We start from the raw sequence: 57,671 nt of genomic DNA, 5'->3' as shown, positions 1-57,671 counted from the left end.
AGGCTCCTGCAACATCTAGTCCTGTAGGAATGGGCCTTTCGATAGGAAACATTAATTCTTGCATGATATTGGCATCTAGAGTATACCTTTGCCCCATAAACCTAAACTGCCTTTTGGTGGGGGTATCTACTGCCCCTGTTACCAATTTGTTTTGTATTTGCGGCATCGGAAGATTTTTTATTTCTTTTTCTAGTTTGCTCCGATATTTTTCATCTTTGATACTTCCCAGGGTTAGATTTTCACCGTATACCTTTATCATTAATTCCTTCATATTAAAGATATTAATATCATCGGACTGGCCTACAAAAAAATTAGTAGGGGAGTATATCTTATCCCAAAGAGCAATATCATTGCTACCATTCATCTCCAAAAATGAAATGTATGTTATCATCATTGATTTTTCAATAAAATCATAATTAAAACTTCCACTCTCATCTTCAAAGGGGTATCCAATCAAACCGTACCACATCATAGTTTTAAAGTAGGATTCTAAGTCTTCATCCTCTGTGTAATGCCCTCTTGCTATAAACTGCTCATAGTTAATATCAAAACCAAACAAAGGGGATTTAATATAACCACTGGTGTTTTTAATTTCATTTATTTCTCTTTCAGCAATAGGTATAAGCTCCTTGGGTATATCCCCATAGGTACTGTTGATAAGATTATTGGCAACAGAGAAATATATCATAATATCTCCTAAATCTTTTTTTATTTCTTCATTAGGGGCTTGTAGGTATAAGGCTTTGGTTTTATCTAACATACTTTTAGTGAGTTCTTTTAATGCTTCATTTAAATGTTCTTTTTCTACAGATTTTAGAGTTTCATCAAAAAATTTATGGTACATATGAAGGGCTACATCTACTGAAATAAAACTAGGTATATATTTGTATTCATTTTCCTCATAGATATCATACATTTTCATATAATGGTAGGCATTGTCTGGATTGGGATTTAGAACAACGAATCCATTATTAGCTAATTTTCCAACTTGTTCCTTAGAAAGGCCTTCAAAGCGTGAAATATTCACTATATTGCCTAAGTTTTTATCAACATTATACTTTGGAACCTTCGGGGTATAATTAGTTGCTATAAAGGGTACCTCCTCATTAGAATACTCTGATGTATTCCTCCATACTAAACTTATGCCATCAGGTAGGACAGTCTCTTCTCTATCCGTTATTTGAATTTTTTTATCCATGGCATTAGTTTCTGCCGAGTTATCTACGGGAGTTTCAACATTTTTACTACAGCCTGATAGCATCATAATAATACCTAAAAAAATCGCAATATTCCTCTTTGACATCTAATTACCCCTCTCTTTTAATAAATAAATATCATTTTCCGTCTTTTCTGAAGAAGGTTCTAATACAACAGATTTTACCATATTTCTATCCTTAACTCTAGCTTTTATAAAAACATTTCCATCGCTTTTTTCTATACTGATGGAATCAACTCTATCATATATATGACTTTCCCCTTGAAGTATGAATCCAAATCCAAACCAATAGTATGCGGATATAATAAATTCACCCGTTCCTATCTCCTCCACAACTATAAATTCATCACTTCCATTGCCATTTAGATCCCCAAAAGAAGCCTTGCTAAAAGGCGCTCTTAATTTTGAACCGGTCCATTTCTTCACTAATTTATCTTCTTTGAAGTTAAAAAAGAAAGGTCTGTTTTGAAGTTCAGAAGATTCTTGAATTGTCTTATTTACGATAATGAAGATTTCCGGATTATTATCTGCATCTATTTCGCATAATTCAATCTTCCATGGTCTTATGGCGCCCATATTGTTTTCATACCTTTTACTGACATGTAATTTATTGGAAGTGGTAGATACATCATAAATAATCAATCGGTCGGCAAACCTAGAGTTTTTCCTTCCTTCTAGTACTAAAATATTATCCTTCCCATCGGAGTCAATATCTCCTATAGCTATATCCACAATAACATTATTTTTATACGATTTTAGGCTATGTTTATCCCCATCATATTCAATATATCCCCCTTTAAGGCTATATTTTAACGTATATTCTTGACCTCCCAAAAAAATCTGCAATGAAGAATTAGAAGGCCTAATGGTATAAATACCCGTTATGATTAAAGCAACAATAGATAATATCCCAATAACCTTTTTAATCATCTCACCCAACCCTTTTCTAATAACCAATGACAGAAGTACTAGACACCATTATGAAATCGCCTTTTTCATTTCTTTAATATAATCAATAACATGGGGGGTACAATTCATACCATATTTAGCTATTATCTTAACTATGGCACTTCCTACTATTATACCATCTGATATTTTAGCCATGTTACCTGCTTGTTCTTTTGTCGATATACCAAAACCTATGGCACAGGGAATATCTTTGACTTCTTTAGCAAGCCTTATCATTTCCTTGATATTTTCATTAATTTTTTCCCTTACCCCCGTTACTCCCATAGAAGACACGCAGTAAATAAAACCTTCTGCTTCCTTAGCAATCATATGAATTCTATCTTTAGATGTAGGGGCAATCATGGAAATCATAGTAATTCCATAATCCCTACAATAGGGCAAAAGTTCTTCTTTTTCTTCATAAGGTATATCTGGGACGATTACGGCAGATACATCTACTTCTTTACATCTTTTCATAAATCTTTCAGTACCATAGGTAAAAATCGGATTGGCATAAGTCATAAATGCAATGGGTATATCACAGGTTTTGCGTATTTCCTTGACCATATCAAAGATTTTATCCGTGGTTGTTCCTCCTGATAATGCACGACCATCTGCCTCTTGGATTATAGGTCCTTCCGCAACGGGGTCCGAAAAGGGAATCCCTAACTCTATTAAATCTGCTCCAGCCTTAGCCATTCCTATAACCAATTCTTTGGTTATCTCTATAGATGGGTCTCCGGCAGTTATAAAAGGAATAAATGCTTTATTGTTTAAAAAAACTTTTTCTAATTTATTCATATATTTTTACCCCCTTATGACGTGCCATGGCTGCCACGTCTTTATCCCCTCTACCTGAAAGGCAAATTATAATAATTTCATCTTTACCCATGGTTGGAGCTAATTTCTTAGCATAGGCAACTGCATGGGCACTTTCAATTGCCGGAATAATCCCTTCAATTTTTGATAAATATTCAAAAGCTCCTACAGCTTCATCATCCGTAACCGGCACATACTCTGCCCTACCCATATCCTTAAGATTTGCATGTTCCGGCCCTACTCCTGGATAATCAAGTCCTGCTGAAATAGAGTATACCGGTGCAATTTGACCATATTCATCTTGACAAAAATAAGACTTCATTCCATGGAATATTCCTAGAGTTCCTGTTGCCATGGTTGCAGCAGTTTTATCTGTATCCACCCCGTATCCTGCCGCTTCACAACCAATGAGGCGAACATCTTTATCCTTGATAAAATCATAGAACAATCCTATTGCATTACTTCCCCCGCCAACGCAAGCCATAACAACATTAGGGAGTCTTTTTTCTTGTTCTAAAATTTGATTTCTTGCTTCACGGCCAATAATACTTTGAAAGTCCCTAACTATAGTTGGAAATGGATGGGGTCCCATAACCGATCCTAAAACATAATGAGTGTCATCTATTCTTTTAGTCCATTCTCTCATAGTTTCATTTACAGCATCTTTTAAAGTTTGGGTTCCACTAATAACAGGATGAACCTTAGCTCCTAAAAGTTCCATACGAAAAACATTAAGTGCTTGGCGGTCGGTATCCTCCTTACCCATATATATTTCGCATTCCATCCCCATTAGGGCTGCAGCCGTAGCGGTTGCCACCCCATGCTGTCCTGCTCCTGTTTCTGCAATAACCCTAGTCTTACCCATTTTTTTAGCTAATAACACTTGACCCAAAACATTGTTTATCTTATGGGACCCTGTATGGTTTAAATCTTCTCGCTTAAGGTAAATCTTAGCCCCCCCTAAATCTTCGGTCATCTTTTTGGCATAATAAAGTGAGGACGGCCTCCCTGCATAATTATCCAATAAATCTTTTAGTTCTTCCCTAAACTTTGGATCCTTTTTAAAGTAATTATATGCCTCTTCTAGTTCTATGAGCGCGTTCATTAAAGTTTCTGGAACATATTGCCCTCCATGAATTCCAAATCTTCCTTTTGACATTTTACATTCTCCTTTTTTCAAAATAAAAAAAGCCTTCATCCCTAAAACAGGGACAAAAGCTTATACTTCTGCGGTACCACCCAAATTGGCTAAAAAGCCCACTCTAACTGTATACTATCATATACATCCCCCTGATAACGGACGGGTTCCCGTAAGTTCGTACTTAATAATTTCAGACTTCCCTCACAAGTCCATTCAGAATAATACTTGTAACCGCATTTCCACCATCTAGCGGCTCTCTTTATACAACTAATAATTCCTACTCCTCTTGCTCATAGGTTTATATCATATAAAATTAAACGAATAACCCAGTAAACTGTATACCCAGTACCAAAATAATAGCACCGGCATTTATTTTTGTCAACAGCATTATTATAAATTTGGATAATGCCTAAATATTATAGTAAAGATTTTGCGTAGCATATTCAGGATCACAGGTAATATCGATACCTAGTTTCCCAAAAATTTGTTCATCATTTCTGCTTATTATCGTTGTCGAGTGAGCTTGACAGCCTTTTAGCATACCTAATCTATCCATGGCAATCTGTGCAACCGGGTTAGTTGCGGCACATATACTAAGAGCAATAAGTATTTCTTCACAATCTAGTATTGGATTTATACTGCCTAAGGTTCTAGTTTTTAAATTTAAAATAGGTTCTAATATCACAGGAGAAATCAAAGGAATTTCATCTGATATTTTGGCTAAATGCTTAACTGCATTAAGTATCACTGCTGCAGTTGCATCCATTAAATTAGAACTTTTTCCCGTTAAGATTGTTCTGTCTTCGAGCTCTATTGCTACAACAGAACAAGCATCAGTTCTCCTGGTAGTTTCTCTTAATTGTTCTAACCTAATTCTAGCAGGAACAACCACATTTCTATCTTCTTCCTTTAGATTAAGTTCCTCCATGATGAGTTTGATTCTTTCAAAAGTATCCCTATCTACATATCCCTTTTTGTACTCACAACCCGTCTTAAAATATCTTCTTATAACTTCCTGTTTTGAGGCTTCTTTTATAATCTCATCATCAATAATGCCAAAAGCCACTCTATTAACTCCCATATCCGTTGGAGATTTATATATGGATTCCTTACCTGTGATTTTTTCTATAATTCTTTTTAAAACAGGGAAGGTTTCTATATCCCTATTGTAGTTTACCGCAATTTCTGAATACTCATCTACATGAAAGGAATCAATCATATTTACGTCCTTAAGGTCTACTGTGGCAGCTTCATATGCAATATTCAAGGGATGTTTTAATGGTACATTCCATACAGGAAAAGTTTCAAACTTTGAATATCCTGCTACTACTCCCCTTTTAAATTCATGATATAATTGACTAAGGCAGGTTGCTAGTTTACCACTACCAGGGCCCGGAGCCGCTACTACAACGATTGGTTTTGTGGTCTCTATATAAGGATTTTGCCCATATCCCTCATCACTTACAATGGTATCTATATCCGTCGGATATCCTTGAGTGGCTCTATGGGTATAAACTTTTATTCCTCTTCGTTCTAATTTATTGATAAAAACTGTTGTTGCCGGCTGTCCATCAAACCTAGTTATCACAACACTGTTGATGTCCAATTGATATCTTCTTAAATCATCAATAAGCCTTAGGGTATCCATGTCATATGTAATCCCAAAATCTCCTCTTATTTTATTCCTTTCGATATCACCTGCATAAACACAGATTATCACTTCTACCTTTTCTTTTATCTTCTGCAGAAGCTTAATTTTTCCATTTTCGTCAAATCCGGGTAAAACTCTTTTGGCATGAAGATCATATAATAGCTTCCCTCCAAATTCTAGGTAAAGCTTGTCGTAATTATTTACTCTTTCCAAAATATATTTTGATTGTTCTTCCAAGTATTTTTTATGATCAAATCCAATCTTCATTCTCTTTCCTCACTTCATAGCATAATTATTAGGTTCAATCTTACTTCGTACAACTTTTTATTATTACATAGTTCTTATTTAATGTAAACACAATCATTCATTATTATTATTAAACTTTTTCTTATATCCGCATTTTCTACATAATTCCTCTATTGCATACCTCTTAGAAAAGCCCTCATATATTTCTTTTGCTCTTTTAGATTCTATAATTCTTGAAAAGTCGACATTGTGGATATTACCTAAATTAATTATTCCTTCCCCATCCAGACAACAAGGAACTACAGTTCCATCAACCAGTATCGCCGCCTGCTTTCTAAGACCATAGCAAAAGCCCCTTCCATCATCTTCTTTTTCTTTCAAATTCGGCCATGCAAACTCATAATCCTGATTAATATATACCCTCTCTGCAATCTTAATCCCCCTACCAGGCATAACCTTTTCATCTATTTTATATGGAAGTTTGAATTCCTTTTCTATTATTTCAAGCAATCCCCTGTTACTTTCCATACTCCCATTTATTCCAGCATCATAATTCAAATTCCAAAATCTTAGAGATATAAGAAGATTGGTTTTTTCCATAGATTCCTTTGTGAATGAAATAATATCTTTCATATAAGATTTTTCACTGGTATATCCTTGATTTCCCGATAGGCTATGAAGGGAAAAATTTATTTGCCTTAGGGATTTTTTCATTATTATTTTGTCCCTAACCTTATCTATAAGAGTCCCATTTGTTGTTATATTAACTCTAAAACCCTTTTCATAACTTATATCTAAAAACTTATCTATGTCGGGATGTAAAAGCGGTTCCCCTTTAACATGAAAATATATATATTCGGTGTAGGGGCTTATTTGATTTAATATCTTTCTAAAGTTTTCTATGGACATAAATTGGGGTTTTCTATTTGACTTAGGGCAAAAAGTGCAAGATAGATTGCATGCATTAGTTATTTCCACATATATCTTTTTAAATCTTTTCATAATATCCCACCTGTTTGTATAATGCTTCTTGTCATGCCTATATCATTATAGCATAGAAATGTATCTTCCTATTACATAAAAAAGCCCTATCCCAAATTGGGATAAGGCCTCTTTATAATTAATATAAGTATCTAGTATCGTTTCCTATTTTGCCTGGAGCAGGATTTTGTGGTGTATCCAGTACAAATATCCTCATATTTCCCTTTCCATTACAATTTGCACTAAGGCTACCATTCGTTACATGAATCACTTGCCCGGTTATTGCATCTACATATTTTCCATTAGGAATATTGTTAAATGTAGCATTTCCTGAAATAGTAACTAGAGCAAAACTATCTACTCCGTTCTCTGTATATCTTCTCTTAAAGGCCATTCCACCGCCATTGATATCTTGCACTGAATATTGCCCTTTTTGTAATGCCGGTATTTCTCTTCTTATTCTATTCAATCGGGTTATATGCTGTGCTAAAGGATGACTTAAAGTCTCAGCCATTGTTCCTGTCGCATTAGAATATACTCCAAAATCACTTACCTGAACATTTCCTTCTATATAGTCTCCGAAGTACGCCCTGCCTGTTTGACTCAATGGAGCATTAGGACCTACGTCAATAGGTTTACCTTTTTGGAATTCTATTTCACTTCCATAATATAAGCAAGGAATACCCCTAAATGTAAAGGTTAAACTTAAATTCTCAGCCCAAACATCTTGGCCTAAAGCAAATCTTTGGTTTTCCGGTGCACAATCCGGAGCATAATCATGGGAGTCAACGTATACCACATTCCACGTTGCATCATTATAAGTTGAATCCCCATAAATAGCTACTCTAAATGCATCCCTTGCATCTGCAAAATTCCAATGCATAGGGAAATCGATAACATCAAGTCCCGATTTCATGCTTATATCAGGGGTATGATAGGTATTTCCTCTCAAAAATGTATTATCACTAGATGGCTGAGTAGATACTGATTGGTTATCATAGTAATTTTGTTCCACGCTGGCCTCATTAGTAAGTCTATCACCCCATGAATAATTTTTTGATTCCTTCCATGTGTAAAAAGGTGTTGAAAGTGCTGGATTATCTCTATTCCAAACATCCCTTACTCTTGTACAAACCTCACCAAACATGTAGAAATTTTCTCCTCCTACAGCCTGTAGCTTAGGTATGAACTCATTGTTAAAAGTTAATCTTGATACATGTTTTACGGTATCAATTCTAAAAGCGTCAACCCCCATATTGATATATTTAGCATAGGCATCAACTAAATAATCCGCAACATATGGATTTTCTGTATTTAAATCTACACAATCCCCGGCAATTTGTCCGGTTTGACAAGTATATCCTTCCCAATCCAAACTTTTTTCATGGTGATAAATATGATTTATATCGTTTTTATCTTCCTTCATCGCATCAATTCTTGCACCATATTGAATATTCGGATTTAAGCTATCATAATTATCTGGTAATCTACCATTATCAATCCTTGTTAAGGCTTCTTCTATCGGTTCGTTTAGCCCAGTCGTATCGTTTCTAGTAAACATTGGGAAGATATTTTCTTCTCCAAAGTTTCCGGTATGATTAAGAACTATATCTTGAATTACTTTCATACCTTTTGAATGGGCTGCATCGATGAATTTCTGATATGCTTCTTCTGCTGAATTATCGTATTTTGTTTTATACCTAGGGTCTATTTCGCTAAAATTGATTGCGTGGTAGCCATGGTAGTCATATCCACTGGCATTTTTAACTGGAGGTGTTACCCATATCGCACTAAATCCTAAAGCTTTAATATAATCAAGCTTTTCGGTAAGACCTTTAAAATCTCCTCTCCAAGCAGGATCACTATCCGGATTTTTTGCCTGTTCATCATCCCAGCAATGAACGTTATTAGATGGATCTCCATCATAGAATCTCGTTGTCATAACAAAATATATCGTCTCTTCCCTGAAATCTTCCGATTTATATTCTCCTATATTATAGGTAAAATAATTTTCCGTTTTATTTCCAGAGGCATCTATGGCAATCGTGCGTATAACTGTATCTTTATTTAGTGCAATCGTTTGCCCATTATACAAAAAAACGTCCGTTAACTCTGGAGTTCTTCCATCAGTTGAAAGATAAAGTTTAGGTGAAGAATCTTTATTATCCGAAACTGTAAAAGTTACGTTTTGAGCTGTTAAATATCTTCCTGATGGTGGATTTGCCACTACGACAGGGGGTGTTGTATCCTGATTTAATGTGTATTCCAAAACATAAACTGTGGACGTATTTCCTGCTTTATCAACAGCTATTGCCTTTATGATTGTATCTTTGTTTATTATAATATCTTCTTTGTATAAATCACTATTAATAGTTGGTTCTGACCCATCAGTAGTGTAATATATTTTGGGATTTATATCTGCATTATCCTTTGCAGTTAGACTTAAAATTAGGGTATCCTCTTCATATATTCCCGGCTTTGGGTTTGCAGTAATTATTGGTGGTGTTATATCTATTCTTGGATCTTTATCCGTCCAACTATTATTATAATAAAACCATTCTCCGGAAGTCCTTTTTAAATCTTCTGTTTGAGAACCATAACCATTGTTAAATATTAAGTTTGCTGCTTCTATTCCATCAAGAGTGTAACTATACCATCCATCCCCTTCAAGAGTCATATTTACTCCTGGCCAGTTAACTGAAGGCAATGCAGGTTCTGTAGCCCAATAATATATCTTTGCTGTATCCCAAGGGGATTTAAAAAATACCTTTATGTACTCATCTGATACTTCTATCTCTGTAATAGAAATTTTTTTGGTTGCTGTTAAGTCTTCGAATGTTGCTGTTAATGATAGTTCCCCTGCTTTTATTGCAGTTATTTTAGTTTCTTTACTAATTAAGTTTGCAATACTAGCCAAGGATGAATCATCAATAATCCAATTTACATCTTTTTGTACCCTCGTCCCATCATTATAAACTATTGTAGATGTTATTGTAATCGTATCCCCTACATCCATCATGGATACCCCATCAAGTTCAATTGAAACTGGCTTTATATCTTTTATCGGGTCCTCATAGAGTATTGTTCCATCTTTCTTAATCCAAATATCTTTAGTAGTTTCAAAATCTCGTCCATTGTTATCTAGCTTTTTATTCCATGTTCCATCATTAAATAAAAACTCTACTTTATCAGTACTTTTAATCTTTTTTGTATACCAATTTACCCTATAGTTCTCCATATCCCCAGGCGAACTTCTTAATACAGTAGTATCCCATGCCGGGGTTGATAAATCCCCATCATACCATATCCATATTTCATCCCAAAAATCTGGTTTTTCGATATTTATACTAATATCTCCTTTAGGCAAATCAGGATTATTCGAAGTTATTTTACCATCTTTATACCATATTTCAGATGTTATAGATATGCCTGGTTGATTTTGGCCTGGAATCTGTCTTCCCGCCCCATCATTAAAAATAACATTAGGAGCTTTCATAGAATCTATTCTGAATTCATACCAATTCCCCCCTGTAGAATTCATCGATTCCCCTGGCCAAGCCTGTGCTTCCCCACCATCATCATAATAATAAATATTAACTTTGCCCCAATCCGACGGCTTATAAAAATGTACCGTTGTGCCATTGGTTGTTGCAAATGCTTTTGGGGTATCATACTGGATTCCCCCCATAATTGTAACAAATGTAAGTATCAGCGTTACAATTATACTAAGCCTCCTCCTAAAACCTTCTTTCATAATACCTTCCTCCTATATTATATTTATTTTAGATAGTTAAATAAATATATTATATTATTTAACTATTTAAAACCCTTCCTTTTATTGTTAGGTTTTAACAAAAAATAGCTTAATATCTTTTATTTATATATTCTTATTGCCATATCATTATATAGTATATTTTTTAAACTTGCAACAATCATCACAATAAATCAAATTATCTACCTTGGATTTTTTATCCTAAAATCTATATTGTTATTATTAGCCTTTACAAATTAGTATAAATGGTTATATAATACATTAAGATATAAATTAAAATAGCATTGATGAAAGCTACGATTTATAAATTTCTTTAGAGAGCCGATGGCTGGTGTAAATCGGCGAAATAGTAAATCTTTCCACTTTCTGAGCTATGGGCATAAGCCTAAGATTAGTACCCTTTATCGTACTATAAAGTGGTCATTTTTATATGACAATTTGGGTGGCAACACGGATCCTTTCGTCCCATATTTATTGATGGGTTGGAGGGTTTTTTTATTGTTAAGAAATCCATACTATACAAGGAGTGAAATTATGTTAGATTTAAAATTCTTAAGGGAAAACCCAGAAATCGTAAAGCAAAACATTAAAAACAAGTTCCAAGATAGTAAATTACCCCTAGTGGATGAAGTTATCGCCCTAGACTTGGAGAACAGGGCTACCCAACAGGAAGCTGACGACCTAAGGGCACAAAGAAATAAAATTTCAAAACAAATTGGTGGTTTGATGGCTCAAGGAAAAAAAGGTGAAGCTGAAGAACTAAAAAGTCAAGTAGCAGCTAACTCAAAATATCTAACAGAATTAGAAGCTAAAGAAGGTGAATTAGCAGAAAAAATCAAAAACATAATGATGATCATACCAAATATAATCGATCCTAGCGTACCTATTGGAAAAGATGACAGTGAAAATGTAGAAGTACAGCGTTACGGTGAACCTATCGTGCCTAACTTCGAAATCCCTTACCATGTAGAAATCATAGAAAAACTCAATGGTATTGATTTGGACAGTGCTAGAAAGGTTGCTGGTAATGGTTTTTACTATCTTTTAGGGGATATTGCAAGGCTTCATTCTGCAGTTATTTCCTATGCAAGAGACTTTATGATTGATAGGGGCTTTACCTACTGCATCCCTCCTTTTATGATTCGCAGTGACGTAGTTACTGGTGTTATGAGCTTCGATGAAATGGAGGCAATGATGTATAAGATAGAAGGGGAAGACCTATTCCTAATTGGAACTAGTGAGCATTCGATGATAGGTAAATACATTGATACTATCGTTCAAGAAGATTCTCTGCCCCATACCTTAACTAGTTACTCACCTTGCTTTAGAAAAGAAAAAGGAGCCCATGGAATAGAGGAAAGAGGGGTATACCGTATCCATCAATTTGAAAAACAAGAAATGATAGTTGTATGTAAGCCTGAAGATAGTAATATGTGGTTTGATAAACTTTGGCAAAACACTGTGGATTTATTCCGCTCCCTTGATATTCCTGTAAGAACCTTAGAATGCTGTTCCGGTGATCTAGCAGACCTAAAGGTAAAGTCTGTAGATGTAGAAGCTTGGTCCCCAAGACAACAAAAGTATTTCGAGGTGGGAAGCTGTTCTAATCTAGGGGATGCCCAAGCCCGTCGCCTAAAAATTCGTGTTTTTGGAGAAGATGGCAGATATTTTGCTCATACCCTAAATAACACCGTAGTTGCTCCTCCAAGAATGCTCATAGCTTTTTTAGAAAACAATCTAAATGCCGATGGCTCTATAAACATTCCAACTGCCCTACAACCGTATATGGGTGGAAAAGACAAAATAAAATAGGGAACTTAAGTTCCCTATTTTTTATGATTAGTACCACCTAAATATTAGAAATCTATTTCTTTTAATATCTCATCTATTATATCTTGGAGCCTTTTTCGTCCTTTTTCTATCTTATATTTGTCTTTTTTATTAAGAATCTCATCAAATTTAGTAAGTTCGTATTCTAATTTCTTTCTAATATCCCCTATACTTTCTTCATAAAGCCTTTCTGCCTTTAATAATAAAAGCTTATTGGCTTCTTGTTCTCTTGGATGTATTTTAAGATATGATAATTCTTCCATCCTTTTTTCTATTTCATCATCTGTCATATCTACATTTTGACCTTTTATAATTGCCTTTTTAATTTCCCCCGTTGAAACAACCTTAATCTGGACTTCTAATATTGAGTTAATATCATAGGTATAGGTCACATCTATTCCTTCTTGCCCTGCTTTTGATTTAGGAACTTCTACGGTTATTTCTCCTATGGATAAATTATTAGATGCAAAGCGACTTTCCCCCTGGAGTACATTTATTCGGATTTTAGTTTGATTATTCCTTACGGTATATAGTCGTTCCGTTCTACTAGCCGGGATAACCGTATTTCTTTCTATAATCGGGCAAAAATAGCCTGATTCAAATCGCCCTTCTTCTATTTCCCTTACAACTTCTGTGCCTAGGGTAAAAGGACATACATCGGTTAAAACTACTTCCTTTATCGCTTCGTTTCTTTCCTTCATTGCCCCCTGAATGGCTGCCCCTAGGGCAACAGCTTCATCTGGATCTATGCTGACATTAGGAAGTACCCTAAATAGTTTACTAACGAGTTTATGGATTATTGGCAGTCTTGTCGCTCCTCCTATCATTATTACCTGATCTATATCCGAAAGCTTTAAATTAGCATCGGATAAACTTCTTTTAATAGGGTCTTTAATTCTTTCTAATAACTTCTCACATCTTTTTTCATACTTTTCTATATCTACCATCATATCTATAATTTCGTCATTAATCTTACAAGACATAATAGGATTCTTTTCTGTCCTAAACCTCTTTTTACACTTTTCTGACTGCTTTTTAATATGTACTAATGTCTTATGGTCTATTTCCTTAGGATCTATATTTTTTTCACTTAGGAACATATTCTCCAGTACCTCTGTAAAATCTTCTCCTCCAAGAAAATTATCTCCTGCTACAGCATGGACTTCTAATATGTTTTGAAAAAGTTCTAGAATTGATACATCAAAGGTTCCTCCCCCTAAATCAAAAACCAAGAACCTCATATCCCTATTGTTTTGATACAAACCGTAAGCTATTGCCGCTGCTGTAGGCTCACTAATAATCCGCTCTACCTTAAGACCGGCCAGTTCGCCAGCTCTTTTAGTTGCCTTCCTTCTAGCATTATTAAAGTATGCTGGAACACTGATTACTGCTTCTGTTACCTCTTGACCTAAAAAAACTTCTGCATCCTCTTTAAGTGAACGAAGAATAAATGAAGATAGTTCCTCGGCGGAAAACATCTTATCCTTCAACTGAAACTCCTTTTTACTTCCCATATCCCTTTTAAAAATATAAGCACTTCTATCAGGACATAAAAGCCTTCTTTCTTTAGCTGTTTCTCCTACATAAATCTGCCCATCTTCATCCATGCTAACTACCGATGGTGTAAGGTTCTTCCCTAATCGATTAGGGATTATTTTAGGTCCATTTTCCGTAAAATATGCTACCAAGCTATTAGTTGTTCCCAAGTCAATGCCTATAATCATACCTAATTCTCTCCTATTTTTTGTTTCAGTTCTCTTATTTTTATTAATGCATCCGAATTATTTGGATAAACTTCTAATGATTTTTTATATTTTTCTAAAGCTCCTTTGTAATCGCTTTCCATTTCTAGTAACATTCCCTCTACTTCTAGGTATTCAATACAAATATGAAAAGAACAAGTTCTACAATTATAACTCTCTTTCATAAAATTCATATAATATTTTGTCTTTTCATAATCACCAGTGCTATAATTACATTTTGCAATGCAATATATCCTTGCTTTACGGTATCCTAAATCACCTAACCAATTTTCTATGCCGCCATATTTTCTCCTTATATAATTATATAATTCACTCTTATAGTGTATACCTTCTTTTTGTCTTCCTAACGCCTTTAGGACATCTAATATATCTCCTAGTAGCCCCTCCATACCCCTATAAGATTCACCTTCATACCTTAGAGCAACCTTATAAGCCTTCTTATAATATTTTAGAGCCTCCCTATTATCTCCTTTTATTAAACGCATGTACGTTCCCATATGACTATAGGGTTGACTTTTATTCTTGTATTTTTTTATAGCTTTTTGGTAGTATATTAAAGCCTCTTTTTCGTCTCCGGAATAACAATAAATCTGCCCAACATTTAGTAGATAGTCCATTTCCCAACCTTTCACAAGCTCTAGGACCCTTTTATACTGTTCTATAGCCTCATCCCATCTGCCCATCTGCCCATATAAGTCTGCTAATTTTTCAATAGCTTTTTTGGGGGATTCGGCTTTTTGAATTAACACCTCATAAGTTTTAATAGCCTTTTCATATTCCCCTGTTATTTTATAGTAATCTGCTATATTCCAGTAAGGAGTCAAATCATCCTTTTGATGTGTTATTGCAAGTTTGTAATACTTATGGGCTTCTTGTAGATTACCTAGGATTTTATTAACAAGTCCCACATTATTGTATACATATACCTCTTCATATTTTAATGCTTCATTAAAGGCTTCTAATGCTTTATCTAGATCATATCCATCCATATAGAGCCGCCCTAATTCATTATAATAATAACAATCAGGTTTTATTTGTACTTGCCGTTTGCCATACTCTACTGCCATTTGATAATATTCTTTCCTATAACTCCTTCTATAACGGTTTTTGTATATAATCATGAGCCTATAATAAACGTATTCATATTCCGAATCAACCTTAATAACCTTCAAATAATTATCAAGGGCTTCGTCTTCTTTATCCAATCTTTCATAACAAAGTCCTGTTATATAATAGGCATAATTATAGCTTGGGTATCTTTGTATAAACTCCTTATATATATCAATTACTTCTTCATACTTCTCCATATCATAAAGTATATTACCCTTTAACTCTAAACTACCATCAGTTTTATTAAGACTTAGTTTATCTCCTATGGCCTTTAGGGCAAGTTCATTTTCCCTCATATTATAGTAACAAAGAGCTAATTCATGAAGAATTAACGATATATCTTCTATATCTCCGTGTTCTTCTTGTACTTCAATATATAGATTTTTAATCTCTTTTGCTACTTTTTTTCTTTCCTCATAATCCTTTGCAAGGGATCTTTTTATTCTCAATTCCTGAAATGCTAAATCATTGCTTTCTATCTTAGCTGCCTTTGCACGTTCAATAACTCCCGACGCCTCTTTATATTGTTCAAATATTATAAAAACCTTAGCTGCCAGTACATATGGCTTTTGGTATCCCCCATATATCTCTATGGCCCTGTAATAATCATCAATAACTTCCTGCCCCATTTTTAGATTGTAGTAAGCCTCTTGTCTATATATATAGGCAGGAAAATACCTATCGCTTATTTTTAAGATTTCATCACAAACATCAATACAAGTTTTAAAATCTTCCAGTTTTAAGAGGGTATGGGTTTTTTCTGACATATATTTAAGTAGGTCATTTCCCCCATCTTCTGCCTTGATAGCTAAATCAATATATTTCAATCTCTTCTTTAGAGTATCCTTATCTTTTTCCTGTCCCTCTAAACCATAATAACATCTTGATAAAAGATAATATGCTAATGGCAATTTCCTTAGTTTATTTCTAGTTTCTTTTGTTCCATCGTCTTCTAGTTTAATGATTTCCTTTAACCATATATTAATGGAGGGTAGAGCCTCTTTATATTTTTCCACAGCCATATAGTTACGAGAAATCAAATTATAATATTCATAATAAATGTTATCATCTAATGTAATGTCTTCTATTAAAGATATAGAATCCTCATACAAACCATTTTGATATAAACACCATCCTAATTCTAGCTTATACTTTTTATTTTCCGGATCCTTTTCTATTCTTTCTTTATATATTTTCATTAAGGCTTCGTTCACCTGCTGTAACCCTTCAATTAAGCTTTCATTATAGCTATCTAATTCTAATAATTCTATGTACCCGTCTTTTGCTCTTTCATATTCTCCTATTTTATAATAATAAGAACAAATATTTTTTTTAGCTCCAAAATGATTGGGATCTATTTCTAAGATTCCCTCACATTCCTTATAAGCCTTTTCTAATTCCCCTCTTTCAAGACTCTCTAAAGAAAGATAATACAAAATATACAAATCCTCATAATTTTTAGCCCGGAGGTTTTCTGAGATTTCCATGGCCTTTTCATAATCCTGTTGCTCTAGCCAATAACGCATTTTTTCTATATCAAAATAGGGATGTGAAATATTCATTTTTTGAATTTTTTCTATTTGTTCTTGTACCTTTTGTATTTTATCGTATTCCTTATTATCGTTAATACTTCTTAGGAATAAATATTCATTTATAAATTCATCTATATCTGCTTCATCATTTCCTTCAAACAAAGTATAGTCTATCCATCCTTTGCTTTCTGGAGTTTCCATAACAAAGTTAACGAAGTTTGCCGGAAATTTTTCATATAATTCTTCCTTTATATCTACAAGTTCAAATTTTTCTTCTATGATCTGCCATATTTCAACTGGTAAACGATAATGTTCCATCAAAAATACTAAAAAAGCCTCCCTAACTTCATTAGCCGTATCAAATTCGTTACATATTTCATCTTCAAAAAGTTCTTTCCAAGAATCTATATTAATTCTTGTAGATAATTTATTATAAGTATGCTCAACTTTTTGTATCCACCGATTAATAGGTGTATCTAATATTTCCTCTTCTTGAATATTTATTAATCTGATAGCTTCTTCATAGGCTTCTCTAAGGACTTTAAAACCTTGTGGATTATCTTCGGGATTGACTCCTACCAGCTTTTTTCGATAGGCATTTTTTATTATATTGCTATCTTTGGTTTCGGATATGTTCAAAATTTTAAAAATCTCTTTTTTATTCATTTTTTCACCCCGTTTTTAATTTTCACAAAGCTACGTCATTAAATTATATCACATTTGGATAAATTTTGAATACACTCCTTAGAAAACCTTTCATATTATTATATTTTTAATTTAAATCCTTAAAAAAATGAATTTCCCCTTTACTTTTTGATAATCTGTGCTATAATGAATTTAAGGAAGAAGCAAATTTTCTTCCCACATACCCTATTCACTCATTACCGTTTTATCAAGTATTTGGTATTCAGTAGTTAGTTATGAAGTTAGGGTTTTTTTATTAGTTAAATTCGTGTTATGAAATTTCTTTTTGACTTTCTTATCAGATTTTTGTCAAGTTTTTGTGTTAAATTATTACCTTTTTAAACTCCAAAACTATTAAATATTTGTTATTTGTTTTTTGTTAATTTTATTAATAAGTATTAAACGTTATGTTTTTCACTTGGAAGGAATGAATAGTAATCAAATTGTGTACAATATTAAATGAATAGGGTATGGTAAATAGCCGATTGTTGCTTTTTAGACAATCGGCTTTTTGTTATCTATTTTAAGTACCACAAAAGGTTCTATAGGAGCAATTTTTTGTATCAGGTATTATGGAATACTCTGTTTGCTCTAAGGAATGGGCATAAGGATCTGATAAAGCCTTAAGTAATTTATTCATTACATCATAATTCTCATCTTGTGCTGCATCTAAAGCCTCTTCTACCCTATGATTACGCGGAATTATCGCAGGGTTACTATTTTTCATCAACTGATGCACTTTCTCTTTCGATTGCTCCTGCCTTTTTAATCTAGCCTGCCAACGTTGATACCACTGGATAAATTCTATGGTATCAACTAGACTAAGATCATATTTCTTATTAAAAGTTAATGCAAGAAATGTATTGGTATAATCTGATTTGTGTTTATGCATTAAATTTAAAAAATCTTTAACTAAAGTTTCATCTTCTGATTCTTTATTAAATATTCCTAACTTTGCCCTCATTCCAGTAATCAGATTTTGATGGTATAGCTTATTAAAATTATAAATTTCATCTTCTGCTATCTTTATGGCCTTATCCTCGTTATCATGAAGTAAGGGCAATAGGGTTTCTGCAAATCTAGCAAGATTCCATGCAGCAATATCGGGTTGTTTGCCATATGCATAGCGACCGCGGGTATCAATAGAACTAAAGACAGTATCTGGGTTGTAAATATCTATAAAGGCACAGGGACCGTAATCAATGGTTTCACCACTTATAGCCATGTTGTCCGTATTCATCACTCCATGGACAAAACCTACTAGCATCCATTTAGCTATTAAGGAAGCCTGTCGTTTTATTACTTCTCTAAGTAATAAAAGATACGGTTCATCACTAGATAATATATCTTTATAATGCCTGTTTAAGGTATAGTCAGCAAGATGCTTAACATCTCTTATACCTAGAAGTCTTGAAGCATATTGAAATGTGCCGACTCTTATGTGACTAGAAGCAACCCGTGTTAAAATTGCTCCGGGTAGATTTGTTTCCCTATATACCTTTTCACCGGTTATTACTACAGCCAAACTCCGAGTAGTAGGTATACCAAGGCCATACATTGCTTCACTAATTATAAATTCTCTTAGCATAGGTCCAAGAACCGCTCGCCCATCACCTCTCCTAGAATAGGGGGTCCTCCCAGAACCCTTTAGCTGAATATCGAATCTCTCCCCTTGAGGAGTTATCTGTTCACCGATTAGTATAGCTCTTCCGTCCCCTAACATAGTAAAGTATCCAAATTGATGCCCCCCATAGGCTTCTGCTAAGGGCAATGCTCCTTTGGGGATTTCATTGCCAGCAAATACTTCTGCCCCATATCTGCTTTTTAGTTCCATAGAATTTAGACCAAGAAAATCTGCCAAAGAATCATTAAAAACTATTAGTTTAGGATCGGAAACCGGAGTCGGATCTACAATTGTAAAAAATGATTTGGGGAGATTAGAATAACTATTATCAAAATTCCATCCCGTTTGAATTACTGTACTAGTTCCCATTATATTATTTTCTCCTGTTCTTTATATTATGAAAAACTACTTAACAATTATAAAGTTCTACATTTTTCTTATAATACTATATATTAGTGTCTACCTGTATAGGTTTATTATGCATATACAAATTCCTAAAATTTATAACTAAAACTATATATAATTTAACAAATTACTATTATAATATAAACTATAGGAAAATATATAATCCCTGATAAGCTATAGTACTAAGATTATAATTGAAAATTTTTTTAATAACTTTATCAGAGTTATCCTATGCTAATAACGAATCATGCAAATGTCGTATAAAGGAGTGATTTAATATGTCAAGTATTTTTTTAAGATTTCCTAAAGGGAGAACAAAGGCATTAACCTTAAGCTATGATGATGGAGTTGAGCAAGATATCAAGCTTGTTGAAATTATGAAGAATTATGGACTAAAGGGTACTTTTAATTTAAATAGTGGTCTATATGCAAAAGAAGGAACAACTTATCCCAAGGGACATATTCATCGTAGGATGACCAAAGAGCAGATTACAAAAACTTTCAAAGACACCAATCTAGAAATCGCAGTTCATGCGTTAACCCATCCTTTTCTCGAACAATTGCCCTCTAATATGGTTATTAATGAAATAATAAAGGATAGAGAAAATCTTGAGGAACAATTTAGCACAATTGTTCGTGGTATGGCATACCCCTTTGGTACATATAGTGATGATATAGTAGCAGCCCTTAAGATATGTGGCATTGCATATGCTAGGACCGTTATTTCAACTAATGATTTTAGAATTCCCAAAGATTGGTTGAGACTTACTGCAACCTGTCATCATAATTCTACGCAATTCCAGAACCTTACAAGTAAATTTATTGAGGATAAGATAAATCAAGAACCCTACTTATTTTATCTATGGGGGCATAGTTATGAGTTCGAAGAAGATAATAACTGGAATCTGATTGAGGATTTTGCCAAACATATAGGTAATAGGGAGGATATCTGGTATGGAACAAATATTGAGATATATGATTATATCAATGCCTATAATCGATTGATATTTAGTGTTGATGGTAAAATGGTAAAAAACCCTTCCAGTATTCCTATTTGGTTTCAATATGATAATGAAATTATTGAAGTTCAGGCGGGAGAAATGATAAAAATAGTTTGACATATGAAATTTTATTGGAAAAAACCCGATCATTTTAGAATTGTATATTTACCCGAAAAAAACAACTCCAAAAAGCGACCACTGAATTAGCTCACTTTATGTCCTACTGTATACAAAAATAACTTAATTTAATATATATATAATTGGAGTTCTACTGAATCACATCATCCAAGGTTCCAAACGTATATCCCATCTCCTTCCACTTTTCAAGAAGTTCATCCAAAATTTCTGAGTTTGTCTTGGATGTGCTATGAAGAAGAACTATTGCCCCAGGGTGGATTCTACCTAGGAGCTTTTTAAATGCTTCTTCCTTAGAGGGCTGCTTGTCATTGTACCAATCCACATAGGCAAGGCTCCAAAAGAAGGTCTTATACCCTAATTCATCTGCCATTTTCAAATTACTTACACTATATTTTCCTTGGGGCGGTCTATAGTATTTTACCATCTTTTGTCCTGTCGCCCCCTCAAACGCCTTTTCTAATTCTTCAAGTTCTTTACAAAAAGCTTCTTTCGTGGATATTCGAGACATATTAGGATGAGAATAAGTATGATTAGCCACATGATGCCCCTCTTCGACCATTCGTTTTACTAAGTCAGGGCTGGTTTTAATATAGTTGCCAACGAGAAAAAAACTAGCAGGAACATTATGTTTTTTTAATGCATCTAGTATAGTGGAAGTGTAGCCATTTTCATATCCCGCATCAAAAGTTAAATATATAATCTTTTCGCCGGTATCCCCTATATAATAAGCATTATATTTTTTTAGTTCTTCTGCTGTTGCATTGGCTGTTGGCGGCTGCCCTGCTGTAGAAAACCCAAGACCCCAGTTTTCTTCATAAGACGTACTTATGGCCTCCTTTGCAGAGGAATCTGTAAGCATTGCAACTCTGCTCCCAAAAAAATACGCAAACACAAATAAAAACAAAATCCCGATTTCCTTCTTATACTTTATATTTCCCATAGCGTACTCCTTTTAACATTTTTACTATAATATATTCTAAGGAGCCGCTTATAATACATATACACAATATTTATATGGTGTCCATGCACATTTTCTTATACCTTCCTCCTAAAGCAATTAACTTTTCGTGATTACCCTTTTCTAATACTTTGCCATCATCTATAACCATTATGGTATCGGCATCTCTTATGGTACTAAGTCTATGAGCTATAATAAAACTAGTTTTCCCCTTTTTAAGTTTTAACATGGCCTTTTGAATATTTTTTTCCGTTCTGGTATCTACATTGCTGGTTGCCTCATCTAAAACCAGTATTGAGTTATTACTTAATATAGCCCTAGTGATTGCAAGTAGTTGTCTTTCCCCTTGGCTTAGATTTCTGCCGCTTTCTATAATAATCGTATCATATCCCTTAGGAAGATTTTTTATAAAATTATGGGCTCCCGACATTTTAGCTGCCTTGATTACTTCTTCATCAGTAGCTTCCGTATTTCCATATTTGATGTTATTTTTTATTGTTTCTGAGAAAAGATAGGTGTCTTGCAAAACAACACCAAAACTTTTTCGAAGGCTCTCCCTAGTATATTTTTTAATATCCTTACCGTCTATTTCTATACTTCCTTTGGATACCTCATAAAATCTTGTAATCAAATTAATAATTGTAGTTTTCCCTGCTCCTGTAGATCCAACTAGGGCCACTGTTTCTCCTGCCTTAACATCAAAACTTACATCCTTTAAAATATAATTTCCTTCATTATAGCCAAAACTAACATTCTTAAAACTAACATCCCCCTTTGGATTTTGTAAAATCTCCGCCTGAGGACTATCTTTTTCCTCTTCTTCTTCATCCAGTATTTCGAAGACCCTCTCAGCCCCTGCTATGGCGGTCTGTAAAGTGTTATATATATTTGACAAGGTAATAAGCGGTCTTGTAAATTGTTTGGAATAGCTTATAAAACTTGCAATAATACCTAAGGTTATTGCTGATTTTACAGCTAAATAACCCCCGACATAAGAAACTGCTGCAAATCCTATATTACTTATAACATTCATAAGTGGCATCAAAAATCCACTCCAAATTTGAGCTTTTGTTCCTGCTCTAAGAAGCCTTTCATTAAGCCTTTGAAACTCATCTATTATTTCATTTTCCCTATTAAAGGCCTTAACTTCATGAATTCCTGAAATAGATTCTTCGATTACCCCATTTAGATTTCCCAATTCCTCTTGTTGTTGTCTAAAAAGTGGTTTTGTCCTATCAGTTATGGTTCTAGTTAAAATAAACATTAGGGGAATAGGTACAAGCCCTGCAAGGGTTAATATGGGACTTAATATTAACATCATCACAAAAGCCCCAACTATCATAATAACCCCTGATATAAACTGAGTCATGGATGAGGCAATGGTATCACTAATATTATCGATATCATTGGCTAAACGACTCATTAATTCCCCATGGGAATGGGTATCAAAAAAACCTAAAGGTAGTTTTTGAAGCTTTTCGAATAAGCTTTTTCTTAGATAATAGATAACCCTTTGGGATACTCTTGCCATCATAAATCCCTGCATAAAGGTAATTACAGCATCTAGTAGATATACTATAAGTAAAAGTATCCCAACTACAATCAATGCTGATTTATCAAAATCTATCGTACTGCTTATAACATCAATACCCTTGCCTATATAATAAGGAGCCAAAAGCCCCATTAATGCACTTATAATTGTTAATATAAATATAATACCTAAACCTACTTTTTCTTTTTTGAAATAATCCCAAAGTCTTAGAAGGGTCCCTTTTATATTTTTGGCTTTTACAACTTCTCTACCCAGGAGGCCTAATCCACCAGGCCTATATCTTTCCGTTGTTTCCTTAGGCATTGGGCTTTTTATGTCTTTATCTTTCATGATACTGTCGCCGTCCTTCCAATTTGTGAATCATAAATATCCTGATATACTTTACAGGATTCTATTAACTCCTCGTGATTCCCTTTTCCCACAACCTCACCATTTTCTAAGACTAATATTTGGTCTGCCCCCATTATGGATTGTATTCTTTGGGCAATAATTATAGTTGTCATATCCTTTGAAAAATCCCCAATACCTTTTCTTATTTTAGCCTCTGTAGTTACATCAACAGCACTGGTAGAATCGTCTAAGATCAGTATTTTAGGTCTTTTTATGATTGCGCGGGCAATAGAAATTCTTTGTTTTTGTCCCCCGGATAGGTTTACGCCTCCTTGTCCTAAATAAGTATCGTAACCACCTTTGAAACTATCTATAAAGTCATGTGCTTGGGCAATCTTTGCTGCATTTTTTATTTCATCCATACTTGCATCTTTTTTACCCCAAAGAATATTTTCTTTAATAGTTCCACTAAATAGCAATGCCTTTTGGGATACGATAGCAACCTGATTGCGAATTAGTTTTGGATTAATATGACTTATATCTTGTCCATCTATTTTGATACTACCTTTTATATAATCATAATATCCCATTATAAGATGTACCAAGGTTGTTTTACCTGAACCTGTAGATCCAATTATCCCTAAGGTTTCCCCTGGCATACAGGTAAAAGAAATGTCATTTAAAACATTGGACTCCGTGTTTTTTGAATAACTGGCATGAACATTGATAAAATCAATTCTTCCCTTTTCTATCTTCCAATTATCTTTTTGATTATCATAAGTTATAGTGTCTTCTGTATCTAGAACATCCTCAATCCTCTCTAGGGATGTCATTGTCCTTACTAAAGTAGTAATAATATTAGAAATCATAATTAAAGAGGTTAATATTTGTATCATATAATTTACGATAGCAATAATCTTGCCTACTTGTAGATTTCCTTTATTAATTTCCATACCCCCTAGCCATAAAATAAATACAATTCCCAAATTTACAACTAAGGTTATCAGAGGTAAGAAGATTGCAACTAATTCCATAGACTGTTTTGATGTTTCTTGCAATCTTAGATTTACTTCATCAAAGCTTTCTTTTTCATAATCAAATTGATTATAGGCCTTAACTACCCGAACCCCTTGTAAGTATTCCCTCATTTTGATATTTACCTTGTCCAGTGCCCTTTGTACCCTTGCAAAAAAGGGATATGCTTTTTTTAGATTCAAGTACATAAGAAAACTGATAATGGGTATTAAAATAACTATAATAAATGCCATCTTCGGACTAAGTACAAAAGTCATAATTATGCTGCCTATAAAAAGCAATGGGGCCTTTACGAATATCCTCATAATCCCCATGACAAAATTTTGAACCTGAGTAACATCATTAGTAAGTCTTGTAATCAAAGAACCTGTATCAAAGTTATCAATGTCTTTTAAAGATAAAGACTGAACTTTTGTAAATAACCAAAGTCTGAGGGAAGCACCAACCTTTTGGGATATAGTAGTAGCCAATATACTTCTTGCAATTGCCATTATGGCCCCTGCTCCCGTTATTCCCAGCATGATAAATCCTGTTTTCATTATATAATCTAAGTCCTTAGCAGCAACCCCAATATCTACTATCCGTGACATAAATGTGGGCTGTAATAAATCTATAAAAGTCTCCAGACTTAAACAAATTATAGCTGCTAAAAAAGGTATATAATATTGCTTTAAATATTTAAGTAATATCTTCATAATGTATCATCCTTGTAAATATGATTATAATTTAGTATTTCACTTTTTATAAATTATAACATAAAGACTAAAACTTTTTTATACCATGTTTATATTAATTTTAAAATACATAAAAAAATAACTGTAATGCCAGGTAGGCATTGCAGTTATTCCTAAAGTTGCTGAATGATGCTGTATTCTAACCATTTTGCTGAATGACTATTTTTAATCCTTCGTAAATTCGAAGTACATACAAGCAGCTTTCCTTCCTCGATTGTTAACTCATAGATGATTCCTAATTTGTGGTTTCTCTCAAAATTGTCTACAACCCATACTATAGGTTCAACATTTTCCCCATCCAGTATCATGGCCCTTGAGTTGGTGATAATGTCATACCATTGGGGGGTTGTATGACTTTCTGTAGGAAAATTGTTAAAAATAGGATGATTGTTTTGGATACAAAGCCCAAGGGTTCCTACAGGTACAGGTTTACCCATGCTCTTTGAAATGGACTTGAACATAGGATAACACCAAAAGTCTGTACAATATGTGCCCTCAATAGAATTCATATCATCTAGGTCTTGTGGATAATAAAGAACCTTCTTACCTTCTTTGAGACTTTTTCTTGCTTCCTCAATACTTTCGGTTATAATTATATCTTCATCCCTATTAGAAGGTATATCTTGAGGGTAAATCCATATATCATAAGCATTTTTTATATCTGCTTCAGATATTTTTATAGTTAGAGTTAATTTCTTTGGCTCTAAAACCTTGGGAAGTTTAATTTTAAAATCAGTTAATTTATGCATCCCGGAAAAATATTGATTTCTTATTGTTTTTTCTTTAGAGATGAGGATATGTTCTCCTTCTGAAATATTAAATTCAATCTTAGGATTAATAATGGCTTTTGGATTAAAGCATGCTAGTTTTATGGGCATTATAAGCATTTCTTCTGAAGTAAAAATAAACTTATTAAGTTCTCCAAGTATCACCTTATCATAACAAAACTGTCTCCACTCTTTAGAAGATATAAGCCCTTTACTTTCCATAAATGCATCTAAAATACCTACTAATGCCGTTCCCTGACCCGAAAAATCTTGTAAATCTAAAATCTGATATCCCGCTAGCTCATTGCTTCTTAGAGCTGTTTCTAGCTCTAATTTATAACACTCTACTGCCAATTTACCCGAAGCCTTAAAAAACTCATCTGCCATATGAAGCATATTTTTTTCTTCTAATCTATTTTTAAATATTTCAAAGTTCCTTGGTTTCAATACCCCTAAATATTTATTCACTTCTGAGAAATCTGGATACATAGCATATTGTCCGATTTCATGGGAAACTACAGGAACTTCTGGTATTATTTCTCCAGAGCTATCCATCTTAACCGTTTTTGTACTGGTTCCATACTGAATAGTAATATTACCACCCTTGGTTTCCCCTTCCGATATATTGCTGGGTCGTATGATTTCATCATAGTTATAACTTGTATTAGGTGCCATAGTTTGTATATGCCCTTGAGGTGCATCACACATAGCATAAGAGCCTCTAAATAGCCTATCTCTAGAAAAACGCACGCCACAAAAGAAATCTTCGTTCTCTAAGATACAAGGCATAAATTGAAAGTTATTTGAACCCTGAGTATATAGATGCCTATTATCGTATTTTCTATAATCCCCGAGAATTTGATTAATACGGTTTTTACTTCCCCATAATTCATTCCCCATGGACATCATAACAAATGAAGGATGATTGCCAAATTCATCTAAAATACGAAAACCCTCTTCTATAAGATATTTTTGTCCGGTTTCATCATGGTTTTCTTCCCCCTCTTGGGTTACTATCCCCCAAAATGGGAGTTCTGGCTCCATATACATTCCCAATATATCAGCTGCAATAAAAGCTGCCCTTGGGGGACAACAGGTATGAAAACGGTAGTGATTTATACCATATTCTTTAGCCATTTTAAGAATCTTTATCCATTCTTCCACATCTGTAGGAGCATAGCCGGTTAGAGGGAAAATAAGCCCGTCATGCTTTCCCCTTAAGAAGGTTCTCATGCCGTTGATTTCAAAATACTTTCCTTTCGCTTTAAATTCTCTTAGCCCAAAGCTAAATCTATACTCATCCTCAGTCTCATTGTTTTGTTTTAATTTTAATATTAAATCATATAATTGGGGGTTATGTTCACTCCAGGTTTGAGCTCTTTTATCAAGGTAATATGTAAAAGTATTTTCTCCTTCTAAAAGTTCATAATTAGATTTTGAAAAAGCTTTTTGATTACACGATGTCCATGCTATCATATCAGCCTTTTCGCTTCCATTTAGAGTTAACTTTACTTCAATTGAATTTTGTGCCACATTAGGATATATTCTTACTTTGCTTAAATAAGCTTTATTTAATTCTTCAATATATATCTCTCCGGTTATCCCATTCCAATTTGTCTGAGTATCAGGAGAGGTCATATGCCCCCCCTTTATCAAATAGGAAGTATTATCAACCATAATCGTAATCTTGGATTTGTTACTTATATAGGGGGTAATGCGATATCTATGGGATGTACAAAGGCTATCATTACTTCCGATATAGTTTTCATCTATCCAAAGGTGAGAAATCCTTGTTCTCTCCAATATTAGAAAAAACTCTTTTTCCTTCGTGTCTTCAAATTCTACATCCTTTGAGTACCAAGTATATCCTTCAAAATAATAAGGGTCTGTGAGAAAACCCACATTCATTTTGTCAGAATAGCTTCCTTTTTTTGATTCCGATACGGTGGTTGGTAAATCAATTGTATCTTCAAAGGATTTTTTATAATATTTCTTATCCAGCCCCATTTTCTCACTATCCAGACAAAAGTTCCAAGTTCCCTTTAAATCTATTTTTCCCATATAATCCCCCTTTTCTTATCCTTTATTATATAATCTATTTAATTGTCTGAAAATATATAAATTTATCTTATAATATCTAATACTATTTTTCAACTGCTAAATTAGTGATCCTATCTATGTATTATTATTGGTGTTATCTAAAAAAGCCCCTGAATTCTTCAAGAATTCAGGAGCCTACAAATCCATTAACCCATCTAAATCTAATATTTTGATTTTTTTATACCCTATCTGTTTAATATACCCCTCCTTTTCAAATTCAGTTAATTTCCTGCTTAACGTTTCAGGTGTTGTTCCTAGATAAGATGCCAAATCCTTTCTAGCCATGGGTAATGATATTTCCATTCTCCCACCTTCATCTTCCACACGTTCAGATAAAAAAAGAGCTATTCTCGTCTCAACCTTTTCGGTGGCAAAACGGGTTACCTGTTTTTCTGATTTTTCTAGTCTCTTCGAAAACTCAGATAAAATCATTAAAGAGATAGAAGGAAATTCCATCAAAAACCTTTGTAAGGCTTCCCGGGTAATCATACAAATATCACTATCTTCCATGGCCTCTGCATAGGATTCATGAATAGACTCATTAAATAATGCCAGTTCCCCTGTGAAATCCCCTGGACCTAAAATACGCACCAGTTGTTCTTTTCCTGATTCGGATAATCGGTATATTTTTACCTTTCCATCACTTACAATATGTAGGGAGTCTGAAACATCCCCTGCACGATAAATCATTTCCCCTTTCTTGTATGAAGTGGATTTTGTAGATTTCATGATTTCATGTATTTGACAATCTTCTAAATGATTGAAAATCGGAACCAATGAGATACATGCCCTATGTGGAGTACAAGTATGAATCTTTTTATCCATTTCCTTTCTCCTTGTCTACAGTTGTTATATTTTTAGTGCCAATAATCTAGTCAATTTAGATTTATTCTCCACATATATCATGATGTTCATGTTCATGGCAAATAGAGCCTGTTGTTTTTAGGTGACCTTTAAGATATGCTTCTGCTGCTGCTTTGGCATCGCCTTTTACCCCCACATAAACATCTATTCCTTTTTCATTAAAAATATCTACGGCTCCTCCACCCATGCCACCTGAAATAATTACATTAACCCCTTTATCATTTAGGAAATTAGGAAGAAATCCTGGCTTATGTCCTGGATTAGGGATAGATTCAACGCTTATAATCTTTCCATCTTCCCCCTCAAAAATATTAAAATTTTCACAATGACCAAAATGTTCTGTTATCCTATTCCCTTCACTTGCTACTGCAATTTTAATCATTTCTTATACCTCCATTTTATATTTTAAATATATCTATAATCTTAGCATGAATTTTCCTTACCGCTACTCCCGATGCGCACTCTATATCTACTATGGTACTACCATTGTTTATGACTTTTACCGCTTCCGAATCAAAAGGTATTTTCCCTACAAAAGGTATTCCCTTTTTCTCGCAAAACCCTTGAATATTCCTAGTATTTCTAAGATTAGTATCATATTTATTTATACATACCCCTATCTTCGTACCAAATCCTTGGGCAGTTTTTATTATCCGTTCCATATCACTAATTCCTGATATAGAAGGTTCGGCTACGATTAAAACCATATCCACCCCACTAAGGGAGGCTATTACGGGACAACCTATACCCGGGGAACCATCAATAATTGCAAAATTTTCATCCCCTGCTGCCGATTTCATTTGTTTTTTTACTTCCGTTACAAGCATCCCGGAGGTACCGCTACCCATTTTAAGTTGTGCTGTCGAAAAAACCTCCTCTTTATCTTTATATAGCATGAGTTCCCCATCTATAGTAGGCTCTAAGGATATGGCCCCTCTAGGACAGACAAGTCCACAAACCCCACATCCTTCACAGGCATATAAATCCACAGTGTATATTTTTTTCAATGAGATAGCATCAAATCTACAACTTTGTATACAGTTACCACATTTGATGCATAATTTAGGGTTTATTTTTGCTTTTGGTAAACCATAGTAATGATTTTTTATAGGCTTAGTATTTTGCCTTGTTATAAGATGAAGATTCGGTGCATCCACATCACAATCTCCGTAAGCCTTAGCATTAAAAAGCTTTATTAATGCACTGGCTATTGTAGTTTTCCCAGTGCCACCTTTGCCACTAAGAATTAGAAGCTGCTTCATTTTGCACCTCGCTTTTTATCATTTCTAGTAAGGAAGAAAAAATAAATTTATATTTTTCATTTTCTCTAACTACAATATTACCGCTAGAGTTCATCCTTCCTAGCTCATCATCAAAAGGTATTCTGCCTAATATCTTAATGTTTCTTTCTAAACAAAACTTTTCTGCCGGATTTTCACCTTTCAAACATTTATTAAGTACCACCCCAAAGGGCTTATTAAATAATTGCACTAACTCAAATACCATATTAAGGTTATGAACCCCAAATAGGGTTGGTTCAGCCACTAAGATGCAATAGTCTACGTCTTTAATACTTTCCATCACAATACAAGCACTCCCAGGGGGACAGTCAATAATAGTTAGTTTATTTGGATCTTTTTTGTTTTTTTCTAAGAGCTTATTAATGATTGGCACTCCCGATGCTTCCCCTATGTTCATTGTTCCAGTATGTACAACTACCTGCCTGGAAACTCCCTTTTGTATTTTTCCAATAACCTTATCCTTTTCAGTTAATGCTTTCGTAGGACAAACTATTAGACATCCGCCACAGGAGTGACAAATCTCTTCAAAAACAATAAGGTTTTTCCCCGTATAAGCAAGGGCATTGAACTTACAGAACTCAACACATTTCCTACATCCATCACAAAGCTCATACTCAACAGTTGGAATTTTGACGTATATCTTTTCTTCCTTAATATCTTGTGGTCTAAAAAATAAATGCCCATTAGGTTCTTCTACATCACAGTCCACATAAATAGATTCCCCTGCTGTGGCGGCCAAATTAACTGATACTAATGTTTTTCCTGTTCCTCCCTTACCACTTAATACAGCTATATTCATACTAATTTCCTCCACGCCCATGGAATCCCGCATGGATTTCCTCAAGCAAAGAAAGTTTCCCATTTGTGAAAGCATCGATATTATCTTTCACTGAAATATTATTTGTCTTGTATATTTTAATATCAGCAGCCTTAAGCACGTTCGCAGCATTTTGTCCACATCTTGGGGTTAATAGTATATCGGCTTTATTATCAACTATCATTTGAGCTGCTTTGATTCCTGCCCCCCCTGTACTTGCTGCCGCACTGTTATCGTGGAATAAACCTTCCTTTGTTTCGGTATCATAAAAAAGGAAATATGGGGCACGACCAAAAGATATACAAACCTTCGTATTCATGTTTTTTTCATCCACAGGTATTGCTATTTTCATGAGAATCCTCCATTCTATTTTACTAGACATTTTTAAAATAAACTATTCATATGATTCATCTTTCTTATCTGCAAAGCTTCGTCCATGTCTATTCCTATGGCACCCCCTTCCACAACTTCTTCCTAGACCGTCACATAATCGGTATTCTCCTCCTTCAATCAATAATACTTTCCCATTTACTAGGGATTCGGCCAGCTTTTTTCTTGCTTCCATATAAATACCCTGTACAGTAGTGCGGGCTACATTCATTTGTTTTGCACATTCCTCCTGTGTAAACCCTTCTAAATCAATAAGTCTTATGGTTTCATATTCATCTACTGTCATATTAATATATTCCCTATCATCTATGGATAAATCAAGAGGCCCAAATCTATCATTCTTAGGTAAACCACAAACCTTTCTCCATTTCATTGGTCTTGCCATAACCCCACCTCAATTCAATAGAAATAAACAGAGCATCCCCTGTTCATTAAACCAATTTCATCGGGACAGTTCCATCTTCTCCTAGTATAAATTCACCTCCTGTAATTATTGACATATGTCACTTATAAGTATATTATACCGCCTTACCGACATATGTCAACAACCATTTTCCTAGTTTGATTGTATGAAAGGTACTTTTATTTACCCTAAAATTCCTTTTTGCCTCATATGGTTTGAACTATGAATATATGGTATTATGATATAGAAATATAAGCCTTAAACTTTATAAACCACTACACAACAATAGCTAGGAGGATTTTATGCATACAAAAATAAGTCTACTGAAAGACTTGGAAAATTTAAGAATTGATAAAAAAGGAGTTTTATTAGTACACTCATCTATGAAAAGTATTGGAGATGTTAAAGGGGGAGCTGATACAGTTCTAGATGCCTTATCTGAATATATGAAGGATGGATTACTTATACTACCTACCCATACTTGGTCTTATATTAATACCAATAATCCCAAGTTTTATGTAGAAACCTCTCCCTCCTGTGTTGGTATACTTCCTGAAATCTTTAGGAAACGTCCCGGGGTCATTCGCTCTTTGCACCCAACCCATTCAATAGCTGCCCTTGGAAGGGATGCTAAGGAATTCGTCTCAGGGGAAGAACAACATGATACCCCTTGTGCTAGACAGTCTGTCTGGGGAAGGCTTTATGATAAAAAGGCAACTATCATGCTTTTAGGGGTCGATCTTAAGAAAAACACATTCATACACAGTGTCGAAGAATGGGTTGATATCCCTGGGCGAATGACAGATGAACACGAACAGCTATATACAGTATTACCTGATGAAACTGAAATATCTATCCCCTCCCGTAGGCATTGTGGCAAGACATGGTCTGATCATTTTTGGAAAGTAGATGATTACTGTATAAAAAATAAGGCTATGTATAAGGGACAGTTTGGTGATGCGGAGGTAAGAATATGTGATAGCTTTAAAATGGCAAATCTTCTCCTGGCATTATTAGAAAAAAATCCAGATTTATTTTCTGATAATGCTCCCTTTAATGGTTAACTTTATAATTCCATTTATTTTCTATCTCAACCTTACTCTTTTTTTACCCCAAGAATTATCTTGTCTTATAGTTTTTATACAAAATATAAAATAATAATACTTATAAAGCATAACACAGATAATTACTATTCTTCCATGGATGTTATTTAATAAATAAATTGCAAAAAGTAATAAAATAGTTGCAAAAAATAAAATCTTCACCTTGGTTTTTGATGCCATGGCCCTTGATTCTACGAAGTCTTTTAAATTATTCTTATATAGTCTTGTGGATAAAAACCATTTGTTTATTAATTTAGAACCTCTTACGAAAAAAAATGAAGCCCCTAATAAAAACGGAGTTGTTGGTAAAATGGGTATTATTACACCGATAACTCCCGTTATCAAAAATAAAAAGCCTAAAAAAATATAAACTGTTTTTTTTATAACAGACTTCATATAATGGTCTACTCCTTTCTATCAATACCCATGGATATTTTTTATAGGTCTCGTAAATCTATCTATATATTGTATGAAACTGGAATTATATCGTTACTAAGAAATTCTTACTTTTTGTTATAAGCTTAATCAATTTACAAGTTCATAAAGTTTTTTGGAGCAAATCTATAAGTCCTATCATATATATGTAAAGGATTATTAAAACTTTATGAAAGAGTAGGTGGTTTTGTGGAATCTAGAGACCCAAATAAAATCAGGGAAAATGAAAAACTTAGACAACTAGAACAGTATAAAAAAAGAAACACAGGAGAAGGCAAAAAATTAACGAGCGACGCCGGATTAAAAATTTCAAATGATGACCAGTCCCTAAGGGCAGGACGTCGGGGGCCTACATTATTACAAGACTCTCACTTTTTTAAAAAACAATCCCATTTTAACCGGGAGCGAATACCAGAAAAAGTAGTCCATGCAAGAGGCTTCGGGGTGCACGGTATTTTTGAATGTACTAAATCTATGAGAAAGTATACAAAAGCCTGTTTCCTACGGGAGCCCGGAATTAAAACCCCTGTATTTGTTCGGTTTTCTAACTTTATAGGTAGTAGGGGTTCCAAAGATACAGCTATAGACGTCCGCGGTTTTGCAACCAAATTCTATACTCAAGAAGGCAATTACGATAATCTTGCACTTTCATTTGCGGTATTTGCTATGACGGATGCAATGAAATTTGCTGACTTTACCCATGCAATCAAGCCAAATCCCATAACCGATGTCCCACAGGCAGCAGCTGCCCACGATACCCTTTGGGACTATGTCGCAAATAACCCAGAATCGGCGCATTTTATTATGTGGCTCATGTCTGACCGTGGTCGCCCAAGAAGTTGGAGGATGATGGAAGGCTATCCCATTAATACGTTCCGTTTTATAAATGAACAGGGTAAATCAACCTTTGTTCGATTTATATGGAAACCCGTACTTGGTGTTCATTCTTTATTATTGGAGGAAGCAAATATAATTGGTGGAATAGATCCAGACTTCCATAGACATGATATGATTGAGGCAATTGAGCGGGGGGCCTATCCCGAGTACTGGCTCGGCATTCAAATGATTCCTGAAGAAGACGAGTTTAAATATGATTTTGATGTTTTGGATGACTCAAAACTGTGGCCAGAAGAAGTTGTTCCCCCCGAAATAGTTGGGAAAATGACCTTGAATAAGTTGGTGAATAATTTCTTTGCAGAGGAAGAACAATCCTCCTTCGACCCTTCCAACCTTGTCCCAGGAATTGACTTTTCAAATGACCCTGTTTTACAAGGTCGGACCTTTGCCTATAGGGATACGGATTATCATCGTCTTGGCACTTCAAACATCGAGTTAATACCTATTAATAAGCCTATTGTAGAAATGAATTTTAACCAAAGAGATGGCTACTCAAGATATAGAATCGACGTTGATAGGGTTGATTATCGCAAAAATTCCCTAGCCCACAACACCCCTGCAACTTCAAGTCCAGAAGAAGGTGGCTTCACACATTATCCTACGAAAGTTGAGGGGCATGTTACAAGAGAGGTTCCCAGCGACTCATTTACAGACTATTTTTCCCAGGCTAGACTCTTTTGGAATAGTATGTCACCGGTGGAGAAACAACATACAATAGAATTATTTATTTATCATCTTGGAATGGTAAAAAGTAAATCCGTTCGTCAACAAAATGTTGATATGTTCGCAAATGTAGATACAGAAATGGCAAAAATAATTGCTGAAAACATCGGTGCCGTTCCGCCAAAAATCTCCAATGTGCAAATAACAAAATCTTCTCCTGCCCTAAGTCAGGCAAATACACCACATTATGCATACACACAAAAGGTCGGAATTATAATTGGTAATAACTTCAATGATAGGGAAGTTAGAAATACCCTCGATGCTCTAGGAAAATGTGGCGTATTTGTAGATATTATAAGTGAAAAACTTGGAGATGTTGTTGGGGCTGGTGGCTCAACCATTACAGTTAATAAATCCTTTATTACATCGGATTCGGTTCTGTATGATTCCCTTTATATTGTTGGGGGAAATGTACAAAACCAAAAGAATTTCAATTATAATGTTATGGAATTCGTAAATAAAGCTTATAAACATTATAAGCCCATCGGGGTAGCAACCACTGGGCAATTATGTATGCAGCGATCAAAAGAAAACAATTTAGCTGGTGTAATCTTTGCTGCAAATAATCCTAGTTTTGAAAAGGATTTTATTGCTGCTATTGCTCAACAACGTTTTTGGAATAGAACATGATATAATAAAACCTTATCCATTCACAACTTTATTTTACAACCTAAGTAAATAATGTTACACTTCTAATGGCAATTAATTTAAATATAAAGGAGATTACTGAATGGAAAATAAGGTATTAGCTACAGTTGATAGTAGGGAAATTAAGCAATCAGATATTCATTCTCTTATGAAAAGTTTAGGCCAAAGAGGGGCACAGTTCAATAATCCTCAGGGTCAAAGACAATTGCTTGATGAAATTATTGCTCAAGAATTAATTTATTCCGATGCCTTGGAAAATAATTTCGAAAACGAAGAAAGTTTTATGGTAGCCTTAGAACAAATGAAAAAATCTTTACTTATCCAGTATGCTGCCAACAAGTTAATGACTTCCGTTTCTGTAAGTGATGAAGAAGCAAAGAAATATTTTAACGAAAATAAAATTATGTTTGCACAACCAAAAACAATAAATGCAAGGCATATCTTGGTTGATAGTAAAGAGGAAGCAGATAAAATATTAAAAGAAATCAAGGACGGATTAGATTTCGCTGATGCTGCCGGTAAATATTCAAGCTGTCCTTCTAAGGAATCTGGAGGCTCTCTTGGGGAGTTTTCCCAGGGGCAAATGGTCCCTGAATTTGATAAGGTTGTTTTTTCCATGGGAATTGGGGAAATAAGTTCTCCGGTTGAAACACAATTTGGCTATCATATAATTAAAGTTGATAAAATTAACGAGGCAAAAGATCCCTCTTTTGAAGAGGTAGAAGATAAAGCCAAAGACCAATGCCTAGCAAATAAACAAAGGGAAATTTATATAACAACCCAAGAAAAGTTAAAGAAAAAATATCCTGTAAGTATTATTGAATAAAAAGGGGGTGGAATAATCCACCCCCTAACCTATTAACTTGTGTACCCGGCACCACCGCCTAGGGCAATTTTCATCATATTTGTGAAAGCATTTTGTCGTTCTCTAGAGGTCGTTGCTTCTTTAGTTGCTAAGTTATCGGATACCGTAAGTAGGCATGCTGCATTTTTTCCAAGGATTCTTGCATTATGAAAAAGTGCAAAGGCCTCCATTTCCACAGCTACGCAACCATATTTATCGTAAATATCTTTATACTCCTTAGAATTTTCCCTATAAAATACATCGGAAGAATGAATCCTTGCCAAATGCACTGGTATATCTAATTCTTTTGCATATTTCATAAGTCTTTCGTTTAGTTCCTTTGTTCCTTCAATGATATTGCTCTCATAACCCCCCTGCACTTTAGCATAATTTGATTCACTCCATACATCTTTGGCTAGGATTACATCATAGAGTTTTGCATCAGGGGTATATCCTCCGCAGGATCCGATTCTTATAATATTTGCTACATCATAAAACTTATAAAGCTCGTAGGAGTATATCCCCATACTAGGCATACCCATCCCACTTGCCATAACAGAAATCCTTTTTTCTTCATAGTTCCCCGTATACCCCAAAACATTCCGAACACTATTAAACTGCTTTACATCTGTTAGGAAGGTGTCGGCTATAAATTTAGCTCGTAGAGGGTCTCCAGGCATTAATACAGTTTGTGCAATCTCACTTTTATCTTTTGTTTCGATATGCGGTGTTGGTATCATTATATTTCCCCCTTTATAATTTAACCTTTCTATCATTATGGTATATTTCCTTCTTTAATTCAATACTAAGTCCAGTAGAACTACCAAAAATCTAGTTTCTTCTTATTGGGTAACAAAAACTCCTTGCTCAGGTACGGTAATCTTATCAAAGTTTGCAACTAGCATCTCTAAATGTTTTCTAAGTTCTTCACCTTCCATAGGCTCGCCATGACTTGATATTACCAATGATGGTTTTAAGTCCCTAAGGACTATTACTGAATCCTTTCCTGCTTTCCAATCAGTAGTCAAATATTTTGGTGGTCCGCTTATCTGTTCATCATGTAATAATACAGAGATTAAAGATTCCTGTTTCGTTGTACAAAAAGCATCTGCAGCAATAAGCACACGGTCCTTTTCACGAAATAGGGAAATATGACCTTCTGTATGTCCGGGGATATTTGCAAAGTCGTTGTATTCATTGCTGATAAACCTTCTATAATCTTATTTCCCACTGTGATAACCTCTCTTTATTAGCTAATTAAATGCTCTGGATTAGTATATATAATTCTATTTTATTTTATTCAATAAGAGTTTTTTTAATTAATACATTTCGTGTTTTTTTAAACTATGTATTCCTCTAAAGTGTAAATACTATTAGATAATCTATATACTACGGATAATCCGATTTTAATTGATGATATGTAAAAACCTTACTTAAAAGTTATCCGGTTTTGAACATAGTTATCAAAATGATTTAAAATAGCACCGGTATAATAATCGGTGCTATTAAAAATCAAATATCAAATTTTATAATTTCTTAGTCATACCTTTTTCACCCTTTTTTCTCCATTTTACACATTCTGTCAGAAGATATTCAATCTGCCCATTAATAGATCGAAAGTCATCTTCTGCCCAAGATGCAATCTCCTCGTACAACTTTGAAGAGATACGAAGGGGAGTCTGTTTCTTTTTCTCATTCATTTTTAATATAAACTTCCACTATTTACAATGGGCTGAGCATCTTTGTTACCACATAATACAACTAATAAATTGGATACCATTGCGGCCTTACGCTCCTCGTCTAATTCTACTACTTCGTTTTGGTTTAGCTTTTCAATAGCCATTTCCACCATGCTTACTGCACCATCAACTATCATTTTTCGTGCATCAATGATAGCACTAGCTTGTTGCCTTTGAAGCATAACTGCTGCAATCTCAGGAGCATATGCAAGATAAGTTATACGGGCTTCAATTATTTCAAGACCTGCTTCTTTTACCTTGTCTTGTATTTCTTGGCGAATACGTTCAGCTACTATCGCGCTAGAACCCCTAAGACTTCCTTCATCAGGCTCACCATCCCCTGTGGTATCAATGCCCTGCGCTACATCATAAGGATAAATACGCACAATATTTCTTACTGCACTATCACATTGTAAAGAAAGATATTCTTTAAAATTATCAACATTAAAAACTGCACTAGCTGTATCTACAACCCTCCACATAACAGCAATACCAATCTCAACAGGATTTCCCAAAACATCGTTGACTTTTTGCCTAGTATTATTAAGGGTCATGATTTTTAGAGATATCTTTTTATCATTACCACTAGTATAAATAATTTTTTGTTCAGCTAAGGTTGCTATATTCAATGGAACATTACTATCTACATCTCCACTTTGACCAAGACGTGTTTTAGCTGCCGGATTAACTGCTATAGAAAATGGATTAACAAAATAAAACCCTGGTTCATTAATAGTACCAATATAGTCTCCAAAAAGTGTAAGAACTAAAGCCTCTTTGGGCCTTATAACTTTAAACCCCAAAAAGGGTATAACACCAAGAATAATCCCAATGATTCCAACTGCTAGAGGTATGCCCCCTATAGATTCGCCTTTGTCAATTATGGCCCCCCCAAGAATAATTAGGCCAATGGCTATAGCATAAAGTAGTATGAATAAAAATAACATAGGCATTCCTTTTTTTGCTTTTAAAATTTTCTCTTCCATAATCTCCACCTCACGATTTTTAATATATATTTGATATATATGTGATATCATTATTATATCATCCTTATAATATTCTTGCAATATAAAATTAAATATAAATAGAAAAAGATAGTCTATATATCATTTTACTTATGTTAGAACAAAGGGTATACTATTGAATATTAAGTTAGAATTATTGGAGGTTTTATCCCTTATGAGATTTGAAAAACTTAAATTATATTTTACCCTTTTTAAAATTACATTCTCTATCAGCGCTTTTACCTTTGGTGGGGGATATATTGCTATACCCATGATACGCAAGTATTTCGTCAATGACTTAGAATTAATTAGTCAAGAAGAGCTCCTAGATATGGCTGCAATTGCCCAATCAACCCCGGGTGCCATAGCTGTTAATATTGCTGTATTAGTAGGTTATCGTATATTGGGAATTACTGGTGCAATCATCAGCTGTATAGGTACCGTTTTACCACCTTTATTGATTTTATCTGTCATATCCTTTTTTTATAAGGCTTTTAGAGATAATAGGATTATTACAGCAATTTTGAAAGGTATGCAAGCGGGAGTTGCCGCTACAATTGTTGATTTGATAGTTGATATGGGACAAGGGATTATAAAAGAAAAAAAATTACTATTTACATTAATGGCTCCCATTACATTCATAGCTAATTTTGTTTTTAATATCAATGCAATAACTATAATTGTCTTATGTTCTATTTTATCTTTCATACAAACTTATTTCAAAAACAAACAAGGAGCAATTCAAGATGAATAACACTATTCTAAAATTATTTATTAGTTTTTTGCAAGTTGGTTTATTTAGTATTGGTGGGGGATATGCGATTATCCCATTAATACAGGATAGGATGGTAAATTATTATAATTGGCTTACACTCCAAGAATATACAGATATCATTACAATTTCTCAAATGACACCTGGTCCTTTAGTTGTCAACACTGCTTCCTTTGTAGGTATACGTATTGCCGGTATTCCCGGTGCTATAGTGGCTACATTTGGAAGTATCATATCTGGATTTATTATTTCCATTCTCTTTTACGAGTTTTTTAAGAAAAACAGGGATATAAATAGTATTGCTAACATATTAAAAGGCCTACGCTCTAGCTCCGTAGGTCTTATTGCCTCTGCGGCAGGTACCATTATTTTGATTTCATTTTTCGAGACTTCATCATTACAGGTTAAAAATACTAGTGTAAATATTACAGCCATAATTATGTTCATAGTTTCTTTGCTTTTATTAAGGATACATAAATTAAACCCTATTATAGTTATAATTATAGCCGGTGTAACAGGGCTACTTTTTTATTAAGAAATAATAACCCCTAAAATTAAGAATCCTGAATCATCCCCATTTCTTTAGTTTCTTTCTTAATAGCTTAACACTTTCTAAGGATTGATCTGAAAACGAAATTAAATCGATAAAGTAACTTGTTTTCACCTCAGTATCCAATAAAAAGCCATCCAGACTATCTTTGTCCTGTTTCGAGGTAGTATTTAGTGAAATAAGTTCTTTAGAAATGGTATCTATCACATTAGAATTCTCCATTGTTGCTTTAACAGAATCCTCAGCAAGATTAATAAGTTCATCTTGATTTTGCAAGATATCCATCAGAGATATTTTAGCCTTTTCTGTTAGATGCATTCCCTTTTCTACTTCAGTAGATGCGCTAGAAGTTTTATTGTTTAATTCTTCCATCGACTCCATTATTGTGGCTATGGTACTTCCAATTTGAAGAGAGGCTTGGGTAGTAGCCTCCGAGAGCTTCTTGACTTCATCAGCAACTACGGCAAACCCCCTACCTTGCTCTCCTGCCCTAGCTGCTTCGATGGAAGCATTCAGGGATAATAAATTGGTTTGGCTTGCGATATTATTGATAATTTCTGTGAATTCTTGTATATTGGTATACGCATCTTTAAGATCAACAAAGGCAGTTTGAAACTCATCTATGATTGTCATAATAACATTAACTTGAGTAGATACATCATTCATATTTTCACTGCCTACATATGTTAACTTTTTAGTCATATCCACATTACTAAGCACATTATTTATCAATGCATTTGTGGATTCTACATTGTCAGAAAACCTTATAATATTATTGGATATATGCTGCAAACTTTTATTCGTTTCTGAAATACTTACGGATAAATCACTAACCCTTTTGGTTGACTTTCCTTCGTTTTGTAAAAGCCCATCTATTTTTTCTGATACCAATTTATTTAGGCTTTCAAATGTGCTCATTATCTTTAGTAGAACATCCTCTTCTATAAAAAAACCATTTTTATTATTATCGTTGTAATTATTTGCGGGGCTATTCTTTTTTGTTTGAAATAAATTTACTATTCTCATGGCTATTCTCCTAATCCTAATAATACTAATGTTTGGTTTAAATGCTTTCCATTAAGCTGCTCCCCGTAACTGGAAAACCCTACCAATGGTGCTAAATTAGAAAGAGGAGCCATAACCTGTTCGCCTATTTTTTGCTCTTCAAATTGCAATCGCCTAAGAATACAATTTATTGCAATAATCCCTTTAAGATTGGGTACATTTTTCATCAATTCCCTTGAGGTTTCGTTAATAACTTCTACCGGATCAAGAGGTTTAAGTATTTCTAATATCGAGTTCGTAAGCACCTGACAATAAAACTGAATAGAATCATCTGAGTTTATTTTAAATGGAGATGCAATCCAAACGTCATCACCAATTTTTCTTCCCAAGGGGTTTGTAGTAAAATATTTAGGTAAGTCTTTTTTGCCTATTCCTAGTTTTTCTGCGTAGGCCCTAGCGGCAGGCATATTATCTAATTCATATATAATCCTTCCTCTGATGTCTGCCCTCGTTACTACCATGTGATTGCCTGCAGGTTTAAAGATGTTTTCTTTTAATATATAGAATTTACAATTTGGATTTACAAATGTTACTACCGCTGCATTAGTAAAAGTATTACCATTGTAACTAACCTTGGTTTTAATAAAATCTAGTCCATCCCCGGCACTCCCGCCTATTATGGGAAATCCAGAATACTTAAATATAGAGTTAATGACAGATAAGGTTTTTTCTTCTGCTGAGGATAAACCATCTATTAAAGTTAGTGCAAAACCTTTTTTGGCACTAGAAGGATCCTCAAGAGAAAGTCCAGTTTTTCTAAAAGTTTTTATTAAATCATCCCTAAACATCATGGGTATGGTACTTATATCCTCGACTACCGTTGTAGATGTAATAAAGTTATTTGAGGATATGGCCATAGCAGATATAGAATTCTGAGTCAAATGATTATGGGAAATTTCACCTGCCGTAGTGCATCCTACAACCTCTGCATGAGTAAAAGCTTCTTTCATTATTGAAGATAGCAGCTCAAAATCATAAGTATTAGCTGCAAAAAATATTACATAACTTACGCCGGGTTTTTTTATCTGCCGTATTATTTCTTTAGCTGCAATTTTAGTATCTTCATGAGAACTAAATCCTTCATAAACATTGAGCATTTTAATCCCTCCAATAGCATCCAAGTCATAATTAACTTGTAAATACCTTCATCTTCTTATATATTTCTACACAATATTCCTAAATCCTTCCTAAATACTAAAATATTACTTATCTTAATTAAAATTAGGTTATAATGTGTTAAACCAATCATTTGCTGCTTTTATTCTCTATATAATCTAACTTTATAATTTTTAATCTTCATAAACCTTGTAAATATCTATTACTACCTATCGCGCAATAATCTTTTGAAGATATGATATGGCAATTCATCTCATATCAAATAAAGCAACTGCATTATTGTTTTGCATAAGAGATTGGAACCTTCCAAGCGCCTTTAATAAACCTCGTAGTAAAGCAAATACTCCTAAATAGCCAATCAATAGTCATCGCAACCCATATGCCTAATACCCCAAGACCAATAATACTTCCTAATATGTAGCTAAAAGCAATTCTAAAAGTCCACATGGAAATAATAGCAATAAACATTGTAAACTTTACATCGCTAGCTGCTCTTAAGGTGTTTGGTAAAGTAAATGATAAAGGCCAGATAATCATACAGCAAAAACTATGATATCTCATAATTTGCACAGCTATTTTCGTGGTTTCTGGAGTTAAGTTATATACCCCAGCTATAGCAGGGGCAAAAATAATTAAAAGAACATTAATAATGCCAAGGGATAAAAAGGTGATCTTGAGTATGGTTTTCGTATAATACACTGCCTGTTCGTAGTCCCCTGCGCCTACACATTGACCGATAATTGTAATCAGTGCAAGGCCTGTAGCAACTCCGGGTAGTGTTGCAAAACCGCCTACGGTGTTACCCACTGCATTAGCAGCAATGGAGGAAGTACCATAACTTGCAACCAGACTCATAACTAGTATTTTACCTACCTGGAACATACTATTTTCTAAACTATTGGGAATGCCAATATGTAAAATTTGTTTAATAAAATGCGGATTTAGTTTTAAAGAAAAATGTTTTTTGATATTGATGTCATATCTTGGGTTTCGTATAAGTGCAAACACAATAATAGCAGCTACAACACGGGATATTAATGTAGCAGTACCTGCCCCTGCCACCCCCATACCAAATCCAAATATTAAGATAGCATTACCACATATATTTATCACATTCATAACTAAGGAAGTCATCATAGAAACTTTAGAATTCCCCATGGAGCGAAATAAGGCTGCACAGCTATTATAAATACTTAAAAAGGGATATGACAATAATGAAAGCAAAAAGTAAACCTGAGCATTTTCCATGATTTCATAATCTACTTTTCCAAAGATTGTACTCAGGATAAGTTTATTATAAGTAAGACCAATAACCATAATAACAATGGATATAATAACTGAAATAAGCAAAAGCTGATTGGCAGATGTCCTTGCATTTTCCTTTTCTTTTTTGCCAATGTACTGGGCAGATATAACGGCACCTCCAGTGGCTAGAGCCGCAAAAACATTAATGAGTAATATATTAATAGTATCTACAAGTGATACCCCCGAAACAGCACTTTCCCCTACCCCAGAAATCATTATAATATCTGCCATACCCACGGTTACAGCTAAGAGCTGCTCTATTATGAGGGGTATGATTAAACGTTTTAAATCTCTTTTAGAAAACATTGGATTTGTATTTGTCTCTTTATTCAAACAAGTCACTTCTTTCATTTATAAAGTCCTTTCCGTCAAAACTAATACAAATAATAAATTTATTATAACCGAAACCCTTATTACAATAATTTACAATTGTAGTTAATGTAGTTCCATAAAGTCTTATATAATCATCTTTTATTGAATAATCTGGTTTTGCATGATATAGAAATGATAATATAGTTTTATTATTTATAAACCTTAAATTTATAAAATATCCTTATACTATCCCAAGTGGTAATACCAATAAAGAATGTTACAAAAATCCACCTTGCCCTATCAAGCCATACCGTGATGGCTTCAATTGACCCATTTACAAGATTAGAAAATGCGGATATGAAGTTAATATTAAATAGCTGATTATCAAACAACATAATGATTAAAAGTATGCACATAAGTATATTATATAAAGCATTTAATATAATAAGTGGCATAGTCCATCTCTTAGTAATATACTTCCATACAAAAATACCTAATTGAAATACAGCTAATATTAATATAAAAACTATATATATTTCTAATCTATTGATATCAAATAATGATGTAATATTTAGGGTATTGTTTTTATCTCTAATATATATAGCTATAAGCTGCGGTTGAAAATATAATAAAGCAGTAAATGTTATGGTAGATAATATCGAAAAGATTGTTTCACCCCTAGAAATTTTCAAATTATTATTTAGAGGTATTTCTGGCAATAAATCGGGAGTCCATTCACTACTAAAGGCTGGTAAATATCCTGGTTCAACCCCACTTCTTTCTAAAATTATAAATATTAAAGTAACCCAAAAAGCCCCTTGCATAGTTCCTACTAATGCTCCTGTAAGTACATTGGTAAATATCCCTACAATCCTATCTATTAAATCCATTCCGTATCTGTTTATTATGGAATCTACCATCGAAATACTTGCAAAAACAACAATACAAATTCCCACTACCACTTTTAGAATTCCAATATATTTATTAAAATATCCTGGGCCAATTAAGTATCTTTTCTGGGGATTATATTCATTGGCCAAATTCATTGGACTGCCTAGTTCTTCAAGAACTCTGTATACATCCTCCTCAGTATAGCTATTAGTTAACATATATTCAATATTAGCTCTTAATTCTTTTGTAATGTCATCACGGATATTATTCGGTAAACATTCAGCTACTGCATAGATATAACGATCAATTAGATTCATTTTCATCCTCCTCTAGAACATTCTCTAATAAATTTGAAATTTGTTTCCATTCTTTTTTAAGTCTTTTATACACCTTTTTTCCTTCTGCACTCATAGTATAGTATTTTCGTGGCCTACTTTCACTTGTATCCCACTCGCTTATCAATAATTTCTGTTTTTCTAGTCTTCGCAGTAAGGGATAAAGCGTTCCTGCCTCAATTGGAACTCCTTTATTATCTAATTTTTGTACAAGAGAATATCCGTATTCATGTGAATGAAGTTGACTAAGTACTATAAGTACTGTCGTTCCTCGTTTTAATTCTACTACAAGAGAATTAAATAATTCTTCTATAGATTCCATATTATCACCTCTATTTTAATATACTGTATGTCACATACTATTGTCAATCATACATTATTAATGTTCCTTATTTTATGCTCTTATTCCCACATAAACCTGTAGTGGATTTGCACTTACCCTAAAAATTTGCGTTAAAAGGAATTATTCACCAATGAATCCTCTGCCGCTAATAAAAAATGCCTGTTAGTAATAAGTTAACAAGTTACTAACAGGCATTTTTCCCTTATAAGATAGATTAAAACTTTATTTCGATAGCTTATCAATAATAGCCATTATCTCTGTAATCTTTTCACGCTGTTCTCCTGCTTCAAAGGCTTCTTGTACACAACTTCCTAAATGGTCATGGAGTACATCCCTATTGATGTTGCGTAGTATAGCCTGTGTAGCCATAAGTTGATTGGAGATGTCAATACAATATCTGTCCTCTTCAACCATTTTTAAGATACCATCAATTTGACCCCTTGTAGTTTTTAGAAGACGCATTACTTTTTCCTTATCTGATTTCATATCCAACCCTCTTTCTACCATAAGTTTATTTTTATTATTTGTTAATTAAATAAACTCTTTTTTTCTGTAATAGATACAACCTTAAATTCTGCTTCTTCTAAAGCATCTATAAATACCTGTTTATCTAAGTCTTTCGCTAAATTGACCACTGCTCTTTTTTTCTTAAGATTGACTTTAGCCTCCACTCCATCAATCGCATTTAATGCCTTTGTAGCTTTGGCTACACAATGTTCACAATTCATTCCTTCAATTTCTATTATTTTTTTCATTGCTTTATATCTCCCTTTAAATAAATTTTGTTTTCTTATTTTGCTTTTGCATGTTTTGGTTCAAATAATTTTAGCCTTAGAGCATTAGACACAACAAACACTGAACTCATACTCATTGCTGCAGCACCAAACATTGGACTAAGTTTCCACCCAAAGGTTGTAAAAAATACTCCTGCGGCCAATGGTATTCCTAAGCTATTGTAAAAGAATGCCCAGAATAAGTTTTCCTTAATATTTTTAATTGTAGCTTTGCTTAGTTGAATAGCTGTAACAGCATCTAGTAAATCACTTCTCATTAAAACTATATCTGCCGACTCAATAGCAACATCTGTACCAGCCCCAATAGCTATACCTACATCTGCCCTTGCTAAGGCAGGTGCATCATTGATACCATCACCAACCATTGCAACTTTTTTGCCACCTTCTTGTATAATCCTAATCTCTTTTTCTTTATCTTGTGGTAATATTTCAGCAACAACTCTATCGATGTGTAATTGTCTTCTAATTGCCTCGGCGGTTTTCTTATTATCACCTGTAAGCATTACTACATCTATTCCCATAGTTTTAAGCTGATTTATGGCTTCGTAACTTGTAGGTTTAACTACATCTGCTACGGCAATGATACCTAAAAGACTTCTGTCATCTGCAAAATATAGGGGGGTTTTCCCTTCCATAGCAAATGAATCCGAGGCATCTTGGAAAGATCCTATATTAATTTTCTTATCATTCATTAATGCCAAATTACCTGCAATATATTGTTTCCCATCTATTTTTCCAACTATACCTCTTCCGGAAATAGCGTTAAATTCATCAACATCCTTAAATAATATTCCTTCTTCCTTTGCTTTTTGAACAATAGCTTCGGCCAATGGATGCTCTGAAGGTTTTTCCATAGATGCAGCTATTTCTAATAGATGTTGTTTTGTTCCTCCCTTTGTTACAATTATATCTGTAACTATAGGCTTACCTTCTGTAATTGTACCAGTCTTATCAAGAACAATAGTTTTAACCCTATGCAGTGTTTCTAGGGCTTCTGCAGACTTAATTAGTATTCCATTGGATGCGCCCTTTCCTGTTCCAACCATAATAGCCACCGGAGTCGCTAATCCTAAGGCACAAGGACAGGAAATTACTAATACCGCAATACCCATGGATAATGCAAATTCAAAAGGATATCCTAAAAGTAACCATACAACCATGCTTATTAGTGATATGGACATTACTATAGGAACAAATACTCCACTTATCTTATCTGCCATTTTTGCGATGGGCGCCTTAGATGAACCTGCCTCTTCTACTAGCTGGATGATTTTTGCTAACGTAGTATCATCCCCAACCTTTTCTGCCTTAAATTTGAAAAATCCTGTTTTATTTATAGTAGCAGCTATTACCTTATCACCTATATTTTTCTCTATAGGGATACTTTCACCTGTTAAGGCAGATTGATCTATAGCTGAGCTTCCCTCAATAATAACCCCATCTACAGGTATACTTTGACCCGGTCTTACAATTACTATATCATCTTTAACTACATCCTCAACGGAAATTTCAACTTCATTACCGCCTCGGATAACTGATGCTGTCTTTGGTGCAAGATCCATTAATTTAGATATTGCCTCAGACGTCCTTCCTTTGGCCCTTATTTCTAAAAGTTTACCAAACGTAATTAGGGCTAAAATCATTGCTGCAGATTCCAAATATAAGTCTTTTGTATATTTAGTAACAATGCTTAAATCATTATGTCCTAAACCATATCCAATTCTAAAAATTGCAAATGCCCCATATACTAATCCTGCCGCTGAACCTACAGCTATAAGTGAATCCATATTTGGAGCGCCATGGAATAAAGTTTTAAAACCAACTTGATAGTACTTGCGATTAACATAAACAATCGGTAGGGTAAGCAATAATTGCATAAAAGCAAAGCTTATTGCATTTTCTGGTCCTATTAACCAATTAGGATGAGGAAGGTTAAACATATGTCCCATAGATATATACATTAGAGGAATTAAAAATGCAAATGAAATTATTGTACGATTTTTCATTTCCTTTATTTCTTCCTCTACGGGATTAACTCCTTTTTCTTTTTGCTTATCAAGACTTGCTCCCCGTACAAATACAGAAGCATTATATCCTGCCCCTTCAACTGCACTTATAATCTTGCCATTATCCATACTGCCTTCATCGTATTCAACAGTCATACTATTTGAAAGTAAATTTACATTTACAGACTTAACGCCTGGGAGTTTCCCAACCGTCTTTTCGACTGTACTTGAACAAGATGAACAAGTCATACCCTGTACATTAAATTTTTGATCCATATTTCCACCCCATTCTTATCATTTTCCCACGCCACCCCCAGTGGGGTATCTACATATAGATTATATTCTTTACTATACTTTGTCAATAGGTAATCATTGAATCATTGAATCATTGGGGACGGTTCTTTTTGATTTGCCTTTGATTTATTTATAATTTAATCCCCTACTTTATTTACTATTTCTCTAGTTCAAAGCTTGTACCGTATTATAAGATATTTCTAGAAGATTAGCAATTTTTCTTAAGGATAACTGGCTTCCTTTTATTAGTTTTATGATAATCTCCTTCATATACATATCATTGTCCTTTATCCTCTTAAATCAATGATTCCTTTTTTATTACAGTATTTAGAAATAATACCTTGAGAACTTTCAAGTCTATCGAAAACGCAAAATACATTACCTTCAGCTTAAATGATGGCATTCATTTTTGCTTTATCCGTGGATTTGGAGAAATGGTATTTGCCGTCAGCCCTATGAACACTCCTAGGAAGTATGTGCACCCACTAGCAAACAGTTTTTCTGATTTTTTGTGTCTTTTACTTGCTTGCGGTGATACCGCAGCCTTAGAACAGGCACATGGTTGGCACCAGAAGGAGTTTGACACTTTTTTAGAGGATAATCCAGTTACCAAAGAACAAATGGCGGTATTGAACATTATTCGTGAGAAGCTATATCTTGAGCCAATGGAGCACCCTTTTACCTATATCAAACAATTGCAGGCCGAGTTCGACTATAGCAAAATCAAGTTCACAAAAGACTATGAAGACTTTATCCCACCAGTGCCATCACTTCCCGAATGGAAGGTATGTTTTGACGGTAACTTTTGGGGGCAGTCTGGGCGGCAAAGACCAGGTAAAGAGATTACTGTCCAAACTCATTTTAATTTAAACGATAAAGAATGGCATATTCCTTCCATCTATTCTTGTAGTAGTGGATTGATTATAGATTTTTGCATTAAAATCCCTGCCAAGCGTATTACTAACTTTATAGATAAGTGGGAACTCTCTCCCGAAAATGGTGGCAGTAACTTTTCTGAACAGCAGCAAGAGGAAATTGAAACTGAAAATCCTATTACAATCAATATTAGTCCGGAAATTGTGTTAAACGGTAAGACAATTTCATGTTCCCACAGTTATAAATTATCGTGGAATCCTTGTTTTCCCGAGCTGAATGAGATAGAAAGCTATGGAGCTTGTAAACACTATGGACTTGACCAAAACTCAGGCTGGGTCATCTGGAGATCAGCCTTTCCTTGGCAAACAAAACGTAAGCCCTCAATATCATCTCTAGATGTAATGATTAAGCATGACCCTATTAATATCAGTAGTTCACATTTCAATATAAATGCCCCGGGTGAACGCATTGAATTTACGAATCCAGTAACGAATATATTACACATAATGACTGTACAGGAATACAAATTACAAGAAATTCCAACCAATATGTTTAGTGACGAAGATTACGATTTTCCATCCCACTGTATTGCAATGAGCTACACTATTTCACCAGATCTTGATGATGAATCTTTCTCAGTCCGTGACTGTAGCAGTGGAGATAAACCTCGCAAAAAACATCGCAATCCAATGGAACCGCAAGCTATCAGTGACTGCTTTGCAGTCGGTATCATTAGTGGAGCACATTCACTTGCTGCTATTACCTTTGGAGATAGCCGACAAGGAAAACTTCGTGCCTTGTGTTCTGCTTTGCACTTTGAGCCTGTAGAAACAGTGGACTGGAAGATTATTTTTCATGAAAAGCCATGTCACGATATGACCGTAAAATTAATATAAACTTTATATAAGTGTCGTACCTTGAGTTACAAATACCATTACAATATTAATTAGGCCAATACACTTTTATCGATGTAGCAAAAGCGAACGTCAACAGTTGTTTAGGGCGCTTCGCCTGTTGGAATAGGACGCCGGTAAAGTGTGTAATAAATGACGGTTTGATTTTCCATTGCTTTTAGGCAAGCGGCAAACATTCCTCCACTTCATCAGTCTCGCCACAATTCATCACCTTCATCCTAATCAAAAATAACCAGAGCGTCCTCTGGTTATTTCTGATTCCCATTATAGGTTTTCTAATTGCTTATCAATAGATTCGAGTCGATCTTGCAACATGGTTTTCTGTTCATTGAGCAACTCTTTTTGTGTTTTCGAGGAGATCTGGTTAACTGAGAACCCTCTACCAAAGCCACGACCGAAACCGCGTCTGCAAGCAAGTCCAAGGCCTAATCCCATTCCGAGACCAACTCCATACTTTACTGCATTGGCACCTGTGCAAATTCCTAAACCTCTTCCAGTCATTGCTCCGGCACCCATTGGACCGGTTCCATCTCTTCTTGGCATGCTATTCACCTCCTTATAGTTTATGACATATGTCACTTATACTTATTATACCTCATTAATGTCATATGTCAATAACTATTCCTACAATATCACCTATAATTGCCCAACGATATCCCCCTCATTTGGTTCATTTCATTATAAATTTTCTTATGTGGGTATGTATATCCTTATAGGGAGGATATTTCATAGACATGTCAAATATAAAGCCATTCTGAAGTACAGATTTTTTATGTGAGAATGCATCAAAGCTATATCGCCCATGATAACTGCCAATACCACTTGTTCCCCTTCCGCCGAAAGGCAGATTATGATTTGTAACATGACTGATTACATCATTAATGCACCCCCCACCAAAAGGAATTCCATGAATCAGCTGTTTCATTAACATTTTATCAGTTGAAAACAGGTAGAAGCCAAGAGGATTGGGATTTCGTGCTATTATCTCTTTTATATCCTGTGGCTTATGATACACAACAACGGGAAGAATAGGACCAAATATTTCTTCCTGCATAATGGGGGAATTCAAATCATCAATCTCTATAATGCTAGGCTCAATATAGAGTTTTTGTTCATTAGAACTACCTCCAAAAATAATCTTACTCTCTACCAGATAGTTTTTAAGCCTGTCGAAATGTTTCTTGTTAATGATACGCCCAAAGTCTGGACTATTTTGTGGGTTTTCCGAAAAAAATACAGTTATCCATTTCTTAAGTGCAATATACAACTGTTCCTTTATATCTTTGTGCACTATCAAATAATCGGGGGCTATACAGGTTTGCCCTGCGTTCATGAACTTACCCCATAAAATTCTTTTTGCCGTAATATCAATATTTATATTCTTATCTACAACGCAAGGGCTCTTTCCACCTAGCTCCAAGGTTACAGAAGTCAAATGCTTTGCAGCTCTTTCCATGACTATCTTCCCAATCTCGGGACTTCCGGTGAAGAATATTTTATCAAAAGGTTGCTCAAGCAGGTACTTACTAACCTCTGAATCCCCATCAATAACAAATATATAATTGCTGTCAAATGTATTGTTTATTAGCTTTTTGATAACATCAATTGATGCCACTGAATACTCCGAAGGTTTTATTATACAGCAATTGCCTGCTGCAATTGCACCGACAAGAGGTACCAGTGAAAGCTGAAAAGGATAGTTCCATGGACTGATTATCAGCGAGACCCCAAAAGGCTCTGCCATAATATAATTCTTTGAGGGGAAAGTGAGAAACGTCGATTTGATCTTTTCTGGTTTTGCCCACTTTTTCAAATTCTTAATAGCAGTATTGATTTCTCTAATAATCAAACCAATCTCAGAGGTATAGGATTCTATTAACGGCTTATACAAATCCTGTTTAAGGGCATTTAAAATCTCTTGTTCATTACCTATAATGGCAGATTTAAGTCGTTTCAGCTCTGCAAGCCGAAATTCAATGTCAAGTGTTTTACCGTTATTAAAGTATTCTTTTTGTTCATTTACGATTTTTACAATTTCTTTATATTCCATGTTTTCATACACCCCCGTACTGCTTTCTTTTCTTGCTACTCTTGGCATAAAAACATCTCCTGTCAAATTATTTACAGAAAGTGTAATCCAATACACAAAGTAATCAACTAGAACCATCCCCGATGATTCTAATCATTTTCTTTATCTCTTCTTCTGTCAGATTTCTCCACTTTCCTACAGGCAAATTCTTTAATTTAATATTCATAATACGAATCCGCTTTAATTTCTCAACCCTATAACCAAAATGACTGCACATTCTTCTTATTTGTCTGTTTAATCCTTGAGTAAGAGTAATTTTAAATGTCCTGGCGTTTATTTTTTCGACTTTACAACGGTTTGTCAAAGTATATTCATTCTTAACAGGATTATAGATCTCCACTCTACCTGACATTCCCTCAATAAAGGCAGGTGTGATAGCTTTATTTACAGTTACAATATAATCCTTCTCATTGTCGTTTTCATTCCTCAATATTTTATTGACAATATCCCCATCATTGGTAAGCAAAATTAATCCCTCTGACTCTTTGTCCAGCCTTCCTATTGGAAAAATACGTTCAGGGTGATTTATAAAATCAATTATATTGCCTTTTATGTGCCTCTCAGTCGTACAAGTAATACCTGGTGGTTTATTTAAGGCAATATATAGCTTTGTCATCTTTGGCTTTACCAACTGGCCATTTACCTCTACTCTATCCTCGGGATATACGCTATCTCCAATTACAGCTGTATTACCATTGATCTTTACTTTTCCCTGTTCAATTAACTCGTCAACCTGTCTTCTTGAACATAATCCCGTTGAACTAATAAACTTATTAATCCTCATATTCATCACCTTATAAATGTTCTTTGCTGCATTGATTCCATAAAAAAGAAAAGTTAATAATAGAATCTATCTCTAGTAATATATTCTGACATCAATTTTTTCCAAAGCCCTATCGAATTAGAACCTCTAGACAAACCAACTGTAACCGTACAGTACATAAACAAGCATACAGGAACAAGACTAGAACCTGATGAAGTTTATGAGGTAGAACCCAACACAACGGTAACAGAAAGTAAAAAAGTTTTTACAGGAATGAGTTATTTCAACAATGTAATTTCAGAAGATGGAGGGGCAACATGGAGATCCCCTGGTACGAATGAAACCATTGGGAACGATTTGTCCTGAGGTACCATCCCAGCGGACGGTATGCATTAATCCGAGCCTTAGTTATCTTGTGATAACTTTTTTTGTACACTATCAATGTGAGCCTTTTTGACGGTCTCATCTGCATTTGCATATTTTTGCAGCTTAAAAAATAATTGATTCATCTCTTCAGTAGTTAGGCATTTTTTCGAAGTGGCTATATCCTCTCTTATCGTTTTGGGTAATGCATTTCTCTTTATAACTTTGATATCAGGTGATACAACAGTAATCTTTTTCAATTCACAGCGCTCGCTAAAAATTATGTATGATTTATAGAAAGAACTATCATCTATTTCTGCGACCCTTTTTAGTGCATTGATATGACTATTATTTTGCCGTATAGGATTAAAGAATCGATTTTTCTGCTTATTTTATAACATTTGAGTCCAGTTCTTATCTTTCTCATTGCCAAAAATCCACCCACTATAATTCTTTGATTCAAAGACATATATACCTGTTTAGGAAATCATAATTAAATCAATCTCTGTTGTTGCTCCATCCGACTTAGGGATGTATAAATTAGCCATAAGTTTATTATTTCCATCTAACTTCTCAAGATATCTGAAGGTTAAGAACTCCCCATAATTTCCTTTATCAAAGATTGTTTTTAAAAAACTATTCTCACTTACATTCTTATAGCTAGATTTATTATATGCTCTATATCTAAGCATTACAATAATTGCATATGTTAATAAAAAGCAAATCACTAAAAATCCCATATCAACCTCTTCTTTATCATATTTCTTAAGTATTCTGACACCTATATCCAGACCGATTTAAAAACTAGTAATCCTGCTTATTAAATCCACATCCCTCCTCTCGAATCTTCTTGCATCACGAACCACCCCTCGGAATCATTGGGGACGATTTTTTTGATTTTTCCTTGATTTGTTAGGCTCTAATCCCATATTTTATTTACTATCTCTCTGATTAAAAGCTTGTATCCTATTATAAGACATTTTTGGAAGATTAGCAATTTTCCTCAAGTAACTGATGTAACTGATGTACCTGGTTCATAAGTTATTGCAAACCGTCTTAGTTTTTCTTTTAAATCTTTTATCTTCGCTTGTATTGTATATATTATTTTTTTAAATTCTTTATCACTCTTACCAATGGGATTGTCAAGTCCCTTTTCAACTGGATGAAGTGCTTTTTTTCCTCCATTTCAAGCCCCTACAGAAGCCATTGCATCTGTTGCAGTGTAATTTCTTTTACTTCGGCAGCATTCTTAGGCCACTGAAATTTCATTCCCTCCAATAATTTTTTGCTGGCTAAGATAAATTCGTTTTTATTATATCTTAAAACTTTGATGGAGTTTTTTCTTTTATTGCAAAAGATGAAGACACAGCTATCTGAAAATGATTCTATTTTAAACTGTAGGTTTACCAGTGCCACCAATCCATCATTTGCTTGCGGAAGTCAGTTGATCCACAGGCAATGTAAATATGTTCTGCATCCTTTGCAAAAAGGTCTAACATCTTTTTTGTAGCTGGCTGATGAATTCTACGAAGGTCGGTGTATCATTTGTATCCATATCATCTTTATTAATAAATTCAATGCGTTTTCTCCAATAGTAATAGGCATGTAAGGATAACACTCTACACTGATCTGGATGAAGTTTGTTATCCGAGCAAGCAAATTGAAAATTTTGGGTCAATGTGCTCGCAGGTTCATCCCACATCATTCTTTTATAAGCGCTCACAAATCCCTTCATTAAACGTTTTTCACCTGTTTTCTTATCTTCAACCCAAGGTCTAGGTAGTAAGGCACCACATTTTTCACAATATAAGGGCGTTTCTGTACTGTATTTATTTATTCCTTCTTCATTATGAGAGGCTCCGTGTCTTTGGTTTCCTGTATATCCGCATTCAGGATTTACACACTGATTGTTAAAGGCGGTCTCACCTTCAGGTGTATTATCAACCCAAAATATCTTCTTCTCATCAAGAATTGGAACTTTATGCAATGGATTAAACTTTTTATCAATGTTTTTACCTTTTTCAGCCCTAAGTGGCGGAAGATTACCAATAGCCTCTCTCAATGTAATCCAATGGCTTGTTACCAACGTATCTGTTGAAGAATGAGTTGGCGGCGGAATAAGTGTTTTATTTGATTCAAAAACCATTTTTCCTTTTTCGTTTCTCGTTAATACTGTTATCAATCTTCTTCTGTGTTGAGGAATCCCATAATCCGCCACATCAACTACCTTAGGTTCTCCAGAATAAACATCTCCTAATTCTCTTTTAATATATTCAATAATATTTATTAAATTATCTTCCTCGTCTAAAATTAGTGTATTGACCATATTAGCCACATTTTCAAGAATTACCCACTCTGGCTGAAGTTCTTTTATTATCTTGACTGCCGGAATTATTAATCGATTTCTTGGGTCCATCTTTGGTCTAAGACCTTTTCTATAATCATTTAACATTTTCCCCATGCCATTTGATGACATTCCTTGACATGGCGGAGTTGCTATTATCATAAATGGTGCTTCTTCATATTGTGTTCTATAATACGAAACAATTTCTTCTTTTAACTCCCAAATATCTCCTAGAAAACATTTTGCATCAGGATAGTTATTTGAAAACAGTTTCATACGTTCTGGTAACAGCTCACATCCAATGACCGTTTGAATATTGTTTGCTTTTAATCCTAAATCTCCAATTCCAGAAGATGAAAATAAACTTATAGCATTTCTATTCATCTTATGTCTCCTATTCTAAATATTTGCACTTTTTCCACTTTTAATCCACTCGTCTAATTCTGATTTTTTAAACTTCCACAGCTTACCTATTTTGTGTGCTGGAATGCCTATGTCTTTTCGAATCCAGTTTCTTATAGTGTCTTTATTTACGCTCAAGTAATCAGCGGCTTCTTCAAGATTAATCCATTTATCATTATTCTCAATAGTCATATCAAATCTCCTCGCATATATTTTTCGGGTTTTCACTCTTTAGTATTATACCATATTTTTATTTTCTTTTCAACATTTTTATATGATTTAATATGATTTGATATGAATACATGAAATATTTAATAATTCTTTCTCCCCAACCTATTCCATTTCAAACCTGTCAACTCAACCCTATGACCTACCGACCGTGGATATGTTTGGTTTTGACACAAAACAAAAAATCCGAGAGCCGCAGTTTCTCCCCCCAACTCTCGGAATACCTTCATTTCAAGCCTTTTCCACACATTACTTATCTTTTCTTGACATCAATACCACCGTCTCCACATGGATCGAGTTGATGGAATTGATGTCTGTGGGGCATTTTTTATAGCATCTGTACGTGGGAACATGTCAATGGTTTTTCGGTCATTTTTGAGAAAGCACTGTTCGTGGGAACATAT

The 57,671-nt window shown here is 34.2% G+C and carries 49 protein-coding genes and 2 other annotated features (1 of these 51 running past the window's edge); of the genes, 8 read left to right on the top strand and 41 right to left on the bottom strand.

Translation table 11 applies throughout. The features are described from left to right. The 7 genes from GX308_09200 to GX308_09170 all read right to left on the bottom strand — a co-directional run. Positions 1-1,303, bottom strand: partial view of a DUF3160 domain-containing protein gene (locus tag GX308_09200; protein ID NLK22228.1) — the 5' portion only. The gene continues 986 nt to the left of window position 1, outside the view; the window shows 1,303 of its 2,289 coding nt (coding positions 1-1,303); it begins with the start codon at positions 1,301-1,303; the stop codon falls past the left edge of the window. Further along, on the bottom strand, positions 1,304-2,146 hold the full coding sequence (locus tag GX308_09195; GenBank protein NLK22227.1) for a hypothetical protein: 843 nt from the start codon (positions 2,144-2,146) through the stop codon (positions 1,304-1,306). A gap of 48 nt (positions 2,147-2,194) precedes the next feature. Next, positions 2,195-2,965, bottom strand: a complete 771-nt coding sequence (locus tag GX308_09190) for a tryptophan synthase subunit alpha (GenBank protein ID NLK22226.1) — start codon at positions 2,963-2,965, stop codon at positions 2,195-2,197. Further along, on the bottom strand, positions 2,958-4,142 hold the full coding sequence (gene trpB, locus GX308_09185) for a tryptophan synthase subunit beta (GenBank protein ID NLK22225.1): 1,185 nt from the start codon (positions 4,140-4,142) through the stop codon (positions 2,958-2,960). Before trpB ends, GX308_09190 begins: the two co-directional genes overlap by 8 nt. A 45-nt stretch (positions 4,143-4,187) precedes the next feature. Next, positions 4,188-4,427, bottom strand: a binding site (T-box leader). A gap of 106 nt (positions 4,428-4,533) precedes the next feature. Beyond that, positions 4,534-6,042, bottom strand: coding sequence for a DUF1846 domain-containing protein (locus GX308_09180; GenBank protein ID NLK22224.1), 1,509 nt, complete (start codon positions 6,040-6,042; stop codon positions 4,534-4,536). 93 nt (positions 6,043-6,135) lie between these two features. Next, positions 6,136-7,023 carry a radical SAM protein gene (locus tag GX308_09175; GenBank protein ID NLK22223.1) on the bottom strand — a complete coding sequence of 296 codons (888 nt, stop codon included), beginning with the start codon at positions 7,021-7,023 and terminating at the stop codon, positions 6,136-6,138. 118 nt (positions 7,024-7,141) lie between these two features. Beyond that, positions 7,142-10,756 (bottom strand): starch-binding protein, encoded by a 3,615-nt coding sequence (locus GX308_09170; GenBank protein ID NLK22222.1) that lies wholly within the window; start codon positions 10,754-10,756, stop codon positions 7,142-7,144. A 293-nt stretch (positions 10,757-11,049) separates the two neighbouring features. After that, positions 11,050-11,245: a binding site (T-box leader), on the top strand. A 63-nt stretch (positions 11,246-11,308) separates the two neighbouring features. On the opposite strand from GX308_09170, the gene serS reads away from it, so the two are divergent. After that, complete coding sequence (gene serS / locus GX308_09165; GenBank protein ID NLK22221.1) at positions 11,309-12,586, top strand: serine--tRNA ligase; 1,278 nt, start codon at positions 11,309-11,311, stop codon at positions 12,584-12,586. 44 nt (positions 12,587-12,630) lie between these two features. On the opposite strand, the gene GX308_09160 is transcribed toward serS, so the two are convergent. The 3 genes from GX308_09160 to GX308_09150 all read right to left on the bottom strand — a co-directional run bounded on the left by GX308_09160 (position 12,631) and on the right by GX308_09150 (position 19,686). After that, the gene (locus GX308_09160; GenBank protein ID NLK22220.1) at positions 12,631-14,328 is read right to left on the bottom strand and encodes a molecular chaperone HscC; all 1,698 of its coding nucleotides are present in this window, start codon (positions 14,326-14,328) and stop codon (positions 12,631-12,633) included. A 2-nt stretch (positions 14,329-14,330) separates the two neighbouring features. Beyond that, positions 14,331-17,675 carry a tetratricopeptide repeat protein gene (locus tag GX308_09155; GenBank protein NLK22219.1) on the bottom strand — a complete coding sequence of 1,115 codons (3,345 nt, stop codon included), beginning with the start codon at positions 17,673-17,675 and terminating at the stop codon, positions 14,331-14,333. Positions 17,676-18,216: 541 nt separating this feature from the next. Further along, a complete protein-coding gene (locus tag GX308_09150; GenBank protein NLK22218.1) occupies positions 18,217-19,686 on the bottom strand; it encodes a YdiU family protein in 1,470 nt (489 codons plus the stop codon). Between the two features lie 314 nt (positions 19,687-20,000). Here GX308_09150 and GX308_09145 point away from each other — a divergent pair, with 314 nt between their 5' ends. Next, complete coding sequence (locus GX308_09145; GenBank protein NLK22217.1) at positions 20,001-20,840, top strand: polysaccharide deacetylase family protein; 840 nt, start codon at positions 20,001-20,003, stop codon at positions 20,838-20,840. A gap of 151 nt (positions 20,841-20,991) precedes the next feature. On the opposite strand, the gene pdaA is transcribed toward GX308_09145, so the two are convergent. The 10 genes from pdaA to GX308_09095 all read right to left on the bottom strand — a co-directional run bounded on the left by pdaA (position 20,992) and on the right by GX308_09095 (position 32,094). Next, a complete protein-coding gene (gene pdaA / locus GX308_09140; GenBank protein ID NLK22216.1) occupies positions 20,992-21,801 on the bottom strand; it encodes a delta-lactam-biosynthetic de-N-acetylase in 810 nt (269 codons plus the stop codon). A gap of 70 nt (positions 21,802-21,871) precedes the next feature. Then, positions 21,872-23,674: an ABC transporter ATP-binding protein gene (locus GX308_09135; protein NLK22215.1), complete on the bottom strand. Its 1,803-nt coding sequence runs from the start codon at positions 23,672-23,674 to the stop codon at positions 21,872-21,874. A 23-nt stretch (positions 23,675-23,697) separates the two neighbouring features. After that, positions 23,698-25,431 (bottom strand): ABC transporter ATP-binding protein, encoded by a 1,734-nt coding sequence (locus tag GX308_09130; protein ID NLK22214.1) that lies wholly within the window; start codon positions 25,429-25,431, stop codon positions 23,698-23,700. Positions 25,432-25,583: 152 nt separating this feature from the next. Then, positions 25,584-28,298, bottom strand: coding sequence for a beta-glucuronidase (locus GX308_09125; protein NLK22213.1), 2,715 nt, complete (start codon positions 28,296-28,298; stop codon positions 25,584-25,586). Between the two features lie 174 nt (positions 28,299-28,472). After that, the gene (locus GX308_09120; protein ID NLK22212.1) at positions 28,473-29,162 is read right to left on the bottom strand and encodes a Crp/Fnr family transcriptional regulator; all 690 of its coding nucleotides are present in this window, start codon (positions 29,160-29,162) and stop codon (positions 28,473-28,475) included. A 61-nt stretch (positions 29,163-29,223) separates the two neighbouring features. After that, entirely contained in the window at positions 29,224-29,583 is a 360-nt protein-coding gene (locus tag GX308_09115) for a dinitrogenase iron-molybdenum cofactor (GenBank protein NLK22211.1), read from the bottom strand. Positions 29,584-29,599: 16 nt separating this feature from the next. After that, entirely contained in the window at positions 29,600-30,463 is an 864-nt protein-coding gene (locus tag GX308_09110; GenBank protein NLK22210.1) for a 4Fe-4S binding protein, read from the bottom strand. Continuing rightward, the gene (locus GX308_09105; GenBank protein NLK22209.1) at positions 30,441-31,301 is read right to left on the bottom strand and encodes a 4Fe-4S binding protein; all 861 of its coding nucleotides are present in this window, start codon (positions 31,299-31,301) and stop codon (positions 30,441-30,443) included. Before GX308_09105 ends, GX308_09110 begins: the two co-directional genes overlap by 23 nt. Position 31,302: 1 nt before the next feature. Further along, positions 31,303-31,671 (bottom strand): dinitrogenase iron-molybdenum cofactor biosynthesis protein, encoded by a 369-nt coding sequence (locus tag GX308_09100; GenBank protein NLK22208.1) that lies wholly within the window; start codon positions 31,669-31,671, stop codon positions 31,303-31,305. A gap of 42 nt (positions 31,672-31,713) precedes the next feature. Further along, positions 31,714-32,094 carry a DUF134 domain-containing protein gene (locus GX308_09095; protein NLK22207.1) on the bottom strand — a complete coding sequence of 127 codons (381 nt, stop codon included), beginning with the start codon at positions 32,092-32,094 and terminating at the stop codon, positions 31,714-31,716. 320 nt (positions 32,095-32,414) lie between these two features. On the opposite strand from GX308_09095, the gene GX308_09090 reads away from it, so the two are divergent. Further along, positions 32,415-33,176: an AAC(3) family N-acetyltransferase gene (locus tag GX308_09090; protein ID NLK22206.1), complete on the top strand. Its 762-nt coding sequence runs from the start codon at positions 32,415-32,417 to the stop codon at positions 33,174-33,176. Positions 33,177-33,197: 21 nt separating this feature from the next. Here GX308_09090 and GX308_09085 read toward each other — a convergent pair whose 3' ends face one another. Next, positions 33,198-33,611, bottom strand: a complete 414-nt coding sequence (locus tag GX308_09085) for a DUF454 domain-containing protein (protein ID NLK22205.1) — start codon at positions 33,609-33,611, stop codon at positions 33,198-33,200. 228 nt (positions 33,612-33,839) lie between these two features. On the opposite strand from GX308_09085, the gene GX308_09080 reads away from it, so the two are divergent. Both GX308_09080 and GX308_09075 read left to right on the top strand, forming a co-directional pair. Then, on the top strand, positions 33,840-35,900 hold the full coding sequence (locus GX308_09080) for a catalase (protein ID NLK22204.1): 2,061 nt from the start codon (positions 33,840-33,842) through the stop codon (positions 35,898-35,900). 361 nt (positions 35,901-36,261) lie between these two features. Beyond that, on the top strand, positions 36,262-36,744 hold the full coding sequence (locus GX308_09075) for a hypothetical protein (GenBank protein ID NLK22203.1): 483 nt from the start codon (positions 36,262-36,264) through the stop codon (positions 36,742-36,744). 32 nt (positions 36,745-36,776) lie between these two features. Here GX308_09075 and deoD read toward each other — a convergent pair whose 3' ends face one another. From deoD to GX308_09055, 4 genes are all read right to left on the bottom strand, one after another. Continuing rightward, positions 36,777-37,499: a purine-nucleoside phosphorylase gene (deoD, locus tag GX308_09070; GenBank protein ID NLK22202.1), complete on the bottom strand. Its 723-nt coding sequence runs from the start codon at positions 37,497-37,499 to the stop codon at positions 36,777-36,779. 105 nt (positions 37,500-37,604) lie between these two features. Further along, complete coding sequence (locus GX308_09065) at positions 37,605-37,967, bottom strand: MBL fold metallo-hydrolase (GenBank protein NLK22201.1); 363 nt, start codon at positions 37,965-37,967, stop codon at positions 37,605-37,607. Positions 37,968-38,288: 321 nt separating this feature from the next. Then, positions 38,289-38,462: a hypothetical protein gene (locus tag GX308_09060; protein NLK22200.1), complete on the bottom strand. Its 174-nt coding sequence runs from the start codon at positions 38,460-38,462 to the stop codon at positions 38,289-38,291. A gap of 2 nt (positions 38,463-38,464) precedes the next feature. Further along, positions 38,465-39,487, bottom strand: coding sequence for an SPFH domain-containing protein (locus GX308_09055; protein ID NLK22199.1), 1,023 nt, complete (start codon positions 39,485-39,487; stop codon positions 38,465-38,467). A 193-nt stretch (positions 39,488-39,680) separates the two neighbouring features. Between GX308_09055 and GX308_09050 the strand changes: the two genes are divergently transcribed. Continuing rightward, entirely contained in the window at positions 39,681-40,259 is a 579-nt protein-coding gene (locus GX308_09050) for a chromate transporter (GenBank protein NLK22198.1), read from the top strand. Continuing rightward, the gene (locus GX308_09045) at positions 40,252-40,812 is read left to right on the top strand and encodes a chromate transporter (protein NLK22197.1); all 561 of its coding nucleotides are present in this window, start codon (positions 40,252-40,254) and stop codon (positions 40,810-40,812) included. Before GX308_09050 ends, GX308_09045 begins: the two co-directional genes overlap by 8 nt. A 33-nt stretch (positions 40,813-40,845) precedes the next feature. Here the strand turns inward: GX308_09045 and GX308_09040 are convergent, their stop codons facing one another. The 8 genes from GX308_09040 to GX308_09005 all read right to left on the bottom strand — a co-directional run bounded on the left by GX308_09040 (position 40,846) and on the right by GX308_09005 (position 49,270). Then, positions 40,846-41,853: a hypothetical protein gene (locus GX308_09040; protein ID NLK22196.1), complete on the bottom strand. Its 1,008-nt coding sequence runs from the start codon at positions 41,851-41,853 to the stop codon at positions 40,846-40,848. Positions 41,854-41,855: 2 nt separating this feature from the next. After that, positions 41,856-42,989, bottom strand: coding sequence for a hypothetical protein (locus GX308_09035; protein ID NLK22195.1), 1,134 nt, complete (start codon positions 42,987-42,989; stop codon positions 41,856-41,858). Between the two features lie 295 nt (positions 42,990-43,284). Then, a complete protein-coding gene (locus GX308_09030; GenBank protein ID NLK22194.1) occupies positions 43,285-44,619 on the bottom strand; it encodes an MATE family efflux transporter in 1,335 nt (444 codons plus the stop codon). Positions 44,620-44,834: 215 nt separating this feature from the next. Next, positions 44,835-45,833 carry a hypothetical protein gene (locus GX308_09025; protein NLK22193.1) on the bottom strand — a complete coding sequence of 333 codons (999 nt, stop codon included), beginning with the start codon at positions 45,831-45,833 and terminating at the stop codon, positions 44,835-44,837. Next, complete coding sequence (locus GX308_09020) at positions 45,820-46,173, bottom strand: PadR family transcriptional regulator (protein NLK22192.1); 354 nt, start codon at positions 46,171-46,173, stop codon at positions 45,820-45,822. The genes GX308_09025 and GX308_09020 overlap by 14 nt, the downstream gene beginning before the upstream one ends. Before the next feature lie 243 nt (positions 46,174-46,416). Further along, positions 46,417-46,680 carry a metal-sensing transcriptional repressor gene (locus tag GX308_09015; protein NLK22191.1) on the bottom strand — a complete coding sequence of 88 codons (264 nt, stop codon included), beginning with the start codon at positions 46,678-46,680 and terminating at the stop codon, positions 46,417-46,419. A 41-nt stretch (positions 46,681-46,721) separates the two neighbouring features. Continuing rightward, positions 46,722-46,949, bottom strand: coding sequence for a heavy-metal-associated domain-containing protein (locus tag GX308_09010; GenBank protein NLK22190.1), 228 nt, complete (start codon positions 46,947-46,949; stop codon positions 46,722-46,724). A gap of 35 nt (positions 46,950-46,984) precedes the next feature. Next, positions 46,985-49,270 carry a copper-translocating P-type ATPase gene (locus tag GX308_09005; GenBank protein ID NLK22189.1) on the bottom strand — a complete coding sequence of 762 codons (2,286 nt, stop codon included), beginning with the start codon at positions 49,268-49,270 and terminating at the stop codon, positions 46,985-46,987. A 452-nt stretch (positions 49,271-49,722) separates the two neighbouring features. Between GX308_09005 and GX308_09000 the strand changes: the two genes are divergently transcribed. Further along, positions 49,723-51,060 (top strand): hypothetical protein, encoded by a 1,338-nt coding sequence (locus GX308_09000; protein ID NLK22188.1) that lies wholly within the window; start codon positions 49,723-49,725, stop codon positions 51,058-51,060. 282 nt (positions 51,061-51,342) lie between these two features. Here the strand turns inward: GX308_09000 and GX308_08995 are convergent, their stop codons facing one another. The 8 genes from GX308_08995 to GX308_08960 all read right to left on the bottom strand — a co-directional run bounded on the left by GX308_08995 (position 51,343) and on the right by GX308_08960 (position 57,231). Then, on the bottom strand, positions 51,343-51,621 hold the full coding sequence (locus tag GX308_08995) for a DUF5320 domain-containing protein (protein ID NLK22187.1): 279 nt from the start codon (positions 51,619-51,621) through the stop codon (positions 51,343-51,345). A gap of 127 nt (positions 51,622-51,748) precedes the next feature. Next, the gene (locus GX308_08990) at positions 51,749-53,176 is read right to left on the bottom strand and encodes an aldehyde dehydrogenase (GenBank protein ID NLK22186.1); all 1,428 of its coding nucleotides are present in this window, start codon (positions 53,174-53,176) and stop codon (positions 51,749-51,751) included. A 55-nt stretch (positions 53,177-53,231) separates the two neighbouring features. Further along, on the bottom strand, positions 53,232-53,951 hold the full coding sequence (gene rluF, locus GX308_08985; protein ID NLK22185.1) for a 23S rRNA pseudouridine(2604) synthase RluF: 720 nt from the start codon (positions 53,949-53,951) through the stop codon (positions 53,232-53,234). A 734-nt stretch (positions 53,952-54,685) separates the two neighbouring features. Continuing rightward, positions 54,686-54,766 carry an NERD domain-containing protein gene (locus tag GX308_08980; GenBank protein NLK22184.1) on the bottom strand — a complete coding sequence of 27 codons (81 nt, stop codon included), beginning with the start codon at positions 54,764-54,766 and terminating at the stop codon, positions 54,686-54,688. A 6-nt stretch (positions 54,767-54,772) separates the two neighbouring features. After that, a complete protein-coding gene (locus GX308_08975; GenBank protein NLK22183.1) occupies positions 54,773-55,033 on the bottom strand; it encodes an NERD domain-containing protein in 261 nt (86 codons plus the stop codon). A 454-nt stretch (positions 55,034-55,487) separates the two neighbouring features. Then, complete coding sequence (gene tnpB, locus GX308_08970; protein ID NLK22182.1) at positions 55,488-55,709, bottom strand: IS66 family insertion sequence element accessory protein TnpB; 222 nt, start codon at positions 55,707-55,709, stop codon at positions 55,488-55,490. A 76-nt stretch (positions 55,710-55,785) separates the two neighbouring features. Then, positions 55,786-57,021: a DNA cytosine methyltransferase gene (locus GX308_08965; GenBank protein ID NLK22181.1), complete on the bottom strand. Its 1,236-nt coding sequence runs from the start codon at positions 57,019-57,021 to the stop codon at positions 55,786-55,788. A gap of 15 nt (positions 57,022-57,036) precedes the next feature. Further along, positions 57,037-57,231, bottom strand: a complete 195-nt coding sequence (locus GX308_08960; GenBank protein ID NLK22180.1) for a helix-turn-helix domain-containing protein — start codon at positions 57,229-57,231, stop codon at positions 57,037-57,039. Positions 57,232-57,671: the final 440 nt, after the last annotated feature.

This window comes from Candidatus Epulonipiscium sp. (genome assembly GCA_012519205.1).
GTDB lineage: Bacteria > Bacillota > Clostridia > Lachnospirales > Defluviitaleaceae > JAAYQR01.
The sequence above is the reverse complement of the archived record's forward strand: the minus strand, read 5'-3'. Positions and strand labels throughout refer to the sequence as shown.

Coding starts and splice junctions, on each gene's coding strand:
- GX308_09090 (NLK22206.1), top strand. CDS start 32,415: ATGCATACAAAAATAAGTCTACTGAAAGACTTGGAAAATTTAAGAATT.
- GX308_09040 (NLK22196.1), bottom strand. CDS start 41,853: ATGAGAATAGTAAATTTATTTCAAACAAAAAAGAATAGCCCCGCAAAT.
- GX308_09035 (NLK22195.1), bottom strand. CDS start 42,989: ATGCTCAATGTTTATGAAGGATTTAGTTCTCATGAAGATACTAAAATT.
- GX308_09055 (NLK22199.1), bottom strand. CDS start 39,487: ATGGAAGAGAAAATTTTAAAAGCAAAAAAAGGAATGCCTATGTTATTT.
- GX308_09100 (NLK22208.1), bottom strand. CDS start 31,671: ATGAAAATAGCAATACCTGTGGATGAAAAAAACATGAATACGAAGGTT.
- GX308_09050 (NLK22198.1), top strand. CDS start 39,681: ATGAGATTTGAAAAACTTAAATTATATTTTACCCTTTTTAAAATTACA.
- GX308_09085 (NLK22205.1), bottom strand. CDS start 33,611: ATGAAGTCTGTTATAAAAAAAACAGTTTATATTTTTTTAGGCTTTTTA.
- GX308_08960 (NLK22180.1), bottom strand. CDS start 57,231: ATGACTATTGAGAATAATGATAAATGGATTAATCTTGAAGAAGCCGCT.
- GX308_09195 (NLK22227.1), bottom strand. CDS start 2,146: ATGATTAAAAAGGTTATTGGGATATTATCTATTGTTGCTTTAATCATA.
- GX308_09095 (NLK22207.1), bottom strand. CDS start 32,094: ATGGCAAGACCAATGAAATGGAGAAAGGTTTGTGGTTTACCTAAGAAT.
- GX308_09060 (NLK22200.1), bottom strand. CDS start 38,462: ATGAATGAGAAAAAGAAACAGACTCCCCTTCGTATCTCTTCAAAGTTG.
- GX308_09125 (NLK22213.1), bottom strand. CDS start 28,298: ATGGGAAAAATAGATTTAAAGGGAACTTGGAACTTTTGTCTGGATAGT.
- serS (NLK22221.1), top strand. CDS start 11,309: ATGTTAGATTTAAAATTCTTAAGGGAAAACCCAGAAATCGTAAAGCAA.
- GX308_08965 (NLK22181.1), bottom strand. CDS start 57,021: ATGAATAGAAATGCTATAAGTTTATTTTCATCTTCTGGAATTGGAGAT.
- GX308_08975 (NLK22183.1), bottom strand. CDS start 55,033: ATGGGATTTTTAGTGATTTGCTTTTTATTAACATATGCAATTATTGTA.
- GX308_09020 (NLK22192.1), bottom strand. CDS start 46,173: ATGGAATCTATAGAAGAATTATTTAATTCTCTTGTAGTAGAATTAAAA.
- GX308_09115 (NLK22211.1), bottom strand. CDS start 29,583: ATGATTAAAATTGCAGTAGCAAGTGAAGGGAATAGGATAACAGAACAT.
- GX308_09110 (NLK22210.1), bottom strand. CDS start 30,463: ATGAAGCAGCTTCTAATTCTTAGTGGCAAAGGTGGCACTGGGAAAACT.
- pdaA (NLK22216.1), bottom strand. CDS start 21,801: ATGGGAAATATAAAGTATAAGAAGGAAATCGGGATTTTGTTTTTATTT.
- GX308_09005 (NLK22189.1), bottom strand. CDS start 49,270: ATGGATCAAAAATTTAATGTACAGGGTATGACTTGTTCATCTTGTTCA.
- trpB (NLK22225.1), bottom strand. CDS start 4,142: ATGTCAAAAGGAAGATTTGGAATTCATGGAGGGCAATATGTTCCAGAA.
- GX308_09160 (NLK22220.1), bottom strand. CDS start 14,328: ATGATTATAGGCATTGACTTGGGAACAACTAATAGCTTGGTAGCATAT.
- GX308_09025 (NLK22193.1), bottom strand. CDS start 45,833: ATGAATCTAATTGATCGTTATATCTATGCAGTAGCTGAATGTTTACCG.
- GX308_09175 (NLK22223.1), bottom strand. CDS start 7,023: ATGAAAAGATTTAAAAAGATATATGTGGAAATAACTAATGCATGCAAT.
- GX308_08990 (NLK22186.1), bottom strand. CDS start 53,176: ATGCCAAGAGTAGCAAGAAAAGAAAGCAGTACGGGGGTGTATGAAAAC.
- GX308_09000 (NLK22188.1), top strand. CDS start 49,723: ATGGTATTTGCCGTCAGCCCTATGAACACTCCTAGGAAGTATGTGCAC.
- GX308_09010 (NLK22190.1), bottom strand. CDS start 46,949: ATGAAAAAAATAATAGAAATTGAAGGAATGAATTGTGAACATTGTGTA.
- GX308_09120 (NLK22212.1), bottom strand. CDS start 29,162: ATGGATAAAAAGATTCATACTTGTACTCCACATAGGGCATGTATCTCA.
- GX308_09045 (NLK22197.1), top strand. CDS start 40,252: ATGAATAACACTATTCTAAAATTATTTATTAGTTTTTTGCAAGTTGGT.
- GX308_09170 (NLK22222.1), bottom strand. CDS start 10,756: ATGAAAGAAGGTTTTAGGAGGAGGCTTAGTATAATTGTAACGCTGATA.
- GX308_09190 (NLK22226.1), bottom strand. CDS start 2,965: ATGAATAAATTAGAAAAAGTTTTTTTAAACAATAAAGCATTTATTCCT.
- GX308_09155 (NLK22219.1), bottom strand. CDS start 17,675: ATGAATAAAAAAGAGATTTTTAAAATTTTGAACATATCCGAAACCAAA.
- GX308_08995 (NLK22187.1), bottom strand. CDS start 51,621: ATGCCAAGAAGAGATGGAACCGGTCCAATGGGTGCCGGAGCAATGACT.
- GX308_09075 (NLK22203.1), top strand. CDS start 36,262: ATGACTTCCGTTTCTGTAAGTGATGAAGAAGCAAAGAAATATTTTAAC.
- GX308_09145 (NLK22217.1), top strand. CDS start 20,001: ATGTCAAGTATTTTTTTAAGATTTCCTAAAGGGAGAACAAAGGCATTA.
- GX308_09135 (NLK22215.1), bottom strand. CDS start 23,674: ATGCCTAAGGAAACAACGGAAAGATATAGGCCTGGTGGATTAGGCCTC.
- GX308_09130 (NLK22214.1), bottom strand. CDS start 25,431: ATGAAGATATTACTTAAATATTTAAAGCAATATTATATACCTTTTTTA.
- GX308_09150 (NLK22218.1), bottom strand. CDS start 19,686: ATGGGAACTAGTACAGTAATTCAAACGGGATGGAATTTTGATAATAGT.
- GX308_09105 (NLK22209.1), bottom strand. CDS start 31,301: ATGAATATAGCTGTATTAAGTGGTAAGGGAGGAACAGGAAAAACATTA.
- GX308_09030 (NLK22194.1), bottom strand. CDS start 44,619: ATGTTTTCTAAAAGAGATTTAAAACGTTTAATCATACCCCTCATAATA.
- GX308_09180 (NLK22224.1), bottom strand. CDS start 6,042: ATGAAGATTGGATTTGATCATAAAAAATACTTGGAAGAACAATCAAAA.
- rluF (NLK22185.1), bottom strand. CDS start 53,951: ATGAGGATTAATAAGTTTATTAGTTCAACGGGATTATGTTCAAGAAGA.
- GX308_09015 (NLK22191.1), bottom strand. CDS start 46,680: ATGAAATCAGATAAGGAAAAAGTAATGCGTCTTCTAAAAACTACAAGG.